Below are 53,918 nucleotides of genomic sequence, written 5' to 3'. Positions count from 1 at the left end.
TCAAGAAGGGCGATCGCGTCACCATCTACATGCCGATGATCCCGGAAGCGGCTTACGCGATGCTTGCCTGCGCCCGCATCGGTGCGGTGCATTCGGTGGTGTTCGGCGGTTTCTCGCCCGAGGCCCTGGCCGGACGCATCGTCGACTGCGAATCCACCTTCGTCATCACCTGTGACGAAGGTCTGCGCGGCGGCAAGCCGGTGCCGCTGAAGGATAATACCGATACGGCGATCCATATCGCCGCCCGCCAGCATGTTCATGTCAGCAAGGTGCTGGTGGTGCGCCGCACCGGCGGCAAGACCGGCTGGGCCCCGGGCCGCGACCTCTGGTATCACCAGGAACTTGCCACGGTGAAGGCGGAATGCCCGCCGGTGAAGATGAAGGCGGAAGATCCGCTGTTCATTCTCTATACCTCAGGCTCGACCGGCAAGCCGAAGGGCGTGCTGCACACAACCGGCGGTTATCTCGTCTATGCGGCGATGACGCATGAATATGTCTTCGACTATCATGACGGCGACGTCTACTGGTGCACCGCCGATGTCGGCTGGGTCACCGGCCACTCCTATATCGTCTATGGGCCGCTCGCCAACTGCGCGACGACGCTGATGTTCGAGGGCGTGCCGAATTTCCCCGACCAGGGCCGTTTCTGGGAAGTTATCGACAAGCACAAGGTCAATATCTTCTATACCGCGCCGACGGCGATCCGCTCGCTGATGGGTGCCGGCGACGACTTCGTCACCCGCTCCTCGCGCTCCTCGCTGCGCCTGCTCGGTACCGTCGGCGAGCCGATCAACCCGGAAGCCTGGGAATGGTATTACAATGTCGTCGGCGACAAGCGCTGCCCGGTCATCGATACCTGGTGGCAGACGGAAACCGGCGGCCACATGATCACGCCGCTGCCCGGCGCCATCGATCTGAAACCCGGCTCGGCGACGGTGCCGTTCTTCGGCATCAAACCTGAGCTGGTCGATAATGAGGGCAAGGTGCTGGAAGGGGCGGCCGACGGCAATCTCTGCATCACCGACAGCTGGCCCGGCCAGATGCGCACGGTCTATGGCGACCACGATCGCTTCATCCAGACCTATTTCTCCACCTACAAGGGGAAATATTTCACCGGCGACGGCTGCCGGCGCGATGCGGATGGCTATTACTGGATCACCGGGCGTGTCGACGATGTGTTGAACGTCTCTGGCCATCGGCTGGGCACCGCAGAGGTCGAATCGGCACTTGTCTCACACCACCTGGTTTCGGAAGCCGCGGTTGTTGGTTATCCGCATCCGATCAAGGGCCAAGGCATTTATTGCTATGTGACGCTGATGGCCGGTCACGAAGGAACGGATACGCTTCGCCAGGAACTGGTGAAACACGTGCGTGCCGAAATCGGCCCAATCGCCGCACCCGACAAGATCCAGTTCGCGCCCGGCCTGCCGAAGACCCGCTCCGGCAAGATCATGCGCCGTATTCTCCGCAAGATCGCCGAAGACGATTTCGGCGCTCTCGGCGATACCTCGACGCTCGCCGATCCGGCCGTCGTCGACGATCTGATCGCCAACCGGCAGAATTCGACAGGTGGCTGCGCGTAGTGGCGATGGAAGTGGAACGCTCTCCGTCGGTTGGATCCACTACATCGCTTTTAATGTTCCATAATGTTGATTATGCCACATTTGCAACTTACAATTGTATTATTGCACTTACTCAACGCCGCACTTTACTCTCCCCGTCTGACTGGCGCCAGGGAGTGACGATCTAATCCTGATTGGCGGCCACCGGCAAACTACCTTCGGAATGACGGGTTTCGGTATGCCGGGCGGCAGCGACGACGCGGCGTTTTGCGCGGATGGCGTGCCATTGCTGGTCGATCAGGACGCCGATCAAGATCACGCCGCCCATGACGGCGAAATTCAGCGACGACGGGATACCAAGCAGGTTGACGAGATTCTGCAGCTCCTGGAGCAGAACCGTGCCGAGCACGACGCCGACGATCGAGCCCTCACCGCCGCGGAGCGAAAAGCCGCCGAGGACGGCGGCGGCAATCGCGTAGAGTTCGTAGAACTGGCCGTGGCTCGCCGGCGAGATTGAGCGCGTATACATGGCGAAATAAATCGCCGAAAGCGCCGTCAGCAGCCCGCAGATGACATAGGCCGACATCACCATGCGGCCGGTACGGATACCGGAATAGCGGGCGGCTTCCTCATTCTTGCCGATCGCATAGAGATAACGCCCGAAGACGGAGCGATGCAGCATGATCCACATGACCACGGCGATGATGACGAGCGCAATGAAGGTGTTCGGAACGCCGTAGAACCGTCCGGCGGTCAGGAATTCGAGGTCCGGGAAATTTTGACCAAAGGCAAAGCCCGCCGTCCCGTCAGCAGTGTAGAAGCGCGCTGCCCCACGATAAATCAAAAGGCCGCAGAGGGTGACGACGAAGGGCTGCAGGTTGAGGCGGGTGATCAGCCAGCCGTGGACGGCGCCGATGACCGCGCCAAGCGCGAGAATAAGCGGCAGCGCCAGCATCCATGACATATCCTGAACCGCGATGAAATCGACGAACAGCACGCCGAGAAGCGCGACCAGCGAACCTACGGAAAGCTCGATACCGCCGGTAATGATGACAAAGGCCTGGCCGATCGACAGGATGCCGAACAGACCGATCAGATTGGCGGTGTTGGCCAGGTTGATCGGCAGCAGGAAGCGCGGATTGATGATCGCGACGACGATGCCGACGACGACGATCAAAAGCAGCAGTCCGAGATCTTTTTTGACCATTCGAGATCCATTCCCCGATACTTATAGATTGGCCGCGGCCGCTATTTTACCCTTTTACCGACCGCAAGCAAAAGCACGCTTTCCTGGCTGAATTCGTCCTCTTCCAAAATGCCGGCGATCTGGCCCTCGTGCATCACGGCGATGCGGTCGGAGACGCCGATCACCTCTTCCATGTCGCTTGAGATCATCAAGATCGCGACCCCGGCATCGGCAAGGGCTCGCATCAGGCCGTATATCTCGTTCTTAGCGCCGATATCGATGCCGCGCGTCGGCTCGTCGAAGATCATCACCCTCGGGCTCATCGACAGCCATTTGGCAAGCACCACCTTCTGCTGGTTGCCGCCGGACAGAGTGCCGGTTCGCGTCGAAACCGAGGGCGCCTTGATCGCGAGGCGAACCCGCTGCTTTTCGGCCGCCGCCGTCTCCCGTTCGGCAGAAAGCATGAATCGGCTGGAAAGCTTGGGAAGATCAGCAAGGGTGATGTTCTGGGCGATCGGGAAATCGAGAAGAATGCCGTTGCGCTTGCGATCCTCCGGCACCAGGAAAATGCCGCGAGCGACGGCGTCGCGGGCGGAACGGACGGAAATTTCCTTCCCATCCTGCAGGATGCTTCCACCGTAGCTTCGGTCGATGCCGAAGAATACCCTTGCAAGCTCGGTGCGGCCCGATCCGACGAGGCCAGCAAGCCCCATGATTTCTCCATAGCGGATTTCCAGATCGACGGGACGGCCGGGATAGGCCTCGGTGCGCACGCCGCTTGCCTTCAGCGCAACCGAGCCGGGCGAGCGCTGCGGTTTTGCGGTCCGGGCCGCAAGCACCCGGCCGATCATCAGCTTGACCATCTGGTCGTGGCCGATGTCGTGCCTGGCCAGCGTGCCGACAAGTGTGCCGTCGCGCAGCACCACAACCCGGTCTGCGACACGCTCAACCTCGTGGAGGCGATGCGAGATGAAAATGACACTGATGCCATCCGCTTTCAGCGACTTAATAATGCTCAGGAGCCGTTCGGTCTCAGCCAGCGGCAGGCTGGAAGTCGGTTCGTCGAAAATGACGAGCCTGGCGTTGATGGAGAGCGCCTTGGCGATTTCCACCATTTGCTGCTCGGCAAGGGAAAGCGACGCCACCGGCGTGTCGGCCGAAAAATGGGCCCCTACGCGCTTCAGGAGCGGCTTGACCATGTCTCGCAACCGATCGCGGTCGACGAGTTTGAAAGGACCCGCCTTCAGCGGTTCGCGGCCGAGGAAGATATTGGCCGCGACGTCGAGATTGTCGAAGAGATTGAGCTCCTGATGCACAAAGGCGATGCCGGATGAGATGCTCGATTCAACCGTGAGAGAACGAAGCTCCGCACCGTCAAGCAGGATCGTGCCTCGGTCGGGGGCGATAACGCCGCCGAGAATCTTCATCAGTGTCGATTTTCCAGCACCGTTCTCGCCGACGAGGCCAATGACCTCCCCCGGCAGGATGTCGATCGACAGGCCCTCGAGCGCAACCACGCCCGGATAGGTCTTGCCGACGCCGGAAAGCGACAGGAACGGCGTTGCAGGCGCGTCCGGTGACGGAATATCGGAGCTATGGTTCATCGCCTGTCCATGGCTGCTGCTGCGGTATCGGCATGAAACGCGTCTTTCGCGGCAGCGGCAAGCGCCGCCGCCGCGAAGGACGGTTATTTTCCGGCCATGGCCTTCAGGCTGGCGGCATATTTATCAACGTCATCCTTGCCGATGATCACCGTCGGAATGATGATCAAGCCGTTGCTGGGAACGCCTGATTTGTCGCCTTTGAGGTAGGCGGCCATCAGCTTCATGCCCTGATATGCCCACTCGAACGGCTGCTGCACGACGGTCGCCGCGATCGTGCCTTCCTTGACGCCGCCGAGCGTGATCGGGTCGTCGTCGAAGCCGACGACGGTGATCTGGCCGAGTTTGCCGGCGTCGCGCAGCGCTTCATAGATGCGCGGCGTATTGTAGGAATAGAAGCCGACCATGCAGGTGACGTCGGGGCTGGCCACCAGCGCATCCTCGACGTTCTTCTTTGCGCGCGTCTGGTCGATATCGTCGCCGCGCACATCCGTCAGCTCGATCTTCGTGCCCTTCAGTCCGTCCTTCATGCCCTGGATGCGTTCCTTGGCATTGTCGGCGCCGAGCAGACCGACGAAGCCGATGCACTTGCCGCCATCCGGCATCGCCTTCTTGGCGATTTCGGCGGCCTGCATGCCGGCATCGACATTGGATGAGCCGATATAGGCGACGCGGTTGGTCTGCGGCGCGTCACTATCGGTGGTGAAGAGAGCGGTCTGCGAGCCGATCTTGTTCAAGCCGTCCGTCTGGGTTTTGGGATCGACTGCGGAGACCATGACGCCCTTGACGCCGGCACTGACCAGGTCTTCCATCAGGCGTTGCTGAACGGCGACCGATGCCTGCTCAGGATATTTCAGCTCCATCTGGTAGTCCGGCATCTCGGCCTGTGCCTTCTTTACGCCGGCCTCAGCGGCCTTCCAGAAGTCGGACGCTCCGTTGACGACGAATGCAAGTGTCGGCTTGTCGGCGGCATGCGATACCGCAGCCGGCGCCGCGCTCAGCATCAAACCGGCGAAGAACAGGGCTGCATGGCGTTTCAGCTGTTTCATAATACACCTCCCGAGGGGCCGCAGGCATGGGCCCGTTTTCGACTTACGGCCGGCCGGATGCGCCCCCTCCCAGGGCCGTCGCAAGGCGACGAGTGGCATTGGTTCCGATCGCTCCGTGACGGTATAGAAGAATTTTAATTAGTAAATAGTATTATCAATTCAGATCAAAACATTTCATCGTGAACGAACCAGAATGCAATTTTGTACTGGCAATGGCCCAGTAACTTGCGGGATTGCAGCAGTTGATGCAATTGCCAGCGCTTTCAGATAGATGCTAATAGTAATTACCAAAACGGCAAACCCAGGCGAGACAGTTCCCGCGGATGCGACGACCCAAGGCCCAAAAGAGCAATGAGCCCGCCGTGGACAAGCCTGCCCGCGTGACGATGATGGATATCGCCGCGGCGGCTGGCTGCTCGCAGGCAGCCGTCTCCTTCGTTCTCAACGACACGCCCGGCACCCGTATCTCGCAGCAGACCCGCGACCGCGTCTGGGAGGCAGCGCGCGCGCTCGGCTATACCGGGACGACTTATACGTCGAAGGCCTCCTCTTATTCAGGACTGGACAATGTGATCGGCTTTGCGGTGGATCAACTCGCCACCAGCCCTGAAGCGATCGTTGCGATCGAGGGCGCGCGGCAAGCCTCGTGGAATGCCGGCAATGTCCTTTTGGTCGCCCAGACGCTCAGTGATCCCGTCATGGAACCGAAAGCCATCAAGGCGTTGACGAGCGGCGGCATATCGGCGCTGATCTATATGACGATCTATACCCGCCAGGTGGAGCTTCCTTCCTATGTCAGCAAGCTCAACATCCCGACGGTCCTGCTGAATTGTTATACGGCGGACCATGCTTTTCCGGCCGTCGTGCCGAGCGAGATCGCGGGAGGGCAAAGCTCTACCCGGCATCTGATCACACACGGACACCATCGCATCGCGACGATCACCGGCGAAATCTGGATGCAGGCCGCGCAGGACCGGCTGACGGGATATCGCCGCGCGCTGGCGACCGCCGACATACCCTTCGATCCGGAATTGGTCATTGAAGGCGACTGGTCGGCCGGTGCCGGCTATGCCGCCACGATGAAACTGCTTGCCCTGAAAGAGCCGCCGACCGCGATTTTCTGCCAGAACGACCGCACCGCCATCGGCTGCTACGAAGCGCTTAAGGATGCAGGGCTCCGCATTCCCCAGGACATGTCGGTGGTGGGTTATGACGACGAAGAAATTTCACGGCATCTCGTCCCCCCGCTGACCACGTCGGTCCTTCCACATCTTGCCATGGGGCAATGGGCGATCGAACATCTCAACCCGGAAACGATGCCCGGCAAGCGTTATCCAATTGCCAAGCTCGAATGCTCGCTCGTCAAGCGTCATTCCGTCGCCGCGCCGCGGGCCGAGGCGCGGCAGATGCTCGATGATTTAAATACCACGCCATAGGCGCCGGACCGAAGGCCGGCGGCGCTGGCTAGGGTAGATCAGCGAAGGTCCCCTCACCTGTCGGTCGTTCCCCCGACGGCGAAGGCGATGCTGACCGCACGGTTCACAGCCGCCGAAAGAACGGACATGTGAGTCTGGCCGGCATAAAGCTCGAATTCCGTACGCAATCCGTCGGCGGTGCTGTTCAGTCGCCCCGCCATCTCCTGCGCCAGGAGGATGGTCCGCTCCGTCTTCCTCTTCTCCAGGCGTATGGCGGCGTCGTCGTTCCGATACTGAAAGGGCGCCAGCTCGTCGCCTTCGTATTCTCCGGCGGACAAATGCAGGAAAGCCGCATTTCCCGGTATCAGTTGACGTTGCGCCTCATTGTTGAGGATTTCGCTGTTCTCCCAATAGATGGTTGGGCTGGCCGCAATCCAATTGGCAAACAGACCCGGACGTTCGAACAGGGCATAGAGCGTAAAGAGGCCACCGAAGGAATGCCCGAAAAGCGATCGGCGCAGCGGATCCAGGGTCACCATCTCCGCAATCCGCGGTATAAGCTCGCTCTCGATGAAATCCACCAGTTTACCGGTCCCTCCGATGACAACCGGGGGACCGCCCTCAACGAAGGGTGGATAGGATTTGACCGGCGGAGGACCGAGGTCCCAGGATCGGCGGAGCGCATCATAAGGCTCGTCGGAGGGGTAACCGATCGCAGCGATCACCCCCCAACCGACATTCGTCCCGGTGGGATAAGGCGCCTGTGTCACCAGGCTGGCAACCGCGAAGGGAAAAGTGGCGTTGCCGTCGGTCATCACGAGAAGCGGCCACCCTTCCGCCGGCGGTTTCTCCGCCGGAATGGACAGGAATATGCGATAGGGCTCGCCGCCTGCCGCCGGCGCCAGATCGAAAAAGCACGTTCCGGGCATTGAATAGACGCTGACGGGATTAGTCATGAGAACGTTTTCTGATGTTTGCATAAGAGGATTGGTGAGAGTTGATGTGCCGCTCTTAATCGACGATGACGTGCGGCACGAAACGCGACAGGTTGGCGGTTATGCGCGAGCGGTCTTCGCGAACGGCAAGGCCGCAGGCGCGATCGCCGACAACCCAGCTGCCGAGCACGGCGAAGCCGCCGTCGCTTTCGAAAAGCGGGGCATAGGCCTGAACGACGAAGCCTTCCTCGCCGTAATCGCCGGGCGCGGACATCAATTCCCGGCCATCCCGGAATATCGTGACGTTCTCGCCTTCTCGCGACAGCAGCGGTTTGCGCACATAGTCGCTCAAGGCTGAGGCCGCCGGGTCGTCGACAAAATAGCTGGGCAGCAGGTTGGGGTGATTGGGGTAGCGCTTCCAGAGCAGAGGCAGGAGCCCCTTGTTGGAAAGCACGGCCTTCCAGGCGGGCTCGATGAAAACATCGCCGGAGCGCGCAAGCTCGCGGGCGAACGGCTCGCGCAGCATGAATTCCCAAGGATATAGCTTGAAGCAACGGTCGATCACCCGATCCTGGAGGTCGGTGTAACGGCCCTGCGCGTCGATGCCGATCTCACGTATGTCCAGAAGCTCAACGCGATGGCCGGCCTGCACGGCACAGTCCATCAGATAAACTGTCGTGCCGCGATCCTCTTCATTGTCGGTCATCACAGCGAAGTGGAAGATCGGCCCTTTGGGAAATTGCTCGAACGCCTCGACCAGGCTTTCCTGCAAGGAATTGTACTGATCCGCGTCATCGGGCAAGACCCCCAACGCTACCTGGTCGGTCAGCCAGTTGAATTGGAAATAGGCCGTCTCGAACACCGAAGTCGGGGTATCGGCGTTGTATTCGAGCAATTTGGCGGGGCCATTGCCGTCATAGGCAAGATCGAACCGGCCGTAGAGGTGCCGGTCGCCGCGCTGCCAGGAGCGCTGCACGACGTCGCGCAGATCTTCCGGAATGGCCAGCCTGTCGAGCGCCTCTTCGCTTTTGACGATATCACCGACCATATCCATGCACATGTCGTGCAATTCCTGGCTCGGTTCTTCGATCTGCGTCTCGATCTCATCGAGCGTGAAAGTATAGGCGGCATCATCGAGCCAGTAGGGCTCGCCGTACATGACGTGAAAGCCGAAGCCGACGGCGCGCGCCTTGTCACGCCAGTCGGGACGGGCCGGAAGGGTGATGCGTTTCATGTCAGCCGCCGAAACTGAACGACGAACGGCCACCAAAGCCTTGACGGGCGACGGTGCGGGTATTGACGTTGACCGGCTTGACAGTCTGGCGCGAGGGCGCAGTCACACTGTCGTTGCCCGTGCCGCCTGAGCGAACCGTCGTTGTCACAGTCTGCCCCGAACGATTGCGATAAATCGGCGTCGAACCGTAATAGTAGCCACTGTCCACTTGGCGCTGGCGATAAACATTGTAGTCGCCGATGTTGTTCAGTGCCGAGGACAGCATGTAGCCCGCCAGGAACGGCATGAAGAAGCTGCCGCTTCCACCGGTATTGTTGGGGACTGTATTGGCCGGCTGCTCCGTGCAATGGCCCGAGCCGTATTCGGCCTCGCAGGCGGCCATGCCGTTGAAACGCGGCGCGGTGGCGAGATGAGCCCGCATGGCGTCCTGATAGCTGGCCTGGCAGACCTGCCGGTCCATGCCGGATGCCACGCATTGGTCGACGGAGGTGAACATGACCTCCGAAGGCGTCTGGTCGCCACAACCGGATAGCGCTAGGGTCGAGGCAGCGATCGTGCCAATGGCCAGGAAAGGACGTCTGTGCCCGCTCTTACGTCTGCGCATCGTTCCCCTCCCCTCAATAAGTCATGCAGGCGGCATTGAGAATACCGATGACCAGTGCGATGCCGCCGCCCCATATGCCTGCGGCGATATTGTCGGCAGTGATCTTCTCATGCAGGTCCGTCATGGTGAAATTCGCGATGTAGTAAGCAAGGATCTGCGCCAGGATGCCAATCACCGCCCATATGATGTAATCGATGATGCTGACCGAATTGGCTGCGGCCGAAGCCAGAGGCAGGCTGAAACCGACAAGCGCTCCGAGGAATGCGGTAACGGCGGAAAGATTGCCGGCGCGAATGAGCTGGACCTCGGCTTGCGGCGTGAGCCATGTGTAAATCACCGAAAAAACGGTAAAGGCGCCAAGACCGACGGCGAAATAACCAAGGAAGGCAGGCAGACCCGCCACGTAATCGAGCATTGAAAAACTCCTCCGTCAAAAATTGATAGGGTGTCAGACGCGACGAACATCGGCTGGCGCAAGCCCATAGCCGATCAGAAATTCCACCGAGCTACCCGCCTGCCTCTGTCCGAGATCGAGGTCGCGCTCGACATTGATCAGAAGCATTTCACGCGTCGAACCAAGCGGGCGATAATACAACATGCAGGTCTGGTGAATGGAGCGCTGCTCTTCACCATCGTCGACCTTTTCGACAAACTCCACCAGTTGGGCGCGCTCCGGGCCTTCACCCCAGAAGCGGCTATAGAGGATACCGTCGGCATCGTAGGATGGCTGGCCGATCAGGCCGTCCGGGCCGGTCCAACGGTTCCATTCGCTTTGCCCGGCAGGCACGACGCTGTCCCAAGGCTGATAAAAGCTGATGTCGTCGACGGCATCACCCGGCTGGCCCGACGTCGACATCACCTGAATCATCCGGTGGTCTTCATCGTAGTAACGCGACAGAACCGTCGCGGCATCGAGCGAAACCTGACCGTAGCCGGCAATGATGAAGGGGCCGCTCAGCGGCAGCGGCATGGCCGGCTCGCCGCCCAAGGCCTCGGCTTCGAGGGAGAGGAAATCGATCTCCAGGGCCCCGCCGATGGCGGCGCTCAAGGGACCAAGTTCTCTGGGTAAAGGGCTTTCGTTCTTGTCTCTGCCGAACCAGCCGATCATGATGCGTCTCCCATTCGAGCCCAAGCGATGGCAGCGGGATCTAGCCGCATTCCGCTTATGTAGTAAAGGGTTTCGCCGCCCCGCATCAGCACCTCGTCCCGGCAATTCAGGTCGGTGATGCCCTGGCTCAGTAAGCCCACCAGCGTGACATTGTGCTCACGCTTGAGGCTCAAAAACACGTCTCCATAGAGCAGAGGCCGTTGCAAAGACGGGACCGGCAGCGAAAAGGCCGTGTCGGTCGAGGCGGCCGACAGCAGCCGTGCGGCGACCTCCGAAGAGCCCGGATCCCGGGCTGCACGCGACAGCAGCTCCTCGGCGAGTGAGCCCACCGCCTCGACGCGCGGCCGGAGTTGCTTGACCATCTGAGCTGTGCGGTCGTCGGCGAAATAAGCCACGATATGGGCGTTGGGCGCATTGCCCTCGGCAATCAGCACTGCGGCCAGCGTCTCGTCGTCATTTGCGCCGCGCGCGATGATTGCGCGCGCCTGTGCCACTCCGGCCCTCACCAGAGCGTCGGCATCGGAAAGCCGCTCGGTTCTGATATAGTCGGCGTAATCGCTGGCGGGATTTTCCGCCAGATCCTTGGCAACGAGAACGCTCATCGGTTCGTGAGCCTCTCGTTCGGCATGCAGCAGCCGCAGCGTCTGGTGCGTCTGTCCCTCTTGCCAGCCCAGGACGATGACATGGCCGGTGCGTTCACTGTAGTCACCCAATCCGCGCATGCGGTTCCTCCAGATCGTGCCGATCGTTGTCAACAATTTGCCAAGAACAGCGGTGAAGATGGCAATACCGCCGGGAAGAACGACGAGGACGGCAATGATCCGCCCAGGTCCCGATTTTGGGGAAAGATCGCCATAGCCGACAGTCGTTGCTGTCACCATATAGTAGTAAAGAAAATCGATCGGGTTGCCGACGAGATCGCCTTCGCCGGCCAGCATAAAGAGCAGGTAAGAGGCGGCCAGATGGATCACGAGAAGAATAAAAAGGGCGGACCAGGCCAATTCGCTGAGCGAGAGATATACGCGCCGCAGTAATGAAGCGATAAATGGCACGCGATTCGCCCCCGTTCCCAGTGCCTACCCTAGCGAAATTTATTTAGCGCGCCACCCCTTTAAGTGGCATATCGAATACCCAGATATTTTTTCGAAATTCTAACTGATGGAGGACTTTTTGGAGACCTGGAACCTCACCACCTTAACGCGCTTGTTCGCCGCCGATCCGGAGGCACTCGGCGATGTGGATGTCGCCGTACCCGAACAGGGCGACGTCCTATGCGTCACTCTCAAGGAAAAAGGCGATCTCGACGTCTTCGTCGCAGTGAGCGGGGAGCGTGATATCCTTGTCAGCGCTGTTCTGGTGCCGTGCAAGGACATACCCAATCGCGAAGCCTTCGAACGCATGGTGCTCAAGACGCACAAGTTCGTACCGCTCTCCAGCTTCGGCATCACCACGATCGACGGTGAGGAATGGTATGAATTGTTCGGATCGCTGTCAGCACGCTCGTCCGCCGACACGGTCGTCGAAGAGGTGGCAATTCTGGCTGCCAATGCCGTCGATGCGGCACATATGATTGAAGAATGGAAAAGCGGGGAGATTGCAGCGTGAGCACCTGGGGAAAGATTTTCACCGCCATTCGCGGCGGCATCAACGAGGCAGCGGAAGCTGCCGCCGACAACCAGTCCATGCGCATTCTTGACCAGGAAATCCGCGACGCTGAGCAGTCGCTGCGCCGGGCGCGATCCGATCTGGCCGGCATCATGGCCTCAAATAAGAGCGTTATGCGCCGGCTTGACGAAAACCGCGCAAAGGAGACCAAGGATACCGACAGCGCCCGCGCTGCGATCTCGGCGGGCCGCACCGATCTCGCTCAGGGTCTGGCTCAACGCATCGCCACCAGCCGTGCCGAAGTGCAGCGCGACCAGGAAGAGCTCGATCGGCTGCTGCCGCGCCAGCAACAGATGCTGCGGACGATCCAGGACACCGAAGCACGCATTGCCCAGATGAAGCGTGAAGTGGAGAACGTCAAAGCCAACGAGTCGCTGCTGCGCGCGCAGTCGGCGATTGCCCATAACCAGTCGGGCATCAATACCCGCCTTGGCAGCGCCGTCGAAAGTCTCGAACGCATCAAGAAACGCCAGGAAATCACTGCCGGCCGCATTGAAGCCGGTGCTGAACTGGCCGCACTGGAAAACGGCGGCGATCTCGATCGTCAGCTGCGCGAAGCCGGTATTGGCGGCTCGAGCCATTCGGCCGACGATATTCTCGCCCAACTGATGCTGCCTAGACAGTCGGCCGAGCCCGTTTTGCTGCCGGCGCCCACCGGCACCAAAAGCTGACAATCCTCGGGGAGCGGCAGCCCTGGCTGCCGCTCCCGCCACGCCTGCGGATTGGAGCGCCCGGTTTGCAACCGGACGTCTCAATGTCAAATATTGACATTGACTAATGGATACGGAACAATTCATTCAGAAATTTGAAGGAGGGCGCGGCGTGACCAGCAGCCTGCATGTCAGCTTGCCCGATGAGATGCGCGCCTTTGTCGATATGCGCGCCAACGGGAAGAGCCAATATACGACGCCAAGTGAATACGTGCGCGCCCTTATTCGCGAAGATATGGCACGCGAAGAAGACCGCCGCTATGCCATCCGCTCGCTGCTGCGGGCGGAAGACGAATTCCGGGGTGGAGAGATGTTACCCCTTTCTGCGCTGGACGCCGTCGATGCCGAATTGGATAAAGAACTGCGCTAGTGGCTCCCCGCATTCTCATCCTACCGACTGCGCTTGATAATTATCGTCTGGCCGTCCGCGAAACAGCGCGGAGATGGTCCACCGCACAGGCAAAGGCGTACGGCCGCCTGCTGCGGGCGGGATTTGAAAGCATCCCCGAAGCCTACGCCCGCGTGAGGACAACGAGCGACGAGCGCGTCGGGAATTCGCTCTTCCGATTGCACAAAATCGAGCACCATTACGCCGTCTACATTGTCGCTGACGATGCAACCTTCGTCATTGCCGCAGTCTTGCACGAGCGGATGGACGTTCCTGCACAGCTGCGGGCAATCGAACGATTGACCGACAGAGAGTATGAAGCGCTGATGGGACATCCTCGCTCGAAGACTTGAGGACGGTCGACCATGAGGAGTCCACCGGACACAATAGGCCGGCATTCGCGGGCCTTTTTCCTCGTCTTCCTCCGCACGAGTAAAACGGCGCTCGCGCGCCATCTCGACGATGCCGGCCGGCATAAGCGAGAGCATGTCGTCGCTTCTTAACTGACGCCGAGAAACTGTTTCAGCTCTGCCGTCTGCGGGTTGGTGAAGACGTCCTCCGGCCGGCCGATTTCGTGGACGCGGCCCTGATGCATGAAGACGACGCGGCTGCAGACGTCGCGGGCGAACTTCATTTCGTGGGTGACCATCAGCAACGTCATTCCCTCGGCGGCGAGCCCGCGCACGACGGCCAGAACTTCGGCGACCAGCTCCGGATCGAGCGCCGAGGTGATCTCGTCGCAAAGAAGTGCTGCCGGCTGCATGGCAAGCGCACGGGCGATGGCGACGCGCTGCTGCTGGCCGCCCGAGAGCTCATCCGGATAAGCGTCGAACTTGTGGCCGAGCCCCACCCGCTCCAGCATTGTGCGGGCGATGGCCTCGGCCTCGGCCTTCGGGGTCTTCTTGACCACGGTCTGCGACAGCATGACGTTGCCGCCGGCCGTCAGGTGCGGAAAGAGGTTGAACTGTTGAAAGATCATGCCGACCTTGAGGCGCAGGGCTTTCAGATGCACCTCGTCATCGAGGAGCTGCGCGCCTGCGACGGAGATCGAACCGTCGGTAATGGTCTCCAGGCCATTGATGCAGCGAAGCAGGGTCGACTTGCCCGAACCGCTCCTGCCGATAATGGCGATGACTTCACCCGCCTCCACATCGAGATTGATACCTTTCAGCACCTCTGTGGTTCCGAAGCTCTTGCGGACTTCAGTGATTGCGATGAGCGACATTGAGCTTCCTTTCCAGGATCTGGCTGCTTTTCGACAAAGGCCAGCAAAGGACGAAGTAGATGAGGGCGACGAGCCCGTAGACGGTGAAGGGCTGGAAGGTGGCATTGGTGACCACGGTGCCGGCTTTCGACAGTTCGACGAAGCCGATGATCGAGGTCAGCGCCGTACCCTTGACGATTTGAACGGAGAAACCGACCGTGGGTGGTATGGCGACCCTCAGCGCCTGTGGGAGGATGACGTAACGCATCTGCTGCAACCGTGCCATGCCGAGGCTGGCGGAGGCTTCCCATTGACCCCTCGCAACCGCTTCGACGCAGCCGCGCCAGATTTCGGCGAGAAAGGCGGCACTCCACAGGGTGAGCGCCAATCCCGCCGCAAGCCAGGCCGGGACGTCGATTCCAAAAAGGCCGAGACCGAAAAAGGCGATGAACAGTTGCATCAGCAGCGGCGTGCCCTGGAAGAGCTCGATATAATATTTCGCAAGCACGCTGAATGCCTTGCGCTTGCTGATACGCAGGAACAGCAATCCCAGTCCGACCGCGCCGCCGCCGATGAACGAGACGAGCGAGAGCAGGATGGTCCAGCGGGTGGCGAGCAGCAGGTTACGCAGAATGTCCCAGAGTGTGAACTCGATCATCGCGCCGTTCTCCTCGGGAAAATGAACCCGCCGACCACCCCGAGCAGCTGCCGGAGCAGGATTGCCAGCACGAGATAGATTGATGTCGAGACGATGTAGGCCTCGAAGGCGCGGAAGGTTCGCGATTGTATGAAGTTCGCGGCGAAGGTCAGATCCTCGGCGGCGATCTGCGACACGACCGATGAGCCGAGCATAACGATGACGACTTGCGACGATAGCGCCGGCCAGATGCGCTGCAAGGACGGCACGAGCACGACATGGCGGAAGGTTTCGAAGCGTGTCATGGCGAGGCTTTGGCCTGCCTCGAACTGGCCTTTCGGGGTCGCCTGGATGCCCGCGCGGATAATCTCGCAGCTATAGGCACCGAGGTTGATGACCATCGCGAGGTTGGCGGCCGTCAGCTCAGGCAGCTGGAGGCCAAGCGACGGCAGACCGAAAAAGATGAAAAACAGCTGGATCAGGAACGGCGTGTTGCGGATCAGTTCGACATAGGTCGCAATGACAGGCTTCAGCCAGACGGGCCCGAGCGCGCGCACCCAGGCGCAGAAGATGCCGAGCGAAATGCCGAGCACTCCGCCAATGGCGATAAGTTCCAGGGTGACCAGTATACCCTTGATGATCTCAGGGTAATATTGAAGCAGCCAGCCGAATTCGAAATGATAGCTCACGGATTTGTCCCCTCTTGCGGTGACGGTGCGTCGTCATCCCGCGGGCGGGCGCGGGATGACGTCCGTAGGACGGGGTTCCTCAGAGATCCGACGGGAGGTCGGCGCCGAGCCACTTCTGCGATATGGCGTTCAACGCGCCATCGGCCTTGGCGGCAGCGAGGATGCCGTTGACCTTCTCCAGAAGAGCCGGCTGCTCCTTGTTGAGACCGATATAGCAGGGCGAATTCTTGATCAGGAATTTGAGCTCGGGGCGTTTGGGGGGATTTTTGGCGAGGATCGCGGCGGCCACGACGTTGCCTGTCGCGATGATGTCGACCTGGCCCGATAGAAACGACGAGATGGTGCCGTTATTGTCCTCGTAGCGCTTGATCGTCGCGTCGGCCGGCGCGATCTTCGTCAGTTCCAGATCTTCCACGGCGCCGCGTGTGACGCCGATGCTCTTGCCCGCGAGATCCTCAGCCTTGGCGATCGAAAGGTCGGCCGGCGCGAAAACGCCGTTGAAGAAGGGTGCGTAGGGGGCAGAGAAATCGATCACCTTTTCGCGCTCCGCATTCTTGCCGAGGCTGGATATCACCAGATCGACCTTATTCGTCTGCAGATAGGGGACGCGGTTGGCACTGGTAACCGGGACGAGCTCGACCTTGACGCCCAGCTTTTCGGCAATGAGATTGGCGACGTCGATATCGTAGCCCATCGGCGCCATATCGGTGCCGACGCTGCCGAATGGCGGGAAATCCTGCGGCACGGCGACGCGCAGCGTACCGCGCGCGGTGATGTCGGCGAGAGCATCGGCATGAGACGCGGAGCCGAAGCCGATAGTTGCCGCCAGGGTCGCAAGTGCGAAGAAGACTCGTCTTGTCAGCATACGTTAATGACTCCTTTGAAGTTGTGGTTTGTGAGGCCTGGGAGGTGAGGACACGGTCTTGGGAGGAAGTGACAGGGAACTGCGCAATTCCGAAAGCGGGTCTGGCCGCGTCGTGAGGTCGAGACCCATTTCGACCTCGTCGAGATGCTCGACAGAGAGCTCCGCAGCTCTGACGAAATCGCCCGCTTGCATGGCCTGGAAGATGCGGCAATGCCCGTCATGAGACTGTGCCGCATGAAATTCGGACTGATAGAGCATCGAAATGAGGATCGTCCTCGCGGTCAGGTCGCGAAGGATATCGATGATGACGGCGTTTCCGCTCAATTCCGCGATACGGATGTGAAAATCGCCCATTAAATAAGTCAGACGCTGACGGTCGCCCGCCGCCATCGCGCTTTTTTCCTCGTTCAAGTGGGCGTCGAGAGCTTTCTGCCCCTCGTCTGTTAGGACCCGCATGCTGCGCAGCAGTCCGGCCTCGATGACGCGCCGCGCCTCATAAACCGCAATCGCCTCTTCAGCGGATGGCTCGACAACAAACCAGCCCCGCCTCGGACTGACATGTACGATACCGCGTGTTTCCAGGCGCATCATGGCTTCACGAACGCGGGTCCGAGACACGCCGAAGAGCGATGCCAGCTGGTTTTCGCTGAGACGGGTAGCCGGCCGGATCTTGGCTGAAAGAATCCCGGAGACGATCGTTTCCTCGATGGTCTTCTGCGTGATCTCGGATGGCTGGCTATCTTGCATACAAGACAGCGAAGCAAGGCCCATGCCAAAACTCTGCGTCCAGAATTTCCAAGAGGTTTCGCATCCCTTGCCTGGAATTTGCGCAGCGGCAATGCAGGCTGAGCATAAATTAAGCGAGTTCCCGCAATTGCTTGCAAAGCCGGATCAGCATCGACCGCTGAAGCACTTTGCTGAGGTTGCCGAGCGATTCACTGCAGTCTCGACGAGGATCGCTCGACGCACTTGGGCTCATCAGTTGAAACTCGAGGTTTTGAGGAATTCTGCGAGCCGCTCCGTCTTCGGCCGCACGAACATTTCCTTCGGATCTCCCTCCTCGCAGATAACCCCCTGGTTCATGAAGATGACCCGCGAGGAAACCTCGTAGGCGAAACGCATCTCATGGGTGACGAGCAGCATGGTCATGCCGTCGGCGGCAAGCCCCTTGATGACCTGCAGCACTTCGCCCACCAGTTCGGGATCGAGTGCGGAGGTCACCTCGTCGAACAGCATCAGCCTCGGCGACATTGCGATGGCGCGGGCAATGGCGACGCGCTGCTGCTGACCGCCGGAAAGCTGACCGGGATAATGGTTGGTGCGGGCGGCGAGGCCGACTCTATCGAGCCATTTTTCCGCGATGATGCGGGCGTCGGGCTTCGTCATTTTCTTAACCTTGACGAGGCCGAGCATGACGTTTTCGGCGGCACTCATATGTGGGAAGAGATTGAATTGCTGAAACGCCATGCCGGTCAGCGCGCGCTGGCGGGCGATCTCTTTTTCGCTCTTGCGCCGCCGCGTTGCGCCGTCGACGCGGTAGCCGATCTCCTCGCCATCGAGGCTGATCGTGCCGCCCTGGAATTCTTCCAGCATGTTGACGCAGCGCAGCAAGGTGGTCTTTCCGGAGCCGGACGAGCCGATGATGGAAATGACCTCGCCCTCCCCCACGGCGCAATCCACGCCTTTGAGGACTTCGTGGATGCCGTAAGTCTTGCGCAGACCCTTGATGTCGAGAATGGTTTTGGCCATCGGGGGAACTCCTCAGGACGGCAGGGCGGTCTTGCGCTCGACATATTTGCCGAAGTGCTCGATGCCATAATTGACGATGAAATAGAGGCCGCCGGCCAGGAAATAGAACTGGAGGCTCATGAAGTTTCGGGAGATGATCTCCTGCGTGCGCAGGAGAAGCTCCGCAACGCCGATGACGGAGAGCAGCGTTGAGGCCTTCACCATCTCGGCCGCGGTATTGACCCAGGCCGGCAGGCACTGGCGCATGGCCTGTGGCCACAGCACCGAGGTGAAGGTCTGGGTGAAGGTCAGGCCGATCGCCTTGGCGGCTTCGGTCTGCCCCTTCGGAATCGCCTGAAGCGCGCCGCGCACGATTTCGCCGACATGGGAGGAACAGAAGATCGCAAGGGCGAGCACGCCGGCGGAGAACGGCCCGAGATCGAGCCCGACGGCGGCGGAGACATAATAGCTTGCCAGCACCAGCACCAGCACTGGCGTGCCGCGGATGATATCGGTATAGGCGCGGACGATGAGCCGCAAAACAATGCCGCCATAGACGAGCGCCAGACCGACGAAAACGCCGAGGACGGATCCTGCGAGGATGGCCAGCAGAGAGATCGACACGGTTACGCCGACACCGTTGATGATGACGTAACGGGCGATCCAGAGTTGTTCGAGAAAGGTGTGGGACATCGGGTCTATCTCGGCAGGGCCAGACGGCGCTCGACGAAGCGCATCACGGCGGCAATGAGGAAACAGGTCACGACATAGAGGGCCGAGGTGACCATCCAGGTTTCGATGACGCGAAAGCTCTCGACATTGATCTTGCGCGCAGCAAACGTCAGTTCCGGCACGGCGATGGCAGCGGCGAGCGAGGTGTCCTTGAAGAGCGAGATGATCGTTGACGACAGCGATGGCAAGACGTTGCGCAGCATCAGCGGTGCGATGATGGAACTGCGAATCTGCATCCCCGTCAGACCGATGGCAAGGCCGGCTTCCGTCAGCCCTTTCGGGATGGACAACAGGCCGGCGCGGAACACCTCGGCCAGATAGGCGCCGGAATAGAGGGAGAGAACGAGCACGAAGCTCTTTATCTTGTCGAGGCGCAAACCCATCTGCGGCAACGCAAAAAAGGCGAAGAGCACCAGGACGAGAATTGGCAGGTTGCGGATGACAGTGACATAGACCCTCGCCGGCACGACCGCGAAGCGGTTTTTGGAGGTCAGCGCGAAGGCCACGACGAGGCCGATCACAGCCCCGATCAGGATCGAGATCACTGCAAGGCCGAGGCTGAGAGCAAGCCCGCTCAACAGAAAATCGAAATTGCGCCAGACGGCAGCAAAATTCAGCGTGTAACCCATGCGGGCCGCCCTTTCAGACTAACGCACCGTGCACGATGCGCAGATTTAAAATGTTGCAGCGTGCTTCGTGCGTGCCAAAAAGACGCGACGCTGCAGCGGAGCGGGAGAACAATCCCGCTCCGCGTGGCCATTACTTGAACTCGACCGGAAAGCCGATCTGCGGCGGTGTCAGATCCTTGCCGAACCAGGTCTTGAAGGACTTGGCGTAGAAATCGAATTCGACGCCGGTCATGGCTTCATGCAGGGCGGTGTTGACGAAATTCAGCCAGTCCTGATCGCCGCGTTTGACGGCGCAGGCATAGGTCTGCGGGTTCCAGCCGTAGCCGGCGTCTTTGTAGCGGCCGGGATTCTGCGTCATGTACCAAGCGAGCGACGACTGATCGGTGGCGACGGCATCGGCACGTCCCGACTCCAGCGCCTGGTAGATCAGGTCGACGGAATCATACTGGTCGACGGTCGCCTCCGGCAAGGCCGCATGCACCATGGCCTCAGCATAGACGTTCTGGAGAACCGAGATAGTGACGGAGGAGCCGGCGGCCTTGAGCGCGGCGTAGTCGCCATATTTTCCGTCCGCCTTGAGCATCAAGCCGACACCCTCGCGATAGTAAGGAATGGTGAAGGCGACCTGCTGGGCACGTTCGCCGGTTACGGTCATGAACTGGCAGGTAATGTCGACCTTGTCGGTGGTAATGTTCGGGATGCGGGCGTCGGAAGACTGGTTCACATACTCGATCTTCTCAGGATCGCCGAACAGTGCCTTGGCGATAATATGGCCCATGTCGACGTCGAAGCCCTGAAGCTTGTCGTCGGCGCTCTTGAAGTGCCAGGGCGCGTTGGTGCTGCCCGTGCCGAGGACGAGATGGCCGCGGGCCAGCACTTCATCGAGCTTGCTGCCGTCGGCCAGCACAGGCGTGGATAACAGGGCGGCGGCGATCAGCGACATCACGCCGGTGCGAAAGGAAATGGTCATGGCGTTCCCCTTATGATGGCTCCCATTATTCCAGTATAATGGACGTATGTCTGTTTTACTGGAATAATGTATCAAGTGCCATCGACGATGAATTGTCAATGGGTCATGCTGAAAAAACGCACAGGGGCGCACGTGGCGATTTTTTTTGGCAGTGCAGCATTTTCCTCTTGCCGCAAGGCTAATTGCCCGGCTGCGCTCCGACAGTTCGGCGGGGATGGAAACGCGCAATTGGCGATAGAATATAGACAACCCTTGAAACCTTCATCAGAGCCATGTATATGCATGTGTATATGCACAGGAGGCTGTTGTGCCGCATCGTCAAGGCCAAGGACTTGTCCCTCCGCGCGAGGCCAAACTTTTCCGAAACAACAAGAGCCAGGCCGTCCGCATCCCGGCTGACTTTGAGCTACCCGGCGATCGAGTGATGATCCACCGGGATGGCGATCGGCTCATCATCGAGCCGGTGCGCCGCAAGAATCTGCTGGATATTCTGGCTGGTTTAGACGTGCTTGGTCCTGAAGATCAGTTCCCCGATGTCGACGAGACCTTGCTTCCCGCGAAGGAAATCGACCTGTGAGCAGGCTTTATATGCTGGACACCAATATCGTGTCCGAACTTGCTCGAAACCCGAAGGGCAGCGTCGCCCGACGAATCGGCGAGGTTGGGCCGGATGCAATCTGTGTCAGTATCATCACGGCGTCCGAGTTGCGCTACGGCTGCGCCAAGAAGGGATCACCGAAACTTCTGGCACAAATCGAGGCGATACTCGGCAGCGTACCGGTGCTCGCGCTGGACGTGCCCGCCGATACCGAATACGGCGGCATCCGGGCTGAACTGGAGGCCATTGGTAAACCTATCGGTCCGAATGACATGTTGATCGCCGCCCATGCCTCTGCCCTCGGAGCTGTTCTGGTGACGGCCAATATGGGGGAATTCACGCGTGTCCGTGCTTTGCACGTCGAGAACTGGTTGAGTTGACTGCGATAGATCTGTCCATCGTCCTGACGCATCCGTTTTACGCGTGGTGATGCTCAGCCGGCCATGCTCTCCGAGATCTCGGTAGCGCAGCGGCGCAGACGGCAGCCCCTGCCCTGCCATGGGTGATGATGCAGTTCGGTCAGGTCACTCAGCCGGTCTTCAGTTGCGCCATCGCAAGCAGCGTGTCGGCGCTGATGCTCGCTGAGCCGGTCAGGATCGAAAGTGCTGTCGACGTGGTGCCCGTGCCGTTGGCGATATCATACATGGCGGTGAAGCGTTTGATCAGATCGTCGACTTTGTCGGGATCTGCCAGATCCTTGATCTCGATGAAGTTGTCGACCATCTCGGCTTGCTTGTCGACGTCCATGTTCGAGACATAGCTGGTTGAAGGTCGTAGTAAAGAACTCGAAGAGCGCGCTGTCGCCCAGAATGTCGTAGGCGCTCGATATTTCCGGCGCCTTGCGCTGGAAGTAGAGCGCGAGGCGCACGCCGGTGTTGCTGTCGCCCTGGTCGTCTTCGAGCGTCAGCCTGACATAGGAGTCGATGGTTTCCAGCACGTCGCCGCGCTGCTGCACAGTCTCTGTGGGGTCGGCGGAAATATTGCCGTCCTGGTCGAAATTAAACGCGCCGACGAGTTCGGCGAAGCGACTGTCGTCCAGCTTGTTGACGTAACTGTCTTCGTCGTCGAGATCGGAAGAAAACATCTTCTCCAATTGCTCCGACGTGACATCGTCCGGGTCGAGCCCCTTCGCCTGGAGCGCCAGGGACACCAGGCGATCATCGGCCAGAAATTCGCTCGCGGTCGTGATCGTCGCCATCTGCTTGCGGAAATAGGTGATCTCATCATCCGCCGCGTCGGTCGCCTCGGTCAGTTCGTCCCCGTCGAGGTAGCGGATCTTGTTCTGCTTATAATAGGCGGCATAGTCGTCAACGACGGATTCCGACATGGCTTGCAAGGGAACGGTGACGTCGCCATCGCTGTCGAAGTTGAAGGCTTTGAGAAAGGCGACGAACCGGTGTCGTCCCGGCTGTTGACATGGACTTTTGTGGCCTGAGACGCCACGATCGAGAGGCTGGCGTTCAGATTTCGCGCGACTGCGAGATAGCTTACATAGGTGGAAACCAACGTCTGTCCCTTTTTCATAGGCGCGCCAGCGCGCGCGAAAGCCTGCCGGCAGCCACGGTGAAAACTCGATCTTTGCTGGGATGTCGTCGCCGGTCATGGCGATGCGCGGCCATATTCATGTGGCCGAATCAATATAAAAGAACTCTACAGTTCTATAATTCATCCAAAATGGAAATTGGAAGACAAAAGCCGAAGGATCGCTTTTCGGGTTTACGAGGCCCCGACGCCGGAGGCGAAGATCGCGATGCAGCGCCGAAGATGGGCGAGCAGTTCGGCCCGCTCGGGCCAAGCCTGGGCGCGCCCTTCCGGCGGGCCCATACCTCCGAAGATCATGTCCATCAGCATCCGGGCTCCGCTCGCCGGATCGTCAAGCCTCAACTTGCCTTCCGCCCGGCGATCGCTCAACCAGTCGGCAAGGTGTTGACGGCTGGCAAGCATGCCTTCGCGCTGCAGAATATCGATAAGCTCCGGAAACTGCGACGCTTCGCGAAAGACAAGCTGCAGAAAACCGGCGCGATCCGCATCCTTCTCCTCATCCATGTCGATCATGAAGATATGTTCGAGACTCTGGGTGATCGGAAGGTCTTCCGCGGGCCTCGGCAGGTCGAGCATCAGACGCCGATGCGCGCCGACCACGGCGGCAAACAGCTCTTCCTTGCTCTGAAACAGCTTGTAGAGCGTCTGCTTCGAAACGCCTGCCTCGGTGGCGACCACGGCGGTGGTGCTCCCGGCGTAACCGTATTTTACAAAAACACGGCGGGCGATTTCGACGATATGCGTCCGCTTGTCCTCATCGCTGGAGACTTTCGGCCGGCCTCGCTTGCGCGGCTCATCTGCGGGCTCACCATCCATGGCAATCTAAACCGCTTTACCGAAACGCACGCCGACGACCCTGAAAAGCGAACTGCGATTTCTGAGGCATGATTTTTTCGGTTGTGGCATTAGCAATTTCGATTTAGAGAACTCATAAGTTCTGTAATGCGTTGCATCCCCACCCTCACGATGGAGAGCGCTTATGGCGACCATTTCCGCCGCAACATCAATTTTTTCCTATTCCTAGCAAGAGCTCGACATCCGCATCCGAGGACATCCTATCCTGTAATACGGTTTCGGCAAAAAAATCAACCACAAGCCAGCAGACCGGCAAATACTCGACCGACAGCGCCGAGAAACTCATGTCCCATCTAAGAGCGGCCTCTTCGGTCAGGCCAAAAATCCGGTCCGCGAAGCGCCGCAGCCAGTCGGACAGTCCCCCCTCGAGGCGTTCGGCTCGTTGATCAGGCCGGATCGTCTGCCGAAAGTGATCTCGGCAATCGTCACAGTCGTCAGAGTCAATTCAGCATCATGGCGAACGAGCCATGCGAACACCGCTTCATCGGACGATTTCCTCAAAGTTTCCGTAACAATGTTGGTCTCGAGAAAAATCAAAGCTCGATGCCATCGTTCATCTGCCGGCCTTCCTTGAGGACGGCTTCAAGGTCGATATCCGTCCCGCTTTGCTGCGAAAGCCTTGTGTAGAAGGATGATGCCGGCTCACGACCGTCTTCGCGTACCTCATAGAATTCGAGCGCCCGTTCGACAACGTCGGCTATCGAGCGGTTTTCACGGCGGGCAAGCCGGTGAGCAAGATCACGCGCCCTCGCGCTTCGTACGGAAAGCTGAGGTTCAGCCATGTTAATCTCTCCTTGGCAAGAGATACGGCGCTTTCCCGGTAAGCCATCAATGCGGCAGGTGATGGCTTGGCACCAAAAATAGTTTCGACAATTCATCATCCACCCAATTTTGGACGCCTGCCGCCGCCCCGGACAGGCCAGTCAACCTCTGACACCCAGAAGAATTAACCATATTTCAGCGTTCACGCGAAATAATGCAGTACGTAGATCAGGCATCTCGACGCGCAGAGGCCACAAGTTATTTGGAGACGACCTTGGCTTTTACTATTGCCCGTAGTTTGGTGGCATTTGGTGTCGCCGTTTCAGCAGGCCTTTTCATGTCGATCGGGTTGCAGCAATCGGCCCTCGAACGGCTGAAAGTCAACGGCCCGGTTTACGAGCAGGTCGTCTATGGCAAGGATCTGATCGCCGATATCCTGCCGCCGCCGCTGTTTGTCGTCGAGTCCTACATGCTCTCCTTCGAGGCGAGCAAATTTCCCGAACTCACCGCCACCAATCTCGCCAAGATCGCCAATCTCAAAGCCGCTTACGACGACCGCCGCGCTTATTGGAAAACCACCCGGCTGCCGCAGTCTTTGAAGGACGAGCTTGAAAACGATGTCCTCGCCAAGGGCGATACATTCTGGGACGTGATGAACCGTGAGATCATCCCGGCGCTGAATGCCAGGGATGAAGACAAGGCGCACGGGGCGATCGAGCAGTTGCGTGTCGCCTTTCATTCGCACCAGGACGCGGTCGAGAAACTCGTTGCAAATTCCGATGCCTTCCTGAAGGGCGAGGAGCGCAATGCCGCCTCGGAAATCGTCACCTGGACGATCTATGCCGGTGCGGCGGGCTTCGGATCCTTCGGGCTCCTGCTGGTCGGGCTGTATCTCCTGCGCCGCCGGGCCATCGTCCCGCTCGACGGCATGAAGGCCTATATGGGCAACCTCGCCGATGGCGATTTCTCCACAGACGTTCCCTATGCCGACCGTTCCGACGAAATCGGGGCCATGTCCAAGGCCGTGGCGGTCTTTCGCCGCAACGCGCTCGAGCGGCAGGATGCGCAGAAGCGCGAGACGGCGGGTCGCGATGCGGAATTTGAACGCGAACGCAGCCAGATGGCCGAAAAGGCCGCCGAGGAGCAGGTCCGCGAAACGGTGATCGCCCAGCTGACCCACGGCTTGGACCAGCTATCGCACGGCAATCTCGATTGCCGGATCGCCACACCCTTTGCCGCCGCTTACGAGACTTTGCGCGCCAAGTTCAACGACAGCATGGACGCACTTTGCGCCTCGATGGCCGAGATCGCCCAAACCTCCAAACAAGTGGATAGCGCCTCGGCCGACATTACGGGTGCAACCGAGAGCCTCGCATCGCGTACGGAGCAGCAAGCCGCGATGCTCGAAGAGGCCACAACCGCGCTCGGCGAGATGAATGCCAAGGCGAAAGACGCCTCCGATCATGCCGGCAAGGCGACCGGCATGATGGCCGAGACCCGCAAGAGCGCCGAACATTCGGCAGCCGTCGTCCGCGAAGCGATCGCCGCCATGGAAAGGATCGAAGGCTCGTCCTCGCAGATCGGCGACATCGTCAACGTCATCGATGAAATCGCCTTCCAGACCAATCTTCTGGCGCTCAATGCCGGGGTTGAAGCGGCCCGCGCAGGCGAAGCGGGCAAGGGCTTTGCCGTCGTGGCGCAGGAGGTGCGCGAACTCGCCATGCGCTCGGCCAACGCCGCCAAGGAGATCAGGGCTCTGATTTCCACATCCTCGTCTCAAGTCTCCACCGGGGTGGAGCTCGTCAACCGCACCGGCAAGGCGCTTCAGGAAATCGAAGGTCAGGTCGAGCAGGTTGCCGGGCTGATCGCCCGGATTGTTTCTGTGTCCTCCGAGCAGGCGGTCGCGATCCGAGAGATCAATGCCTCGGTCAATGCTCTCGACCAGGTGACGCAACACAACGCGACGATGGCCGTCGAGACCGCTTCGGCCTGCCGCGCGCTCGGCGCCCAAACGCAGACACTGGAGGGCGTCGTCAAGCGCTTTCAGATCGACGCGGCAGCCAGCATGTCAAGGCCGCGTCAAGCCGCCTGACGCTCCGCTCGGGCTATTCCGTTCACCTCATTCATCGACGATTGCGACGACGGCAACGCAATCGCCTGGTTTGACCAGCCCCGGGAAATGCCGGGCGCAGAGAATGCCGGCCATGCCGGCACGGATCTCGCGCGGCGCCTCCCCGGTTCGTCCGGTTGGATGGATGAGGGCGATGACGGCATCCTCACTGGCGGCTTCACCGAGATCGATGAGAGGCTCGATGAGGCCGCCCTCCTCCGCAAAGGAGAAACAGCGGCCGTCCGGCATGTCGAGCCACGTGGTCGGACCGATATCGGCGGCGCCCGCAACGATTCCGGCACGGCGCAGCACATTCATGGTGCCGCGCTTGGCAATCGCAGCACTCTTGGCCGTAGCCGTCCCGCCGCCGCCGAGTTCCGTGGTGATGAAGACCTTGCCCATCTCTTCGGCCGCCGTGTCGTACATGCCGACCGCATCGATCTCCAGCATCTTCATCGAATAGGGCGCGGCAAAGGCCGTCACGAGCTCGAAAGCCTGCGCTTCCTGTTGTTTGTTCTGAAGAATGTGGGCTGCGCAGAACGGCAGGAAATCGAGCGTCTTGCCGCCGGAATGAAAGTCGAGGACGATATCGGCCATCGGCAGCAGCACACGCTGGAAATAGTCGGCGATCTTCTCGGTCACCGTCCCATCCGGCCGGCCCGGGAAGCTGCGGTTCATATTGCCCCGGTCGATCGGCGACGTCCTGGTTCCCGCCAGGAACGCCGGATAATTCATCGCCGGCACGATGATGACCCTGCCGCTGACCTCCTGGGCCTTCAGGGTGCGGGCGAGATCGAAAAGCGCGATCGGCCCTTCATACTCGTCGCCGTGATTGCCGCCGGTCAGAAGCGCCGTCGGCCCCTTGCCGTTGCTGACGACCGTGATCGGGATCATCACCGATCCCCAGGCGGAATCGTCTCGGCTATAAGGCAGCCGGAGGAAACCGTGCTGGACGCCCTCGGCGGCGAAATCCACCGTCGCGCTGATCGGCGACGGGCGCAAGGCAATCTCGTTCATGACAGCCTCAATCCTTGACCATTAGTTTGCGCGGCACATTCGCGAAACATTCGACGCCGCTCTCGGTGATGAGAATGCTTTCGGTCGTCTCGAAACCCATATCCTCAAGCCAGAGGCCGGTCATGAAATGGAAGGTCATGCCGGGCTTCAATTCCGTCCGGTCGCCGGGGCGCAGGCTCATGGTGCGCTCGCCCCAGTCCGGCGGATAGGACAGGCCGATCGGGTAGCCCGTGCGGTTGTCCTTGACGATGCCGTATTTCTTCAAGACGCCGAAGAAGGCGTTGGCGATGTCCTCGCAGGTGTTGCCGGGCTTTGCGACCGCAAGGCCTGCTTCCATACCCTCCAGCGTTGCCTTTTCGGCATCGAGAAAGGCCTGCGTCGGTTTGCCGAGGAAGACGGTGCGCGACAGCGGCAGATGGTAACGATTGTAGCAGCCGGCGATCTCGAAGAAGGTGCCCTCACCCTTCTTCATCGGCCGGTCGTCCCAGGTCAGATGCGGGGCCGACGCCTCGACGCCCGACGGCAACAGCGGCACGATCGCCGGGTAGTCGCCGCCGATGCCGTCGACGCCGCGGGTGCCGGCATCGTAGATTTCGGCGACCAGATCGCATTTGCGCATGCCGACTTCGATCTTGTCGAAGATGCGGGCGTGCATCGCCTCGACGATGCGGGCGGCGTTGCGCATGTATTTGATTTCGGTCTCGCTCTTGACGGCGCGCTGCCAGTTGACGAGCGCGGTGGCGTCGACGAAACGGGCATTCGGCAAATGCTTCTGCAGCGCGGCAAAGGCGGCGGCCGAGAACCAGTAATTGTCCATTTCGACGCCGATCGTCAGCTTGCCGAAGCCGCGCTCGGTCAGGATGCCGGAGAGATAATCCATCGGATGGCGTTCGGTCGATTGCACGTAGTGATCGGGATAGCCGACGATATTGTCGTGCTTCAAATAGGCGGTGAACTTGGCGCCATTGGCATCCTGGCCGCGGCCGAACCAGATCGGCTCGCCGGACGGCGGCACGATCACCGCCTGGTGGACGTAGAAGGACCAGCCGTCATAGCCGGTCAACCAGGCCATGTTCGAGGGGTCGCTGACGATCAAAAGCTCGACACCCTTCGCCTCCATGGCACGGCGTGTCTTTTCCAGCCGCGCGGCATATTCGCCGAGCGAGAATTTGAGATTGGGCTGGGTCATGTCTCTTCCCTTCTTGTCCGGCGCAGTACCGGTCAGCTTTCGAATGTGGTTCCGGCCGTCGCCGCACCGGCCCGCGCAAAGGCGAGCGTGGCGATGGCAGTATCCTGGATGCCGGTTCCCGTGAGGTCCGCGATGGTGATCTGGTCTTTGCTTGTCCGCCCCTGCGTCTTGCCGGCAACGATCTGGCCGAGCTCGGCGAAATCGGCATCGCCCGCGACCAATCCGGCCTCGATCGCGTGATGCAGCTCGCCGAGGCGGCGCGTCTGCTTCAGGCTGTCAGCGACATAGAGGCCGGCGGCGGCAATCGCGGCCGGATCGATCTCGTTCTTGTGTTCCGCATCCGAGCCCATCGCCGTCAGATGCTGGCCGGCTTCGAGCCACCCGGCCTCGACGATCGGTTTTTCCGAGGGCGTGGTGGTCACGATGATATCGGCGCCGGAAACTGCACGTCTCGGGTCCGATGTCGCGGTGACGGAAAACCCGAGCTTTTCCGTCAGGTCCGCGGCGGCGGCTTCAGCCTTTGCGCTATCGCGCGCCCATATCCTCGCTTCACGGATCGGCCGCACCAGCGTCAGCGCTTCGAGCTGCAGCCCCGCCTGCATGCCGGCTCCAAAGATCGCGGCGACGGTGGAATTCTCGCGCGACAAATGTTTCGCCGCCACCGCGCCTGCCGCTGCGGTGCGCACATCGGTGAGGTAACCATTGTCCAGCAGCAGCGCCTGCACCAGCCCGGTCCGGCTCGACAGCAGCACCATCATGCCGTTGGTGCTCGGCAGGCCGAGCTTGGGATTGTCGAAGAAACCGGGACTGATCTTGATCGCGAAACCTTCGACGCCGGGGATATAGGCGGTCTTCACATCGACCTCGCCGCGATGCTCGGGAATATCGAGCCGCAGGATCGGCGGCATGGCGACCGCCTTGGTCGCCAGCGCTGCGAAAGCCTGCTCGATGCAGGAGACGGCGTCACGATCGAGCCCGACGACCTTTCGCAATTCCGCTTCGGTCAGAATGATCATCCGGTTCATCGCCCACCCTCCGCAAACAGCATCTCGCCATTGATCACGCGCCGGTGCTGCTCCATGTCGACATTCCGTCCGGACAGGATCGCAACGACGGGGCCATCGGCCCTGACCTTTCCGGCAAGAAGGGCTGCGATGCCAACGGCTGCCGCTCCCTCGACGATCTCGCGTTCGGCGGCATAGGCATGGCGCATGCCGGCCGCGATTTCCGCCTCCGAAAGCAAGATGACGTCGTCGAGCAGATCGCGGCACATGGCAAAGGTCACGCGATTATCGAGGCCGATGCCGCCGCCGAGCGAGTCGGCAAGGCTCGGCAATTCCTCGACCTGCACCGGCTCTCCGGCATCGAGGCTCGCTTTCATCGCCGCACCCCGCTCCATCGTCAGGCCGATCACCTTGGTCTTCGGATTGACGCCCTTGATCGCGGCAGCGACGCCCGCCGCAAGGCCGCCGCCCGAAAGCGGCACCAGCACTGTCGACACCTCCTGCAATGCCTCGATGATTTCGAGCCCGAGCGTGCCCTGCCCCGCCACGACGGCGGGATGGTCGAAGGGCGGGACCATCACCAGCCCCTCCTCGCGCACCAGCCGGTCAACCTCCTGCTGCGCCTCGTCCTGCGAGCGCCCGATAATGCGGACATCGGCGCCGAGGCGGCGGATCTCCGAAACCTTATTCTCAGGCACCAGCCGCGACATGCAGATCGCCGCGACCGAACCTTCCGCCTTTGCCGCATAGGCAAGCGCCCGGCCGTGATTTCCAGTCGAGGCCGCGACGACGCCGCGCGCCCGTTCCGCCTGCGACAATGACAGCACCGCATTGGTCGCCCCGCGCAGCTTGAAGCTGCCGGTCGACTGCTGGTGTTCGAGCTTGAGATGGACGGGCACGCCGGCGATTTCACCGAGCGAAACCGACTGCGCCATTGCAGTCACGCGCACCCGGCCAGTTATCCGGCGCGCCGCAGCGCGGATATCTTCCAGCGAAACCGGCAATCTGCTCGTCATCATCTCAGCCCTCCGGATAGGGTATGGTCATCAACCGCCCGAGTTCGGGCCGCGGCCGATCATTGCCGCAGAGCCTCAGGCAAGCCCAGGCGGTGGCGAGATTACTTGTAACCACTGGCCTGCCGATCTCGGCTTCGATCCCGGCCGCGACCTGTGCCGCGCGCACCGCCGTGCAGGAGATGAACAGTGCATCGGATTGCGGCGCCATCGCCTGGCGCGAGAAGGCAGTAATTTCGTCGGGTGCAATCCGCGCCATCTCGCGGTCGTCAGAGAGACCCAGACAGGTGAAGCGGTCGATCGTAAAGCCGAGACCGGCAAAATAATCGGCCATCGGCCGGCTGGTCTCGATCGTATAGGGCGTCAGTACCGAAATCCGTCTGGCGCCGAGCGCCTGCAGCCCCTTCACCGCCGCCGCCGTCGGCGTCACTACCGGAGCGCCGGGTTTGGCAGCATGGAGCGCCGCTTCGATGTTGCGGTCGCCGATGACGACCGAGGCCGAGGTGCAGGAATACATGACCGCATCCAGCGCCTCGTCCGGGAGGATCAAGGCTGCACCCGCCGTCAGCGACGGCTGCATCTTCAAAAGGTTTTCGGGGGTAACGGGATTGGCGTAGTGGATGCGGCTGACATAGACGCCGATATCGTCGCTGGCGACCATACGCTGAAAATCGACCTCGGTCGTATGGTCGGTGGCGAGGATCACCAGACCAACGCGTTTTTTGAGCGGCCGGTCCTCCAGTCGCGGCGCCCGGCCGGCGGGGATGATCTCGATCTTTGCGGTCATGGTCAGTCATCCATCCTGGCGTAACGTTCCTCGAGCCAGCGCAAGCCCACGACCGAGATCAGACTGATAACGAGAAAGAAGACCCCGACCAGCGTCATCGGCTCGATATAGCGATAGTTGCTGTTGGCGATGCTTTTGGCCTGGTTCATCAGTTCGAGCACGGTGATCGCCGAAAGCAGCGGCGTCTCCTTGAACATGGCGATGAAATAATTGGCGAGCGCCGGGATCATCGGCGGGATCGCCTGCGGCAGGATCACGTGGATCCAGGCTTGGCGCGTCGTCAGATTGGTGGCCTTGGCCGCCTCCCATTGTCCGCGCGGCACATTCTCGATACCGGCACGATAGACCTCGGCGGTATAGGTCGCATAGTGAATGCCCATGCCGATGACGCCTGCCACCAGCGGCGCCAGCCGGATGCCGATATCCGGCAGCACGTAAAAGATGAAGTAGAGCTGCACCAAAAGCGGCGTACCGCGGATGAACTCGGAGACGAAAGCGACGGTCCTGGAAACGGCGGCGACCGGCGACCGCCGCGCAATGGCGAGGCCAAGGCCGACGACCATGGCGACGGCAGCGCCGAGGATGGTCGCGAGAATGGTGATCTTGAACCCTTCGAGAAGGGTCGGCATGATCTGCCAGACGAAGTCCCAATCCCATTCCATATGATCAGGTCCTTATGCCGTCGACGCCGCGTGCCATGCGCCGCTCCAGTCGGCGCATGGCCGCGGAAATCGCCAAGGCCATGAGAAAATAGAGGATGAGGATTGTCGCGAAGGGCACCAGCGTATTGCCGGTCTGCGCCCGCACGACCTGCGCTTGAAAGGTCATATCCGTCAGTGAGATCAGCGACACGACGGCCGTGCCCTTCAGGAGTTCGATCGCATTGTTGCAGAAGGTCGGCAGCATCAGCGGCAGCGCCTGCGGCAGGATGATGTGGCGCATGCGCTGATAGCGCGACAGGTTGAGCGCGATGCAGGCTTCCGACTGTTCCCGACCGACCGACTTGACGGCGCCGCGCACCACCTCCGCGCCATAGGCGCCGACATTCAGACCGAGCGCCAGCACGCCCGCCTGCAGCGGCGTCAGCGTCAATCCCGCGAAGGGCAACACGAAATACACCCAGAAGAGCTGCACGAAGATCGAAGTGCCACGGAAGAACTCGATATAGGTGGTCGCCAGAGCCCGGATGGCGAAGAAGCGCGACAGGCGGCCGAGACCAGCGACGAACGCCATGACCAGCGCCAGCGCCGAGCCCATGACCGTCAGTTCGAGCGTCACCAGGGCGCCCTCAAGGATCAGTGTCAGATAGCCGGACCATACCGACATCGGCAACTCGCTTCTCTGGAGATCGTTCGGCGACAAACCGGCCATGCCACGGCATGACCGGCCGGCTACCTGTGCTTACTTCGCCGCGGCGCAGAGCTTTTCGCGGCTCGTCGACATCGCAGCCTTGGCCGAGAAGCCGTAAGGTTCGATGATCTTGGCGAATTCGCCCGATTCCTTCAGCTTCTTCAGCTCGACGTCGAAGGCGTCGCGCAGCGCGACGTCCTGCTTGCGGAAGGCGGCGCCATCGCAATAGACCGGCGCATTGACCACGGGGGCGACGGTTTCGAGGTTCGGATCGTTCGCCTTGGCCATCAGGTCGTGGATCGACAGAACCGGCAGCGAATAGACGTCGATGCGGCCGTCCTGCAGCATCTTGATGCCGCTCTGGCCATCCGGAACGACGATGACGCGGTCGCGCGGCACGCCGGCCTCAAGCGCCAGCTTCTCCTCGGTGCCGCCGCCCGGCGCGCCGATCTTGGCATCCGGATTGTCGGCGATGTCCTTGTAGCTCGTGAGCTTCAGCGGGTTACCCTTCTTGAGCGCGAAAGCTTCGGCGTCGCAGAGGATCGGTTCGGAATAGGCGACGGCATTGCAACGCTCGGGCTTCATGAACAGGCCGGCGGTGATCGCGTCATGGCGGCCGGCCTGCAGGCCGGGGATCATCGCGCCGTATTCGGAGATAGACGCGACCACTTCCTTGACGCCCAGCTTTTCGAAGATCGCGCGCGCCACGTCGGGGGCGGCGCCCGAAACCTTGCCATCGGCGCCGACGGCCGTGAACGGCGGCTCGTTGGCGATGGCGATACGGGCAAAGCCCTGTTCCTTCAGCTGTTCGAGCTTGTCATCGGCAGCCGATGCCGGGCCGGTGGCGGCCATCAGCAGCACCGACAGGCTGGCGGCGGTCAAAAGATATCCTGCTTTCATCGTTCCCAACTCCTCTGATTTTCCTTTGAGTTTGTTCTTGCGGGCAATGTCTGAGGTCAGACGCGGTGCCCCGCCGCAATGATCTTGCGCAGGAAGGTCTGCGTCCTCTCCTGCGTCGGATTGCGAAAGATGTCGGCCGGCTTGCCTTCCTCGACGATCTTGCCGCGATCGAAGAACAGCACACGGTCGGCGAAATCATGGGCGAAGCCCATCTCGTGGGTAACGAGAAGCATGGTCATGTCGGTCTCGGAGGCAAGCCGCCGCATGACGTTCAGCACCTCTTCGACGAGTTCCGGGTCGAGCGCCGAGGTCACCTCGTCAAACAGCATGATCTTCGGCGACAGCGCCAGTGCCCGGGCGATGGCGACACGCTGCTTCTGCCCGCCGGACAGTTGTGCCGGGACGCTCTTGGCCTTGTCGGCCAAGCCGACCATCTCCAGAAGCTCCATCGCCCGCTTTTCGGCCTCGGGCCGCTTGATGCCCTTGGTCAGCATCGGCGCCAGCGTCACATTGTCGAGCACGCATTTATGCGGGAACAGGTTGAAGTGCTGAAAGACCATGCCGATCTTTTCGCGCATGCGGTGCAGATGCCGTTCATCGGCCGGCACCAGGCCGCTGCTACCAGGCATGTGATAGAGTTGGTCGCCGTCGACCTCGATATGGCCGCCGCTGATCGTCTCCAGTGTCATCAGAATGCGCAGGATCGTCGTCTTGCCGGAGCCGGACGGCCCGATCAGCGCCAGCTTCTCGCCCGGCATGACATTCATCGACAGGCCGTCGAGCACGGTCAGCGGACCGTATCTCTTGACGATGTTGTCGATGCGGATGATGGGCGAAGGCATTCATGTCTCTCCCTGTTGAGACAAGCAATGCCCTAACGATGACGGCGCATCGAAATCATGTCAATTCGTAAAATAATATCATGACAATTATTCTAAGCCTGCCCAAACACAGGGCACTGGCATCAAATTGCAAGCAGCAATTCCTCAGGATTTCCCTGCGCCAGGGAGGCGACGATCCCGAGCCCGGTCCGCAACTCGCTTTCCGTCGTCGACCCAAGCGAAATGCGCACCGCCGGCGTCCAGCCCTGATCGCCGGTGCGGAAGGATTTGCCGGGAGCGATCGCCACACCGTGCAGCCGCGCCTGCGACACGAAACCGTCCTCGGTATGATTGCCGGAGAGCGGCAGCCATACGTGCAGGCTTTGCGGGTGGGATCGGTAGGTGAGCCCGGCCAGCATCTCCGCCGCGATCGCATGCCGGCTTAAAAGGGCGCGGCGCTGCCAGTTGACCAGTTCCATCGCCGTGCCGTCGCTGACCCAGCGGGTGGCAATCTCGGCCATCGCCGGCGTTGCCATCCAGTTGGAGACCAGATGCCGGTTGGCGACGGCGGCGACATAGCGGTCGGGCGCCGTGAGATAGCCGATCCGCAAGCCGGGAACGGTGATCTTGGTGAAGCTGGTGACGTAGAGCGTGCGCTCAGGCGCGAATGCCGCCATCGGCGGCGCGCGGTCCTCGACCATTGGGCCGAGAATATCGTTTTCAATGATGGCTATGTCGTGTTTGGCGGCCACCGTGGCAAGCGCCTGCCGGCGTTTCGCGCTCATCAGCGCCGCCATCGGATTGATCACCGAGGGCTGCAGGAAGATGGCCCGGATCGGCCCCGTCCGGCAGGCCTCATCCAGCGCCTCGGGGATCATGCCTTCCTCGTCGATGGCGATCCCCTCGAGATGCAGGCCGAGATAGGTGGAGAGCGGCACCAGCGTATGGTGGCTGATCGCTTCGGTCGCCACCGTCGAGCCGGGCGGCGCAACGCTCATCAGCGCCACCGTCATGCCCGATGTCGCACCGTTGGTGACGCTGACGTTCAGCGGCGATACCTCCAGCCCGCAGCGCGCCAGCCATTCGGTGGCAACAGTGCGGTGGCGCGGAAATATCATGTTCGGCCGGAACGAAAGCGCCGAACTGGAGGGCAGGTTTTCCGAAAGCCAGCCGAAGGCCTGGCGCAGCCTGTCGAGATGGATCTGCTCGCAGACCGGCTTCAGGATCGAAAGATCGATCAGCTCTCCCAGCCGTTCCGGCAGATAGGGTGGCTCCGGCTCGCGCGGCCGCGTCTGCACGAAGCTGCCGCGACCGATCTCGCCGGAGATCAGCCCCCGGCGGCTGAGTTCCTCATAGGCGCGGCTCACCGTCTGCACGGAAAGATGCAGATCATCAGCCAGCTTGCGATGCGGCGGCAATTGCGCGCCGTCGGAAAGCTTGCCGTCGGTAATCGCGCTGGCAATCTGCTCGGCGAGCGAGAGGTAGGCCGGCCGGCGAAGTTGCGAGGGATCGGGACGCCACTTTGTCATGATTTTAACACTGCTCAAAATCAGTTCAATTGACAATGCCATAATACGCTTCCATTGTCGTTTCGCAGCGTTTGAAATGATTTCTTTCTAAAGAAAGCCCTATGAAGCTCGACGCCATCGACCTGCGTATTCTCGACGCCGTCCAGCGCGACGGCCGCATTACCAAGCTGGCGCTGGCCGAAAAGGCCGGCCTGTCGCCGACGCCGTGCTGGATGCGGCTGCGCAAGCTCGAAAAGGCTGGGATCATCATTGGCTACCACGCACGCGTCGCGCCGCGGCGCATTGCGCCGGTCGCCAGCGTGATGATGGAAGTGACGCTTGCCAACCATCGCCAGGCGGATTTCGAGCGCTTCGAGCGCGCCGTCACCGCCATTCCCGAGATCGTCGCCTGCTGGTCGGTCGGCGGCGGCCTCGATTACATCCTGAAGATCATCGCCGCCGATATCGACGCCTATCAGCGGCTGGTCGACGGACTTCTCGACCGCGAACTCGGCATCGACCGCTACTTCACCTACATCGTCACCAAGGTGGTGAAGGAGGAAACGGTGCTTCCGGTTTCGTCCTTCGTCGCCGACGGCGAGGAACACACGGCGCCGTAGACAATCTCTCTACGAGTGCGCCGCCCTTTAGACCATCTCTCTCTTTCCGCATCCGCCAACAGACAATCTCTCGTCCGTTTCCGTGGAAGACTTGGCTCATCCGCAACGAGGAGATTGGACATGACCGCCGTTTTTGCCCGCCCCGCCTTTCATGACGCGCTGTCGCAGCTTGCCGACCGTCACCTCCTGCGCGATCTCGCCTATGTCGGCGGCCGCTGGATCGCCGGCGCGGCGGGAAAGAGCTTCGGGGTCACGGATCCGGCCTCTTCAGCGACGCTGGCCTGGGTCGCGAGCCTCGGCGCGGAAGAAACGGAAACCGCGATCGACGCGGCGTCGGAGGCCTTCTCCGCCTGGCGCGCCATGCTGCCGCAGCACCGGGCAGCGATCCTGCGCAAATGGCATGAGCTGATGCTCGCCGCCAGGGAGGATCTCGCACTGATCATGACGCTCGAACAGGGCAAACCGCAGGCGGAATCGCGCGGCGAGATCGATTACGCCGCCTCCTTCATCGAATGGTACGCCGAGGAAGGCAAACGGCTGAATGCCGAGAGCGTCACCAGCCATCTGCCCGGCGCGGAAATGCTCGTGCGGCGGGAGGCGCTCGGCGTCGTCGGCGTGGTTACGCCCTGGAATTTCCCCTCTGCCATGCTCACCCGAAAGGCCGCCGCCGCGCTTGCGGCAGGCTGCACGGTCGTCGCCCATCCCTCTTCCGAGACGCCGCTTTCCGCCCTTGCCCTTGCCGAACTCGGCGAAAGGGCCGGCATTCCCGCCGGCGTCTTCAACATCGTCACCGGCCATGCCGCAACGATCGTCGGACGGATGTGCAGCGATAGCCGCCTGCGCGCCATGAGCTTCACCGGTTCCACCGAGGTGGGCCGCTTGATCGCCGCCCAATGCGCGCCGACCATGAAGCGGCTGGTCATGGAACTCGGTGGCCACGCGCCGCTGATCATCTTCGACGACACCGAGGTCGAAAAGGCGGTCGAGATCGCCGTCAACGCCAAGTTTGCCACCTCAGGCCAGGATTGCCTCGCCGCCAACCGCATCTTCGTCCAGCGGCGGATCGCCGATGCTTTTGCCAAGGCTTTTGCCGCCCGCATCGCCGAGCTCAAGGTCGGGACGGGCTTCGAGGATGGCGTCGACATCGGGCCGCTGATGCATGAACGCGCCGTCGCCAAGGTCGAGGAACATGTTTCCGACGCACTGGCGCGCGGCGCGCGGCTCGTCACCGGCGGCAAGCGCCACAAGGCCGGCCGGCTCTTCTATGAGCCGACGCTGCTGACGGACGTGGCTGAAGATGCGCTGATCATGCGCGAGGAGACCTTCGGACCAGTTGCGGCTGTTGCCAGCTTCGACACCGAAGAAGAGGTAATCGCCCGCGCCAACGATAGCGAATACGGCCTCGTCGCCTATGTCGTCACCGAAAACGGCGCCCGGCAGATGCGCCTCGGCCGCGCGCTGGAATACGGCATGGTGGCGGTCAACCGCGTCAAGATTACCGGCGGCCCAATTCCCTTCGGCGGCTGGAAACAGTCAGGCCTCGGCCGCGAGGGTTCGCGCCATGGGCTCGAGGCCTTCACCGAGCTCAAATATCTCTGCATCGACACAGCCGCCTGACCCCATTCAAGTCAGCCCATTTCAAGAAAGAGGATAGGACATGCTCGACAGAAGCAACGAACTCACCGCCTGGGACCGCGATCACTTCTTCCATCCCTCGACCCATATGGGCATGCATGCCCGCGGCGATACTCCGACCCGCGTCATCGCCGGCGGCGAAGGCGTCTACATTACCGACACGACAGGCCGCAAAAGCCTCGACGCCTTTGCCGGCCTCTATTGCGTCAATGTCGGATACGGCCGCCAGAAGATCGCCGAGGCGATCGCCGAGCAAGCAAAGAACCTCGCCTATTACCATGCTTATGTCGGCCACGGCACCGAGGCCTCGATTACGCTTTCGAAGATGATCATCGACCGTGCGCCTGATGGTATGTCGAGGGTCTATTTCGGGCTTTCCGGCTCTGATGCCAACGAGACCAACATCAAGCTGATCTGGTATTACAACAATATCCTCGGCCGTCCGGAGAAGAAGAAGATCATTTCGCGCTGGCGCGGTTATCACGGCTCCGGCGTCATGACCGGCAGCTTGACCGGTCTTGCGCTCTTCCACAACGCCTTCGACCTGCCGCGCGCGCCGGTGCTGCATACCGAAGCACCCTATTATTTCCGCCGGCCCGACCGCTCCATGGACGAGGAGCAGTTCTCGCAATATTGCGCCGACAGGCTGGAGGAGATGATCCTCGCCGAAGGCCCGGAAACGGTTGCCGCCTTCATTGGCGAACCCATCCTCGGCACCGGCGGCATCGTACCGCCGCCGAAGGACTACTGGCAGAAAATCCAGGCCGTGCTCGACAAATATGACATCCTGCTCGTTGCCGACGAAGTCGTCACCGGCTTCGGCCGTCTCGGCACGATGTTCGGCTCGGATCACTACGGCATGAAGCCGGACCTGATCACCATCGCCAAGGGCCTGACCTCGGCCTATGCTCCGCTTTCCGGCTCGATCGTCTCCGACAAAATGTGGCAAGTGCTTGTGCAGGGCTCCGACCAGATGGGGGCGATCGGCCACGGCTGGACCTATTCTGCCCATCCGATCTGCGCTGCCGCGGGTATTGCCAATCTCGAACTGATCGACGAACTCGGCATCGTCGAGAATGCCGGCGCGACCGGCGGCTATTTCCGCTCAGAATTGGCAAAAGCGGTCGGCAGCCACCGAAACGTCGGCGAAGTCCGCGGTGACGGGCTGATGGCGGCAATCGAATTTGTCGAGGATAGGGACGACCGCAAATTCTTCGATCCCGGCCGCAAGATCGGGCCGCAGGTGGCATCCGCCCTTCTCGAACGCGGCGTCATCGGCCGTGCCATGCCGCAGGGGGATATCCTCGGCTTCGCCCCGCCGCTCTGCCTGACGCGCGAAGAGGCCGACATCGTCGTCAAGGCGGCGTCAGCGACGATCGAAACCGTCTTCAACGGCATCTGAGGGAGAAGAGCGGCATGACGATCCCGGAAAAGATGGCGGCCGTATTGCTCACCGGTCACGGCGGATTGGACAAGCTCGTCTACCGCAGCGACGTGACGGTGCCGGCGCCCGCAGACGGCGAAGTGCTGATCCGCGTCACCGCCTGCGGCATGAACAATACCGATGTGTGGGTGCGCGAGGGCGCCTATGGCACCGAGGACGACCCGGCCGCCGTCTCCAGCTGGCGCCGGCAGGGCAATACGCTGACCTTCCCTCGCATTCAGGGCACCGATACGGTTGGCCATATCGTCGCCGTCGGTGCCGGGGTCGACCCGGCGCGGATCGGCGAGCGTATCATGGTCGACTTCTCGATCTATAATCGCGACGACGACAGCCTCGCCGACATCGACTACATGGGCCACGGGCGGGATGGCGGCTATGCCGAATATATGGCGCTGCCGGCCGAAAATGCCCATGTCGTCGCAACCGATCTGACCGACGTCGAGCTCGCCACCTTCTGCTGCGCCTATCTGACCGGCGAGCGCATGCTGGAACGGGCGCGGCTTGTCGCCGGCGAACGCGTCCTCGTCACCGGCGCCTCGGGCGGCGTCGGCTCGGCGATCATCCAGCTCGCGCGTGCCCGCGGCGCCATCCCGATTGCTGTCACGGGTCCGGGCAAGGAGGCGGCGATGCTCGAGATCGGCGCCGAAGCGGTCGTCACCCGTGGCAAGGGCGATCTGGTCGAAGCCGTCCATTCGGCAAGCCGTGGCCAGCCGATCGATGTCGTCGCCGATCTGGTCGGCGGCCCGCTGTTCAACGACCTCCTGAAAATCCTGCGCCCGGAAGGCCGCTACACCACGGCCGGCGCCATCGCCGGCCCGGTGGTTCAACTCGATCTCAGGACCATGTATCTGAAGCAGCTGGAATTGCACGGATCGAGCCAGGGAAGCCGCGCCGATTTCCGCCGGCTTATCGGCTATATCGAAAACCGGAAGATCCGGCCTCTCGTCGGCGGCGTCTATCCGCTGTCGGAATTCCACCGTGCCCAGACGGATTTCATGGCGAAGAATTTCGTCGGCAAATTGGTCGTGGTTCCCGACAAGAAATAAGCGGGGTCTCCGATCACGCCTCAGCGAACCTTATCGGTTTTGCGGCGTTTCACGGCCATGGACACGGGCAAAACGACATACCTCACCCCTGCCGAACTCGGGCGAATTCGGCGCGCTGTCGGCATAGCCCGTCTGATGGATACGGCGGTTCGATTGCCCTTCATCGGCGTGCGGATCGGTGCGGACTCGGTCCTTGGCCTCATCCCGGCCGTCGGCGATATTGCCGGATCGCTGATCGGTCTTTTCATCATCGATGAGGCAAGGCGGCTTGGCCTTCCCACCCACAAGCTCGCCCGCATGGCCGCCAATCTCGGCGTCGACGCCGCCTGCGGCACGGTTCCACTGATCGGCGATCTCTTCGACGTCTATTTCAAGTCTCACCGCCGCAACGTCGGCATCATCCTCGACCATTTCGGCGTTAACGAAGACGAGCTTAATCGCCGATTTTGACGAAGCCGATTCCCCCGGGACCGGATCACCTCGGAGCGACCTTCCCTGCCAGAAACGCCAGAGCCGCGGCGCCGACGAGGCCCGAGCTCTGATCCAATGCCGCCAGCATCACCCTGACGTCCTTGAATGCCGGCATTGCCCATTGCCTGATGTAGGCCTGAATGCCCGGTTGCAGCCGATCGAACTCGTGGGAGAGCCCTCCTCCCATGACGATGATATCGGGACTGAAGATATGGATCAGGCTGGTGAAGCCGCGGCCGAGAATCTCGGCTTCCTCGTCGACCAGTTGATTTGCCAGACGATCGCCATTTCTGGCCGCCGCGAAAACGCTGCGGCTGTCGATGGCGCCGCCATCGCTGCCTATCGTCGTCCCGCGGCTTTCCATCGCCCTCAATTGGGCGCGCCGCGCAAAAGCCGGTCCGGAGCCGTAGGCCTCGAAACAGCCCCTGTTGCCGCAAGGGCAAAGGTCGCCGTTCGGCACGACCGACATGTGACCGACATGGGCTGCCATGCCCTTGCGGCCGCGCAGCACGTGACCGTCCGAGATAACGCCGCCGCCGATACCGGTGCTCACCGTGACGTAGACGAGGTTATCAAGTCCCTTGCCGATACCAAACTGCCACTCGCCGATCGCCGCGGCAATCGCATCGTTCTCGAGATCGACCGGAAAGGAAAACCGCTTCTGCAACTCCGCCTTCAGCGGAAAATCGACGAAGCCCGGAAGGGTCGGGATATCAGTTGCGACACCGGCGACGGTGTCGAGCGGGCCTGGGGCGGATACGCCGACGCCCACTACCGAAGCAGGATTCGATGCTGCAAGCAATCGATCGACGAGGCCGCAAATCTGGGAGAGCACCCGGTCGGGGCCGGCCAGCGCATCCGTTGGTTCGGCGAATCGCGTCAGGATCCTGCCCTGCTCGTCGACAAGGGCTGCGCGCACCTGCGTTCCGCCGAGGTCTATACCAATGGCAACCTGCTGCATATGAAGACCAAGAGTTAGAGGGCCCGGATCCACGCCATCCGCTCGTCGAGCGACGGTGCATTGAAAGCCAGGGAACCGAGAACGACCGTTTCCGCACCCGATTGGCGCAGCAGAGGCACAGTGTGCTCGCGAATGCCGCCGTCGGCCGCAAGCACAATCCGATGAGCCGCACCGCAGCCGGCGATGATCCGCTTTGCCTGTTGAAGCCGGGCGCCGGCCTTTTCGTCGAGGCCCTGGCCTTTCACGCCGATCGCCGTGCCAAGCAGCGTCACAAACCGCAGCCGGGACGCGTATTTCGCGATCCGCTCGACGGGGGTATCGAGCTTGAGGACCATGCCGGCCGCCAGGCCGCGGCGATCGAGAAGATCGAGAGCCTGGTCGGCGACGCTTTCGTTTTCGACATGAAGACTGATCAGGTCGCTGCCGGCATCGGCAAACTGCTCGATCTGCGACAGGATGATGCTGTCGGCAACCATCAAGTGAACATGGATCGGACGCGTGGAAACCTTGCGCACGCCGGCCACAAGATCGGGGAAAAACAAAATTGCCGGCGCGAAATGACCATCGGCAACATCGATGTGTAGGATGTCGACGCAAGGATCGACACGCCCGAGATCATCCGCGAGATGCATGAGATCGGCCGACCAGACGGAGAATTCGGCGATCAGTCGATCCCTGGGAAGATCGGCGACCCAGGTCTTGGAGGGGGTAGGCATTGTCTCAAAGCTCCTTCAGAAAATTGCCGACAGCAAGCCGAAAGTCGGCGACATATTGCGGACGGCTCTCAGCTTTCGGCGTGATCTGCACGAAACGCGCGCCGGCAATCCGTTCGGCGAGAGCACGCGCGTGGCCAAGAGGATGAATGCTGTCCCGATCATGGCCGATGACGAGCGTCGGCAGGGTAAGATTGCAAATGTCCGCGTCGGTCACGCCAGGGCCGTCGTTGGAAATCCTGGTCAGCAGTTCGGCGGTCACGCCCAACGGCGTGCGGGAGAAAAACCCGGCAAGCGAGGCCAGATTGTCCGGCGCCTCGGCGGCGAGCCGCCGCCCTACCGGTCCGGCGAGGAATGCCTGCCCTGCCTCAATCGCCGGCAGAGTTTTCAGAAGCCGCCCGACCTCGGCATTGGGCGCCATGTTTTCCGGCGCCGATGCACTCAGCCAAGCCGGTCTTGCCACGATCAGCGCCTTGACGAGATCGGGGCGCTTGACGGCGAGACGCAAGGCGATCGCGGCCCCCATCGAGATACCGCCGATCACAACCGGCGCTGCAAGGTTCTTCTCGTTATAAGCGGCAATATCATCGCAGAAGGTCGAAATCGACAGTTGCTCGAGGTTGCCGACCCCGGAACGGCCGTGGCCGCGGGCTTCGACCGTAATGCGGCGAAAACCGGTTTCGAGCGGAAAGACTTCGTCGGTCTGCGCCGCGTCTCCGCAGAGGCCATGCTGGAATATTGCCGACGCACCCTCGCCCGCCATATCGACGTTGAGAATGGTTCCGTCGCTGGTTTCGAACGGTTGAGCCCGTCTCATCGGACTGCCCCCGCCGGTTTGCCGTCGAGGGCATGTTTCAGGAAAGCCGCCGCACCGGCCGCTTCTGCCGCCGAAAGTCCGTGGGTGACGAGACTGCCGGAAAAGCCAATGGATTTGAGGCGGCCGAGATAATGCGCGTAGTCGAGCACGCCCTTGCCGGCGGTCGCGAAACTGCCGTCGGGATTGCGGTCTTTTGCATGCGCCATGACGATCCGATCGGCCAGAAGATCGATCGCGGCAGACACGATGCTGCGCTGTTCATCCCGCGTCGCAACCTCGAAAAGGTTGGCCGGATCGAGCACGATCCTGATACGCGGGCTCTGCAGTGCGGTGATCAGCCGATAGGCTTTCTCAGCCGAGTTGACGACATTGGCAAGCTCGGGCTCGATGCCGAGATCCACATTGTAGCGCTCGGCGAGCTCGACGGCTGCGCCCATGGCGTCGAGGAGATCACGCCAGGCTTCCGGCGTGTCATTGTCGGCATGCGCCTTCCACTGGTCAATGGGGTCGCGTGTGCCGGTGCAGAGCGTGATCAGGCCTGTCGACATGCCGGCGCAGCGCTCCGCCAGCGTCGCCAAATTGCGAAGGCTGGCCGCGCGAACGGAAGGATCGGGATGGATCATGTTGAACGTGCCGGAAACGGCGACGATCTCGACGCCGCTACTGCGCGCCGCCTCAGTGACCGCCCGCGCCTGGGCTTCCGTTATCGTCTCCGGCATCGGCTGCAAACCCGAGCAGGCCATATTGTATTGCGCACAGGTGAACCCGGCCTGGGCAACCGAATTGAGAACGGTCGCGGGTTCCGTTCCCTCGAAGGTCTTTGCGAAAATGCCGAGCTTCATCACACGCCACCCGTGACGTCAGCCAGTGCAACCGCCTTGCCGCTTTCGACGGACCGCGCGATGGCGACCATGGCCCGCACGGAGGCCAAGCCATCTTCGATGTCGGCCCCTTCCATGACCGCGCCATCCAGAACGGTGCGGGCAAAGCCTTCGACCTGGCGGCGGTAGAAATGGCCGTCCGCACCGAGTACGCGATGGGTGGCGCCGTCGGCTTCCCGGAAAATGTCGACCTCGCTGGTCTTGTAGTACCACGGGTTATAGGTCTTGCCCAAAATGCTGCCGTTCCTGCCGTAGATCTGGAAGCCCTCGTGCCAGTCCATACGCACCTGGACGGTGAGATCGAGATGGCCGATCGTGCCGGAGGCAAATTCCACGTCGACGAACCAGCACCAGATACCGGCGCGCTCGGACAGACGAGCGGCGACGGAAACGATGTCGCCGGCAAGATAACGTGCCGTGTCGATCAGGTGGCAGCCATGCGCAAGCATGTAGTAGCGGCGCAGATCGGCTTTCGGATTGGTGGACGGTTTGCGCGCATTGGCACTGGTGACGATCAGGGGCTGGACCGCATCGGTCATCGGATAACGGTGCGTGCTGTCGCAATACCATGCTTTCAGAGCAACCATCTCGCCCATTTCATCGCGAATGAAGGATTTGGCCGACTGCAGCCCGGCGTCGAAACGCTTCATATGCCCGACTTGAAACACCCTACCCGACCTGTCGACTTCAGCCTTCAGTTCAAGGCATTCCTCAATGGTGACTCCGACAGGTTTCTCACACAGGACATGTTTCCCGGCCTGCAGCGCGCGAATGGACGCCGGCACATGAAAGGCATCGGCGGTCGCGATGACCACGGCATCGAGGTCGGGATCAGCCAGCATCTTGTCGTAGTCATCATAGGTCTTGCCGGCCCCATGGGTGATTGCCATGCGTTCGCGCAGGTCCGCGGCGACATCGCAAATCGCATAGAGATCGGCATTCGCCGCCTTGGTGCAGCTCTCGAAGTGCGCGGCCTGCGCAATCTGGCCTGCTCCGAGTACGCCGATGCGGAGGCGCCGTTCCTGTTTTGCTGGCATCGATAAGCCCTCTGGGTCGAATATTGAAACATGAACGCTGATTTTGGCGTCGAATGGAGTCGAGACATCAAACGCCGAAGACCTATTCCGGCCGGCCGAGCGACCATCAGCCCCGCCCGGCCCTCTCTCGTCAGTTCAAAGCCATGTGCGTTTGCGGGTGGAAAAAGTGCAGTTTCGCCGGGTCGATTGCCAGATTGATCGTTTGGCCCGTCTCGACGGCGCTGACGGCTTCGAACCTCGCGACGGCGTTGGCGGCCCCGCTCAGGTCTTCGACGGCATCGGGATCGCCCGAGTCGATCCGGACGGCGTCGATCTTTAAATGTACGATCAACTCGGAGCCAAGCTCCTCGATCGACTTCACGACAACCGGGATCGTTGGATAGGAGGCTCCGGACGGCAACCGGCTGTCGTAGAGGTCCTCCGGCCTGACCCCAAAGATCAGGGCCTTACCCTCGAAGGCGGAAAGACCGGGAGCGCGCTCGAAGGCGCCTTCGAACAAGGGGATGGAGAAACCCGGCAGATGGATCCGCCCGCGCTCCAGACGCCCTTCGAAAAGGTTCATAGACGGCGAGCCGATAAAGCCCGCGACGAACGCGTTGACCGGGCGGTGATACAGAGCCTTGGGTGTATCCACCTGCTGGAGCACGCCGCCCTTCAGCACGGCGACGCGATCGCCCATCGTCAGCGCTTCGGTCTGGTCGTGCGTCACGTAGATCGTCGTCACGCCCAATTGTCTCTGCAGGCTTGCGATCTCCGCCCGCATCTGGACACGCAGCTTCGCATCGAGGTTCGAGAGCGGTTCGTCCATGAGGAATGCCGCGGGCTCGCGAACCATGGCGCGGCCCATCGCAACACGCTGGCGCTGGCCGCCGGAAAGCTGGGCGGGCTTGTTACCTAGCAAGGTTTCCAGCTGCAGGATCTTGGCGATTTCATGCACGCGCTTGGCGCGCTCGGCCTTGCTCTTTCCCGCCAGCTTCATCGAAAAGGCGATGTTGTCGAATACGGTCATGTGCGGATAAAGCGCGTAGCTCTGAAAGACCATGGCGATGTCCCGGTCCTTGGGCGCGAGATCTTCGACATCCTGGCCGCCGATGCTCAAGGTTCCGCTGCTGATTTCCTCGAGCCCGGCAATCATCCGCAGGGCGGTCGATTTTCCGCATCCGGATGGACCGACCAGAATGAGAAACTCGCCATCGCGGATCGTCAGGCTCAGATCCTTGATGGCATGGTAGCTGTTTCCATAGGTCTTGCAGATCTTGTCGAGTACAACCACAGCCACGTCTCGTCCTCCCTTATCAGTCCGGACCACACTTTCAGACGGCGCTCCCCGCGTCTCCGATCCTTCGACAAGAAGGCTCAGGCCTGAAGTTGAAAGTCAACAAAAGAATCAAAATAAATCCGCAACAAGCCGTCGGCATATTTTTATCATCTATTTGAAATAGATACGTTTTATGCGGAAAATTGCGGAACAATATTTTTTAACGCGCGTAATTTTATGGTGGCGCAGCAGTTGAAGGATCTTTCGACGTCTTTCCATTGCGGACCTGCCGCGTGGGGCCGCCGGATCGATCGAGGATGCCGACAGATCTTTCAGCGCAATGGTCAACAGGCCGGGATCGGGAGCGGCACGGGTGCATTTTCCGCCGCCATCCATGCCAGGCACGTCCGGTTATCCGGCAGACCCATGCGCCCGCCCCGTGCCGTCACGGAAATGGCGGCCGCCGCCGTGGCATAGGCGACGCAATCAAGCGGGCTCTTTCCCTCGGCAAGCGCAAGAGCGTATGCGCCGTGAAAACAATCGCCGGCGCCGGTCGTGTCGACTGCCTGAACTTTATAGGCCGGCAAATGCCAGCGGATGGCGTCGTCCTTCTGGCGCAGGTAGGTCCCGCATTCGCCATCGGTCAGGACAACCGCGGACCGATCTCCCGACCAGAGCTTCTCCAGAATGGTCGCTGGATCGCCTTCACCGGTGTATTCCCTGGCAAAGGCGAGCGGCAGCACCAGATGGTCGGCGAAGGCGAGGATCCGATCCGTCGCCGGACCGACCGTCCATTCGATATCAGCAATCACGGCAAGGCCAAGCACGCGCGCCCGCGCCACGACCCTTTCCGAATGCGTGGCATAACCATCTATCAGCAGGACCGGAGCCCGCATCAAGACCTCGTCGGGCAGCCCATCCGACGTGCCGTGCAGCACATCGTCGTCATAGGCTATGAACCGGTCGCCGTCAGGGCCGACCATGATTACGGAACGGATCGGCGCCGCATCGGCGTGGCGGGGCGCCAGCGATATGTCGACACCGTCACGCTCGAGCTCGGCACCGGCCAGATCGGTCGCAGGGTCATCGCCGAGCCAGCCGATGAAACTGGCGCGCCCGCCGAGCCGGGCGACGGCAACAAGAGCCGTCGCCACGTTGCCGCCGTGGTCCATGGCGCGCTTCGTCACCTTCCCCTTGCCGGCCGAAAGCGCCCGATCGACATAGATGATGTCATCGATTGCCAGGGCGCCGAAGCCCAGAACCTGGAGCGGGCGCGCCACGTCTCAAGCACCGGCAGCCGCCAGCGCATCCTCCGGCGCCATCCCCTTATGAATGACGAACTTGAAGGCGCGCGCGGCCATGGTGGTATCGCCGTGACCCCAGAGGTTGCGGCCGACAACGGCACCCTTGGCACCGGCACGCAATGCTTCCGAGGTCTGGACGAGTGCTTCAAGGAGCGTATCGGTCTTCGGGCCGCCGGCGATCACGACCGGAATTGGGCAGGTCGCCACGGTCTCCCGGAACGATTGGAAATCGCCGGTGTAGCCGACCTTGATCACGTCGACGCCGGCCTCGAAGCCGATGCGCACCGCATAAGCAATCTCATCCGGGGTAAACACGATCTTGCCGCCGTCGGAGAAATCGCGGGGATAGACATGGGCGACGACCGGCATCTCGAAGCGGGCGGCCGCGTTGACCGTATCCGTGAGCCAACGGATGTACTCTCCTTCGGTGGCGCCGCGCACGGGAATGGCAACAGCCAGAGCGTCCGCACCATAACGCACCGCGTCTTCCGGGGTCGCAATGAGCTGGCGAATCCGGTCGTCGGCGGTGAAGCACCCACCCTGAATGACGAGGGCTGCTTTCCCGGCGTAATCCGACCAGAGGTGGCGCGCCGCGCCAGGCTGAATGCTGATGTAGTCGGGGCCTCCCGCCATCACCCGTCGCAGCGCACCCGGCAGGTCGGCAAGTCCACCCTCCCTGACATTGCCATAACCGACAAAATGATCGACCGCGCCTCCAAACAAATGACCCGATGGGTTCGAGAACAGGCGTGCGAGGCGGATTTTGGTTCCGAGACCCATGTCGATGCTTCCTTTGTGATGGCTGGCTTTGCGATTGCCGGCGCCGTTGTTGAAAAGCTAACTCGAAAACAAACAAATACTCAATATTTCGAATTCTTTCGTTTCCACTTGAAGAGCGAATTTTTGACGTGCATTTCGCCCATTCAGAGGCTATTTTTTCAGATGCAAGCCGCCGGATGATGCGGAGTGCTTTCGTTTTTCAAAAGCCGCGCCATTGCGATGGGCCGCGACGGTCGGGATCACACATGCTTGCAGAACAGCGGCGGCAGCAGATCATGCTGGAACTTCAACGGGTCGGTCAGGCCCGCACTCGGCAGCTCGCGGAATTCTTCGAGGTCTCGGAAGTGACGATCCGCTCCGACCTCGAAATCATGGATGCGAAGAAGCAGTTGATCAAAACGCATGGCGGGGCAATCGCCTTGCCGTCCGACTCACCGGCGGCAGCCTTCCAGGAGCGCATGCAGCGCAATTTCGATGCGAAGCGGCGCATTGCCCAGATGGCGGCGCGGCAGATCATCGACAACCAGTCGATTGTATTCGACAGCGGTTCGACACTGCTGCAGGTGGCCATGCAGATGCCCCCGGTCAACAATGTCGTGGTTGCGACGACGGCGATGAACATCGCCCAGCATCTGATGTACCGACCGGGACTGGACGTGCACATGATCGGCGGCCGGGTGTTTCCGAGCACCGTCAGCACGATCGTATCGGACTCCGACAAGGCGGTCGGCGGCCTCGTCGCCCACCAGGCCTTTGTCAGCGCTCACGCGATCGATCAGGCTTTCGACGTCGTCGATGTTTCCGAGGACATTGCGCGGACCAAACGCAACCTGGTTCGCATGGCCCGGCGCGTCGTGCTCGTGGCGGATTCGAGCAAGTTCGACATCGGCGCCTCCTCCAAAGCCTTCTCGCTGTCGCGCGTCGATCTGATCATCACCGACAGCAACATGCCGCACAGCATTCGCCACCGACTGGACAAGCTCGGCGTGGAGGTGCGCTACGCGTGACCTGCAGTCGACCTCTCCACTTCAAAACAGAGCCGGCAGAGCTACTGGCGCGCCTCAAAGGCTTTGGCCGGTGCCGGGGGACCGCGGTCGGCTAAAACCCCAGCCGGCGAAGCGTCTCGCGGTTGACGCGAACGGCTGTGGCAGGATCGGATCCGGCGTGATCCGATTCTTCCTCCACCACAATCCAACCGTTGAACTGCGGCGCCTCCCGAACGGCCGAAATCACGGAAGGCACATTGCAGACACCTTCGCCGAGCATCGCCCAGATCCCGTCGGCGTCGACATCTTTCAGATGCACGTAGCGGATGCGGTCCCGGTAGGTCGCCAGCGTGTCGTCCATCTCCTGACGGCCACGCAGGATATGACCGGTATCCGGCACCCAACCGACCCATGGATCCAGCAGAGCAAACAGGCGGTCATAGTCGTTGCGGGTGAAGAGCAGCGTGTTGTGGTGCGAGGAAGGGTGGACGGCTACAGCGACGCCGGCCGAGCGTCCGATCTCGGCCGCCCGATTATAGCACTCCGCCGCAATGGCGAATTTCTCGTCACGCGGGCCATCCGAAACGGCGGTGGCCGAGCCCATCGACACCATCGCGCCAGGAAAATTCGCCACGAAATCCACCCATCGCCGCGCCGTCTCCAGATCGGAGGCAGTTTTTTCCGCCACCGTGAATCCGCTGTCCGAGCCGAAGGCAAAGGAAACCAGCGTCAAACCGGCATCCGCGAGCGTCCGGGCAAAGTCGGCAGGCTTCAGCGCGTAGTGACCGATCATCGTGTCGGTGATTTCGAGACCGGCATATCCGCCATCGGCGATGGCGTGCACCAGATCATCCGGTCCGCCGCTCCACCCCTTGCCCAGCATTTCCCAGGTGAATGTCTGGCAGCCAATCTTCAGCGCAGCATTGTTCATAACTTGGTCCTGACCTATTCGTTGGTGACAGCCGATATCGAAGCCGGAACCGGCGCGAGGCCACATTGCGGGCGTCTGCCGCCCACCTGCCGAAAACATCCTTCAAGGACGCGGTCGCGACCCTGAGCGGAGAGTTCGTCATCGGCTATTGCGACGCCTCCCAACGTCTTGTCATTTCGTAAGTGAAAATGTTAGCGTGCGTCAATATAATTTATTCCTCGCGCGTCCAACGTAACAAATCCCCAACTCTCCGAGCACGGAACGGCAAGGTCAGGTTCTTAGATGGCACAGGCCAATGATATGAAACTGAGGATCGGCGTTGTCGGATGCGGCAGCATTTCGCTCGCCTATATGCGCAACGCGCCACTGTTTCGCGGCGTCGAAATTACCGCCTGTGCGGATATCAACGTGGACGCCGCCAAACGCCGCGCAGCCGAATTCAACCTACGGGCGGCCGATGTCGATGATCTCATTGACGACAAGAACATCGACCTGATCCTCAACCTGACGATTCCGGCTGCGCATTTCGATGTCTCCATGCGGGCGCTGTCGGCGGGCAAACATGTCTTCACCGAGAAGCCGCTCGGCGTCACGGCCGCGGAAGGCCGCCGGTTGGTGAACGCGGCCACCGAAAAGGGTCTCATGCTCGGTTCGGCGCCCGACACGTTCCTGGGGGCGGCCGGACGTCATGCCCGGCGGCAGATGGAGGCAGGCGCCATCGGCAAGCCGGTAACGGGAACAGCCTTCATGATGGGGCGGGGCATGGAGCACTGGCACCCGGACCCCAGCTTCTACTACCAGGCCGGCGCCGGGCCGGTCATGGACATGGGCCCCTATTATCTGACGATGATGGTCAATCTGATGGGGCCGATCCGCCGCGTGCAGGCCGTCGCCACAAGCGGGCAGGAAGAGCGGCTCATTACCGCTGAGGGCCCGAAGCAGGGCACCACATTCAAGGTCGGCACGCCGACCAGCGTGCTTTCGCTGCTGGAATTTGAATGCGGCGCCACAGTCACCTTCGCCACCTCCTGGGACGTATTCCGCCACTCCAACCAGCCGATTGAGCTGCACGGCACCGAAGGTTCGCTGCGCCTGCCCGACCCGGACAATTTCGGCGGCCGCGTCGCCCTGTCCACCCGCGGCGCGCCCTGGCAGGAAACCGATACATCAGGCGATCTCTTCGGAGCCGTCAACTGGCCGGTCGCAGCGCCGGACCGCGCCAACTACCGCATGCTTGGTCTTGCCGATCTCGCACGCGCCATCATCGAGGGCCGCGCGCCGCGCGCTTCGGGCGAGCTCGCGCTGCATGTGCTCGAGGTCATGGAAGCCATCCTTCGCGCTGGTGAATCCGGTGCCGGCCAGACCATCGCGGGGACCGTCGCCCAGCCAAGGGAATTGCGGGAAGACGAGGCAAGGAGCTTGCTGGCATGACACAACTGGATGAATCGGCAAGACTTGCACTTGCATGGCCGGGCGATCCGCAAGAGCCTGTGGAAAGCTGCACGCCGGCGCTGGCACGGCAGCAATATCTCGACAGTTTCGCAGACATCCAGTGGCCGCTCGAAGACGTGGCGGAGACACTGGAAAGGCATGCCGGCGCAACCAGGTTGAAGATATGGCGCGGCCGTAGCGCGCCGCGCCAGGGAGCGCCCGCCCTGCTTTATCTCCATGGCGGCGGATTTGTGATCGGCGCACCGGAAACCCATGAGGACATCTGCCGGAGCCTCGCCAATATGGCCGGCGCCGTCGTGGTTTCGCCCGACTATCGCCTCGCCCCGGAACATCCCTTTCCGGCAGCGATCGAAGACTGCGCAGCAACGCTCGTCTGGATGACGGATCAGGCCGATGCGCTCGGCATCGATCCGGCGCGGATTGTCGTCGCCGGCGATAGCGCCGGCGGAAATCTCGCCGCCGTCATCGCTCTTCTCTCGCGCGACGGACAGGTGCCGGCCCTCATCGGCCAGGTGCTGATCTATCCGGTGACCGACCAGTTGCAGACAACCGACAGCTACTTGCGTTACGCAGAGGGTTTCGGCCTGACGGCCGCGGCGATGAGATGGTTCCGCGACCATTATCTGCCGGAGCCCGCAAGCGGGCCCGACTGGCGCGCCTCGCCGCTGCGGGCGGAGTCGCTGGCCGGCGTGGCACCGGCGCTGGTGATCCTTGCCGGCCACGACGTGTTGTTCGAGGAAGGGGCCCTCTATGCCGAACGGCTCAGCTCGGAAGCCCAGGCGACAAGCCGGACATGGCCCGGTCAGATCCATGGCTTCGTCTCGAAGCAGCGGGCCATTCCGGAGGCGCAGGAGGCCCTCGAAGCCATTGCAACGGCATGGCGCGTCATGGACCCTGCGCTGGCGCGTTGAGCCTAACCCACGATGATCTCAGGCCGAGTCGCGCATCACCAAGGTCGCTTCCAGGATCACGCTGTTTGTCGAAGGGGTCGTACCCTCGTCCTCGCTTTCGATGTGAGCCAGCAAAAGCTCCACGGATTTCGCAGCGATCTCCGGCGCGTTCTGGGCCATCGTCGTCAGGGACGGACAGGTATATCGGCTCAGCGGGTGGTCGTCGTGCCCGGCGATGCGCACATCGCAGGCGCTGTTGCGGCCTATTTTCAGGCCGGACGCGAATGCAGCCGCCATCGCGCCAAAAGCGAACCGGTCGTTGGCG

Annotated in this window: 59 protein-coding genes and 2 pseudogenes (2 of these 61 running past the window's edge); 18 read left to right on the top strand and 43 right to left on the bottom strand. The window is 61.4% G+C overall.

Annotation, left to right across the window (positions count from 1 at the left end; all coding sequences use genetic code 11):
* Positions 1-1,583: the 3' portion of an acetate--CoA ligase gene (gene acs / locus RLEG4DRAFT_RS06425; RefSeq protein WP_003576212.1), read on the top strand. Its footprint begins 379 nt before the window's first position; the window shows 1,583 of its 1,962 coding nt (coding positions 380-1,962); its start codon lies off the left edge, out of view; the stop codon is at positions 1,581-1,583.
* A 163-nt stretch (positions 1,584-1,746) separates the two neighbouring features.
* Here the strand turns inward: acs and RLEG4DRAFT_RS06420 are convergent, their stop codons facing one another.
* The 3 genes from RLEG4DRAFT_RS06420 to RLEG4DRAFT_RS06410 all read right to left on the bottom strand — a co-directional run bounded on the left by RLEG4DRAFT_RS06420 (position 1,747) and on the right by RLEG4DRAFT_RS06410 (position 5,398).
* Positions 1,747-2,769, bottom strand: a complete 1,023-nt coding sequence (locus RLEG4DRAFT_RS06420) for an ABC transporter permease (RefSeq protein WP_003576210.1) — start codon at positions 2,767-2,769, stop codon at positions 1,747-1,749.
* Positions 2,770-2,810: 41 nt separating this feature from the next.
* A complete protein-coding gene (locus RLEG4DRAFT_RS06415) occupies positions 2,811-4,352 on the bottom strand; it encodes a sugar ABC transporter ATP-binding protein (RefSeq protein ID WP_003576208.1) in 1,542 nt (513 codons plus the stop codon).
* An 83-nt stretch (positions 4,353-4,435) separates the two neighbouring features.
* The gene (locus RLEG4DRAFT_RS06410; RefSeq protein ID WP_003576206.1) at positions 4,436-5,398 is read right to left on the bottom strand and encodes a sugar-binding protein; all 963 of its coding nucleotides are present in this window, start codon (positions 5,396-5,398) and stop codon (positions 4,436-4,438) included.
* Positions 5,399-5,721: 323 nt separating this feature from the next.
* Between RLEG4DRAFT_RS06410 and RLEG4DRAFT_RS06405 the strand changes: the two genes are divergently transcribed.
* On the top strand, positions 5,722-6,834 hold the full coding sequence (locus tag RLEG4DRAFT_RS06405) for a LacI family DNA-binding transcriptional regulator (RefSeq protein ID WP_037093307.1): 1,113 nt from the start codon (positions 5,722-5,724) through the stop codon (positions 6,832-6,834).
* 53 nt (positions 6,835-6,887) lie between these two features.
* Here the strand turns inward: RLEG4DRAFT_RS06405 and RLEG4DRAFT_RS06400 are convergent, their stop codons facing one another.
* Genes RLEG4DRAFT_RS06400 through RLEG4DRAFT_RS06375 form a run of 6 tightly spaced genes read right to left on the bottom strand, consistent with a single transcriptional unit; the run spans position 6,888 to position 11,746 of the window.
* The gene (locus RLEG4DRAFT_RS06400; protein ID WP_003576202.1) at positions 6,888-7,769 is read right to left on the bottom strand and encodes an alpha/beta hydrolase; all 882 of its coding nucleotides are present in this window, start codon (positions 7,767-7,769) and stop codon (positions 6,888-6,890) included.
* Between the two features lie 55 nt (positions 7,770-7,824).
* Positions 7,825-8,982, bottom strand: coding sequence for a glutathionylspermidine synthase family protein (locus tag RLEG4DRAFT_RS06395; RefSeq protein WP_003576200.1), 1,158 nt, complete (start codon positions 8,980-8,982; stop codon positions 7,825-7,827).
* A 1-nt stretch (position 8,983) separates the two neighbouring features.
* Entirely contained in the window at positions 8,984-9,586 is a 603-nt protein-coding gene (locus RLEG4DRAFT_RS06390) for a DUF1190 domain-containing protein (RefSeq protein ID WP_003576199.1), read from the bottom strand.
* 13 nt (positions 9,587-9,599) lie between these two features.
* Complete coding sequence (locus tag RLEG4DRAFT_RS06385) at positions 9,600-10,001, bottom strand: DUF350 domain-containing protein (RefSeq protein ID WP_003576197.1); 402 nt, start codon at positions 9,999-10,001, stop codon at positions 9,600-9,602.
* Positions 10,002-10,034: 33 nt separating this feature from the next.
* Positions 10,035-10,694 carry a YjfK family protein gene (locus tag RLEG4DRAFT_RS06380; RefSeq protein ID WP_003576195.1) on the bottom strand — a complete coding sequence of 220 codons (660 nt, stop codon included), beginning with the start codon at positions 10,692-10,694 and terminating at the stop codon, positions 10,035-10,037.
* Positions 10,691-11,746 carry an ion channel gene (locus RLEG4DRAFT_RS06375; protein ID WP_003576193.1) on the bottom strand — a complete coding sequence of 352 codons (1,056 nt, stop codon included), beginning with the start codon at positions 11,744-11,746 and terminating at the stop codon, positions 10,691-10,693. Before RLEG4DRAFT_RS06375 ends, RLEG4DRAFT_RS06380 begins: the two co-directional genes overlap by 4 nt.
* 106 nt (positions 11,747-11,852) lie before the next feature.
* Here RLEG4DRAFT_RS06375 and RLEG4DRAFT_RS06370 point away from each other — a divergent pair, with 106 nt between their 5' ends.
* The 4 genes from RLEG4DRAFT_RS06370 (at position 11,853) to RLEG4DRAFT_RS06355 (ending at position 13,810) form a co-directional block, all read left to right on the top strand.
* The gene (locus RLEG4DRAFT_RS06370) at positions 11,853-12,299 is read left to right on the top strand and encodes a YjfI family protein (protein WP_037093305.1); all 447 of its coding nucleotides are present in this window, start codon (positions 11,853-11,855) and stop codon (positions 12,297-12,299) included.
* Positions 12,296-13,030, top strand: coding sequence for a PspA/IM30 family protein (locus RLEG4DRAFT_RS06365; protein WP_003576189.1), 735 nt, complete (start codon positions 12,296-12,298; stop codon positions 13,028-13,030). The genes RLEG4DRAFT_RS06370 and RLEG4DRAFT_RS06365 overlap by 4 nt, the downstream gene beginning before the upstream one ends.
* A 151-nt stretch (positions 13,031-13,181) precedes the next feature.
* On the top strand, positions 13,182-13,439 hold the full coding sequence (locus RLEG4DRAFT_RS06360) for a ribbon-helix-helix domain-containing protein (RefSeq protein ID WP_003576187.1): 258 nt from the start codon (positions 13,182-13,184) through the stop codon (positions 13,437-13,439).
* Positions 13,439-13,810 carry a type II toxin-antitoxin system RelE/ParE family toxin gene (locus tag RLEG4DRAFT_RS06355; protein WP_003576185.1) on the top strand — a complete coding sequence of 124 codons (372 nt, stop codon included), beginning with the start codon at positions 13,439-13,441 and terminating at the stop codon, positions 13,808-13,810. The genes RLEG4DRAFT_RS06360 and RLEG4DRAFT_RS06355 overlap by 1 nt, the downstream gene beginning before the upstream one ends.
* A gap of 146 nt (positions 13,811-13,956) precedes the next feature.
* Here RLEG4DRAFT_RS06355 and RLEG4DRAFT_RS06350 read toward each other — a convergent pair whose 3' ends face one another.
* From RLEG4DRAFT_RS06350 to RLEG4DRAFT_RS06310, 9 genes are all read right to left on the bottom strand, one after another.
* Positions 13,957-14,682, bottom strand: a complete 726-nt coding sequence (locus tag RLEG4DRAFT_RS06350; protein WP_003576182.1) for an amino acid ABC transporter ATP-binding protein — start codon at positions 14,680-14,682, stop codon at positions 13,957-13,959.
* Positions 14,660-15,319, bottom strand: coding sequence for an amino acid ABC transporter permease (locus tag RLEG4DRAFT_RS06345; protein WP_003576180.1), 660 nt, complete (start codon positions 15,317-15,319; stop codon positions 14,660-14,662). Before RLEG4DRAFT_RS06345 ends, RLEG4DRAFT_RS06350 begins: the two co-directional genes overlap by 23 nt.
* Positions 15,316-15,987 (bottom strand): amino acid ABC transporter permease, encoded by a 672-nt coding sequence (locus RLEG4DRAFT_RS06340; protein ID WP_003576178.1) that lies wholly within the window; start codon positions 15,985-15,987, stop codon positions 15,316-15,318. The genes RLEG4DRAFT_RS06345 and RLEG4DRAFT_RS06340 overlap by 4 nt, the downstream gene beginning before the upstream one ends.
* A gap of 79 nt (positions 15,988-16,066) precedes the next feature.
* Positions 16,067-16,852, bottom strand: coding sequence for a transporter substrate-binding domain-containing protein (locus RLEG4DRAFT_RS06335; protein ID WP_003576176.1), 786 nt, complete (start codon positions 16,850-16,852; stop codon positions 16,067-16,069).
* A 3-nt stretch (positions 16,853-16,855) separates the two neighbouring features.
* Entirely contained in the window at positions 16,856-17,599 is a 744-nt protein-coding gene (locus RLEG4DRAFT_RS06330) for a GntR family transcriptional regulator (RefSeq protein WP_037093449.1), read from the bottom strand.
* A 231-nt stretch (positions 17,600-17,830) separates the two neighbouring features.
* Entirely contained in the window at positions 17,831-18,601 is a 771-nt protein-coding gene (locus RLEG4DRAFT_RS06325; protein ID WP_003576172.1) for an amino acid ABC transporter ATP-binding protein, read from the bottom strand.
* Positions 18,602-18,613: 12 nt separating this feature from the next.
* Positions 18,614-19,273 (bottom strand): amino acid ABC transporter permease, encoded by a 660-nt coding sequence (locus RLEG4DRAFT_RS06320; protein WP_003576170.1) that lies wholly within the window; start codon positions 19,271-19,273, stop codon positions 18,614-18,616.
* 5 nt (positions 19,274-19,278) lie between these two features.
* Complete coding sequence (locus RLEG4DRAFT_RS06315) at positions 19,279-19,941, bottom strand: amino acid ABC transporter permease (RefSeq protein WP_003576168.1); 663 nt, start codon at positions 19,939-19,941, stop codon at positions 19,279-19,281.
* Positions 19,942-20,071: 130 nt separating this feature from the next.
* On the bottom strand, positions 20,072-20,911 hold the full coding sequence (locus RLEG4DRAFT_RS06310) for a transporter substrate-binding domain-containing protein (RefSeq protein ID WP_003576167.1): 840 nt from the start codon (positions 20,909-20,911) through the stop codon (positions 20,072-20,074).
* A gap of 307 nt (positions 20,912-21,218) precedes the next feature.
* On the opposite strand from RLEG4DRAFT_RS06310, the gene RLEG4DRAFT_RS06305 reads away from it, so the two are divergent.
* Together RLEG4DRAFT_RS06305 and RLEG4DRAFT_RS06300 are read left to right on the top strand one after the other, a co-directional pair.
* The gene (locus tag RLEG4DRAFT_RS06305) at positions 21,219-21,488 is read left to right on the top strand and encodes an AbrB/MazE/SpoVT family DNA-binding domain-containing protein (RefSeq protein ID WP_003576165.1); all 270 of its coding nucleotides are present in this window, start codon (positions 21,219-21,221) and stop codon (positions 21,486-21,488) included.
* On the top strand, positions 21,485-21,889 hold the full coding sequence (locus RLEG4DRAFT_RS06300) for a type II toxin-antitoxin system VapC family toxin (RefSeq protein ID WP_037093303.1): 405 nt from the start codon (positions 21,485-21,487) through the stop codon (positions 21,887-21,889). The genes RLEG4DRAFT_RS06305 and RLEG4DRAFT_RS06300 overlap by 4 nt, the downstream gene beginning before the upstream one ends.
* A gap of 148 nt (positions 21,890-22,037) precedes the next feature.
* Here RLEG4DRAFT_RS06300 and RLEG4DRAFT_RS59880 read toward each other — a convergent pair whose 3' ends face one another.
* From RLEG4DRAFT_RS59880 to RLEG4DRAFT_RS06290, 3 genes are all read right to left on the bottom strand, one after another.
* Positions 22,038-22,232 carry a hypothetical protein gene (locus RLEG4DRAFT_RS59880; protein ID WP_432416788.1) on the bottom strand — a complete coding sequence of 65 codons (195 nt, stop codon included), beginning with the start codon at positions 22,230-22,232 and terminating at the stop codon, positions 22,038-22,040.
* Entirely contained in the window at positions 22,147-23,112 is a 966-nt protein-coding gene (locus tag RLEG4DRAFT_RS06295) for a DUF1217 domain-containing protein (protein ID WP_432416787.1), read from the bottom strand. Before RLEG4DRAFT_RS06295 ends, RLEG4DRAFT_RS59880 begins: the two co-directional genes overlap by 86 nt.
* Positions 23,113-23,225: 113 nt before the next feature.
* The gene (locus tag RLEG4DRAFT_RS06290; RefSeq protein WP_003576162.1) at positions 23,226-23,867 is read right to left on the bottom strand and encodes a TetR/AcrR family transcriptional regulator; all 642 of its coding nucleotides are present in this window, start codon (positions 23,865-23,867) and stop codon (positions 23,226-23,228) included.
* Between the two features lie 163 nt (positions 23,868-24,030).
* Between RLEG4DRAFT_RS06290 and RLEG4DRAFT_RS54125 the strand changes: the two are divergent.
* Positions 24,031-24,202: pseudogene (locus tag RLEG4DRAFT_RS54125) on the top strand (EF-hand domain-containing protein); the annotation flags it as partial.
* Here RLEG4DRAFT_RS54125 and RLEG4DRAFT_RS42400 read toward each other — a convergent pair.
* Together RLEG4DRAFT_RS42400 and RLEG4DRAFT_RS06280 are read right to left on the bottom strand one after the other, a co-directional pair.
* Positions 24,196-24,443: pseudogene (locus RLEG4DRAFT_RS42400) on the bottom strand (type II toxin-antitoxin system VapC family toxin); the annotation flags it as partial. The pseudogenes RLEG4DRAFT_RS54125 and RLEG4DRAFT_RS42400 overlap by 7 nt on opposite strands.
* A complete protein-coding gene (locus RLEG4DRAFT_RS06280) occupies positions 24,440-24,688 on the bottom strand; it encodes a hypothetical protein (protein WP_003576160.1) in 249 nt (82 codons plus the stop codon). The pseudogene RLEG4DRAFT_RS42400 and the gene RLEG4DRAFT_RS06280, both read right to left, overlap by 4 nt.
* A gap of 254 nt (positions 24,689-24,942) precedes the next feature.
* Between RLEG4DRAFT_RS06280 and RLEG4DRAFT_RS06275 the strand changes: the two genes are divergently transcribed.
* A complete protein-coding gene (locus tag RLEG4DRAFT_RS06275) occupies positions 24,943-26,760 on the top strand; it encodes a methyl-accepting chemotaxis protein (protein ID WP_037093301.1) in 1,818 nt (605 codons plus the stop codon).
* A gap of 27 nt (positions 26,761-26,787) precedes the next feature.
* Here RLEG4DRAFT_RS06275 and doeB read toward each other — a convergent pair whose 3' ends face one another.
* The 10 genes from doeB to RLEG4DRAFT_RS06225 all read right to left on the bottom strand — a co-directional run bounded on the left by doeB (position 26,788) and on the right by RLEG4DRAFT_RS06225 (position 36,388).
* The gene (doeB, locus tag RLEG4DRAFT_RS06270; RefSeq protein WP_003576157.1) at positions 26,788-27,795 is read right to left on the bottom strand and encodes a N(2)-acetyl-L-2,4-diaminobutanoate deacetylase DoeB; all 1,008 of its coding nucleotides are present in this window, start codon (positions 27,793-27,795) and stop codon (positions 26,788-26,790) included.
* A 7-nt stretch (positions 27,796-27,802) separates the two neighbouring features.
* On the bottom strand, positions 27,803-28,984 hold the full coding sequence (gene doeA, locus RLEG4DRAFT_RS06265) for an ectoine hydrolase DoeA (RefSeq protein ID WP_003576156.1): 1,182 nt from the start codon (positions 28,982-28,984) through the stop codon (positions 27,803-27,805).
* A gap of 32 nt (positions 28,985-29,016) precedes the next feature.
* Positions 29,017-30,009, bottom strand: coding sequence for an ectoine utilization protein EutC (eutC, locus tag RLEG4DRAFT_RS06260; protein ID WP_003576154.1), 993 nt, complete (start codon positions 30,007-30,009; stop codon positions 29,017-29,019).
* The gene (gene eutB, locus RLEG4DRAFT_RS06255) at positions 30,006-31,004 is read right to left on the bottom strand and encodes a hydroxyectoine utilization dehydratase EutB (RefSeq protein WP_037093447.1); all 999 of its coding nucleotides are present in this window, start codon (positions 31,002-31,004) and stop codon (positions 30,006-30,008) included. Before eutB ends, eutC begins: the two co-directional genes overlap by 4 nt.
* Before the next feature lie 4 nt (positions 31,005-31,008).
* A complete protein-coding gene (gene eutA, locus RLEG4DRAFT_RS06250) occupies positions 31,009-31,788 on the bottom strand; it encodes an ectoine utilization protein EutA (protein WP_003576150.1) in 780 nt (259 codons plus the stop codon).
* Between the two features lie 2 nt (positions 31,789-31,790).
* Entirely contained in the window at positions 31,791-32,450 is a 660-nt protein-coding gene (ehuD, locus tag RLEG4DRAFT_RS06245; protein ID WP_003576149.1) for an ectoine/hydroxyectoine ABC transporter permease subunit EhuD, read from the bottom strand.
* 4 nt (positions 32,451-32,454) lie between these two features.
* Entirely contained in the window at positions 32,455-33,114 is a 660-nt protein-coding gene (gene ehuC / locus RLEG4DRAFT_RS06240) for an ectoine/hydroxyectoine ABC transporter permease subunit EhuC (protein ID WP_003576148.1), read from the bottom strand.
* Positions 33,115-33,189: 75 nt separating this feature from the next.
* On the bottom strand, positions 33,190-34,038 hold the full coding sequence (ehuB, locus tag RLEG4DRAFT_RS06235) for an ectoine/hydroxyectoine ABC transporter substrate-binding protein EhuB (protein WP_003576147.1): 849 nt from the start codon (positions 34,036-34,038) through the stop codon (positions 33,190-33,192).
* Between the two features lie 56 nt (positions 34,039-34,094).
* Positions 34,095-34,880 carry an ectoine/hydroxyectoine ABC transporter ATP-binding protein EhuA gene (gene ehuA / locus RLEG4DRAFT_RS06230; protein WP_003576146.1) on the bottom strand — a complete coding sequence of 262 codons (786 nt, stop codon included), beginning with the start codon at positions 34,878-34,880 and terminating at the stop codon, positions 34,095-34,097.
* A 122-nt stretch (positions 34,881-35,002) separates the two neighbouring features.
* Complete coding sequence (locus RLEG4DRAFT_RS06225; protein WP_051040896.1) at positions 35,003-36,388, bottom strand: PLP-dependent aminotransferase family protein; 1,386 nt, start codon at positions 36,386-36,388, stop codon at positions 35,003-35,005.
* A 101-nt stretch (positions 36,389-36,489) separates the two neighbouring features.
* Here RLEG4DRAFT_RS06225 and RLEG4DRAFT_RS06220 point away from each other — a divergent pair, with 101 nt between their 5' ends.
* From RLEG4DRAFT_RS06220 to RLEG4DRAFT_RS06200, 5 genes are all read left to right on the top strand, one after another.
* Positions 36,490-36,987: an Lrp/AsnC family transcriptional regulator gene (locus RLEG4DRAFT_RS06220; protein WP_003576142.1), complete on the top strand. Its 498-nt coding sequence runs from the start codon at positions 36,490-36,492 to the stop codon at positions 36,985-36,987.
* A 120-nt stretch (positions 36,988-37,107) separates the two neighbouring features.
* The gene (locus RLEG4DRAFT_RS06215; RefSeq protein WP_003576141.1) at positions 37,108-38,604 is read left to right on the top strand and encodes an NAD-dependent succinate-semialdehyde dehydrogenase; all 1,497 of its coding nucleotides are present in this window, start codon (positions 37,108-37,110) and stop codon (positions 38,602-38,604) included.
* 40 nt (positions 38,605-38,644) lie between these two features.
* Positions 38,645-40,024 (top strand): aspartate aminotransferase family protein, encoded by a 1,380-nt coding sequence (locus tag RLEG4DRAFT_RS06210; protein ID WP_003576139.1) that lies wholly within the window; start codon positions 38,645-38,647, stop codon positions 40,022-40,024.
* 14 nt (positions 40,025-40,038) lie between these two features.
* Positions 40,039-41,112 carry an alcohol dehydrogenase family protein gene (locus RLEG4DRAFT_RS06205; RefSeq protein ID WP_003576138.1) on the top strand — a complete coding sequence of 358 codons (1,074 nt, stop codon included), beginning with the start codon at positions 40,039-40,041 and terminating at the stop codon, positions 41,110-41,112.
* A gap of 57 nt (positions 41,113-41,169) precedes the next feature.
* Positions 41,170-41,562 (top strand): DUF4112 domain-containing protein, encoded by a 393-nt coding sequence (locus RLEG4DRAFT_RS06200; RefSeq protein ID WP_003576136.1) that lies wholly within the window; start codon positions 41,170-41,172, stop codon positions 41,560-41,562.
* 25 nt (positions 41,563-41,587) lie between these two features.
* Here RLEG4DRAFT_RS06200 and RLEG4DRAFT_RS06195 read toward each other — a convergent pair whose 3' ends face one another.
* The 8 genes from RLEG4DRAFT_RS06195 to RLEG4DRAFT_RS06160 form a co-directional block, all read right to left on the bottom strand.
* Positions 41,588-42,544, bottom strand: a complete 957-nt coding sequence (locus RLEG4DRAFT_RS06195; RefSeq protein ID WP_003576134.1) for an ROK family protein — start codon at positions 42,542-42,544, stop codon at positions 41,588-41,590.
* Between the two features lie 14 nt (positions 42,545-42,558).
* A complete protein-coding gene (locus RLEG4DRAFT_RS06190) occupies positions 42,559-43,260 on the bottom strand; it encodes a ribulose-phosphate 3-epimerase (protein ID WP_003576132.1) in 702 nt (233 codons plus the stop codon).
* 4 nt (positions 43,261-43,264) lie between these two features.
* Positions 43,265-44,074: an alpha/beta fold hydrolase gene (locus RLEG4DRAFT_RS06185; protein ID WP_003576131.1), complete on the bottom strand. Its 810-nt coding sequence runs from the start codon at positions 44,072-44,074 to the stop codon at positions 43,265-43,267.
* The gene (locus tag RLEG4DRAFT_RS06180) at positions 44,071-44,916 is read right to left on the bottom strand and encodes a sugar phosphate isomerase/epimerase family protein (protein ID WP_003576130.1); all 846 of its coding nucleotides are present in this window, start codon (positions 44,914-44,916) and stop codon (positions 44,071-44,073) included. Before RLEG4DRAFT_RS06180 ends, RLEG4DRAFT_RS06185 begins: the two co-directional genes overlap by 4 nt.
* Positions 44,916-45,992: a Gfo/Idh/MocA family protein gene (locus tag RLEG4DRAFT_RS06175; protein WP_003576128.1), complete on the bottom strand. Its 1,077-nt coding sequence runs from the start codon at positions 45,990-45,992 to the stop codon at positions 44,916-44,918. Before RLEG4DRAFT_RS06175 ends, RLEG4DRAFT_RS06180 begins: the two co-directional genes overlap by 1 nt.
* Before the next feature lie 130 nt (positions 45,993-46,122).
* Positions 46,123-47,271: an ABC transporter ATP-binding protein gene (locus RLEG4DRAFT_RS06170; protein ID WP_003576127.1), complete on the bottom strand. Its 1,149-nt coding sequence runs from the start codon at positions 47,269-47,271 to the stop codon at positions 46,123-46,125.
* A gap of 323 nt (positions 47,272-47,594) precedes the next feature.
* Positions 47,595-48,530, bottom strand: coding sequence for a PfkB family carbohydrate kinase (locus RLEG4DRAFT_RS06165; protein ID WP_003576124.1), 936 nt, complete (start codon positions 48,528-48,530; stop codon positions 47,595-47,597).
* Between the two features lie 3 nt (positions 48,531-48,533).
* Positions 48,534-49,334 (bottom strand): class I fructose-bisphosphate aldolase, encoded by an 801-nt coding sequence (locus RLEG4DRAFT_RS06160; RefSeq protein ID WP_003576122.1) that lies wholly within the window; start codon positions 49,332-49,334, stop codon positions 48,534-48,536.
* Between the two features lie 245 nt (positions 49,335-49,579).
* Here RLEG4DRAFT_RS06160 and RLEG4DRAFT_RS06155 point away from each other — a divergent pair, with 245 nt between their 5' ends.
* Positions 49,580-50,341 (top strand): DeoR/GlpR family DNA-binding transcription regulator, encoded by a 762-nt coding sequence (locus RLEG4DRAFT_RS06155; RefSeq protein WP_003576120.1) that lies wholly within the window; start codon positions 49,580-49,582, stop codon positions 50,339-50,341.
* 91 nt (positions 50,342-50,432) lie between these two features.
* Here RLEG4DRAFT_RS06155 and RLEG4DRAFT_RS06150 read toward each other — a convergent pair whose 3' ends face one another.
* Entirely contained in the window at positions 50,433-51,251 is an 819-nt protein-coding gene (locus RLEG4DRAFT_RS06150) for a sugar phosphate isomerase/epimerase family protein (protein WP_003576119.1), read from the bottom strand.
* Between the two features lie 282 nt (positions 51,252-51,533).
* Here RLEG4DRAFT_RS06150 and RLEG4DRAFT_RS06145 point away from each other — a divergent pair, with 282 nt between their 5' ends.
* Entirely contained in the window at positions 51,534-52,682 is a 1,149-nt protein-coding gene (locus RLEG4DRAFT_RS06145; protein WP_003576117.1) for a Gfo/Idh/MocA family protein, read from the top strand.
* The gene (locus RLEG4DRAFT_RS06140; RefSeq protein WP_003576115.1) at positions 52,679-53,614 is read left to right on the top strand and encodes an alpha/beta hydrolase; all 936 of its coding nucleotides are present in this window, start codon (positions 52,679-52,681) and stop codon (positions 53,612-53,614) included. Before RLEG4DRAFT_RS06145 ends, RLEG4DRAFT_RS06140 begins: the two co-directional genes overlap by 4 nt.
* An 18-nt stretch (positions 53,615-53,632) precedes the next feature.
* Here the strand turns inward: RLEG4DRAFT_RS06140 and RLEG4DRAFT_RS06135 are convergent, their stop codons facing one another.
* Positions 53,633-53,918, bottom strand: partial view of a LacI family DNA-binding transcriptional regulator gene (locus RLEG4DRAFT_RS06135; RefSeq protein WP_003576114.1) — the final stretch only. It continues 749 nt past the right edge of the window; 286 of the gene's 1,035 nt are visible here — the last part of the coding sequence; its start codon lies off the right edge, out of view; its stop codon occupies positions 53,633-53,635.

It is taken from the genome of Rhizobium leguminosarum bv. trifolii WSM2297 (assembly GCF_000271845.1).
This window is presented reverse-complemented; position numbering and strand designations above follow the sequence as displayed.

Excerpts from the sequence above, each read along its gene's own strand:
- RLEG4DRAFT_RS06215 (WP_003576141.1), top strand. The coding sequence starts at position 37,108 with ATGACCGCCGTTTTTGCCCGCCCCGCCTTTCATGACGCGCTGTCGCAG.
- RLEG4DRAFT_RS06390 (WP_003576199.1), bottom strand. The coding sequence starts at position 9,586 with ATGCGCAGACGTAAGAGCGGGCACAGACGTCCTTTCCTGGCCATTGGC.
- RLEG4DRAFT_RS06140 (WP_003576115.1), top strand. The coding sequence starts at position 52,679 with ATGACACAACTGGATGAATCGGCAAGACTTGCACTTGCATGGCCGGGC.
- RLEG4DRAFT_RS06330 (WP_037093449.1), bottom strand. The coding sequence starts at position 17,599 with ATGCAAGATAGCCAGCCATCCGAGATCACGCAGAAGACCATCGAGGAA.
- doeA (WP_003576156.1), bottom strand. The coding sequence starts at position 28,984 with ATGACCCAGCCCAATCTCAAATTCTCGCTCGGCGAATATGCCGCGCGG.
- RLEG4DRAFT_RS06190 (WP_003576132.1), bottom strand. The coding sequence starts at position 43,260 with ATGCCTACCCCCTCCAAGACCTGGGTCGCCGATCTTCCCAGGGATCGA.
- RLEG4DRAFT_RS06220 (WP_003576142.1), top strand. The coding sequence starts at position 36,490 with ATGAAGCTCGACGCCATCGACCTGCGTATTCTCGACGCCGTCCAGCGC.
- RLEG4DRAFT_RS59880 (WP_432416788.1), bottom strand. The coding sequence starts at position 22,232 with ATGGTCGACAACTTCATCGAGATCAAGGATCTGGCAGATCCCGACAAA.
- RLEG4DRAFT_RS06325 (WP_003576172.1), bottom strand. The coding sequence starts at position 18,601 with ATGGCCAAAACCATTCTCGACATCAAGGGTCTGCGCAAGACTTACGGC.
- RLEG4DRAFT_RS06180 (WP_003576130.1), bottom strand. The coding sequence starts at position 44,916 with ATGAAGCTCGGCATTTTCGCAAAGACCTTCGAGGGAACGGAACCCGCG.
- RLEG4DRAFT_RS06200 (WP_003576136.1), top strand. The coding sequence starts at position 41,170 with ATGGACACGGGCAAAACGACATACCTCACCCCTGCCGAACTCGGGCGA.
- RLEG4DRAFT_RS06415 (WP_003576208.1), bottom strand. The coding sequence starts at position 4,352 with ATGAACCATAGCTCCGATATTCCGTCACCGGACGCGCCTGCAACGCCG.
- RLEG4DRAFT_RS06290 (WP_003576162.1), bottom strand. The coding sequence starts at position 23,867 with ATGGATGGTGAGCCCGCAGATGAGCCGCGCAAGCGAGGCCGGCCGAAA.
- RLEG4DRAFT_RS06295 (WP_432416787.1), bottom strand. The coding sequence starts at position 23,112 with ATGACCGGCGACGACATCCCAGCAAAGATCGAGTTTTCACCGTGGCTG.
- RLEG4DRAFT_RS06195 (WP_003576134.1), bottom strand. The coding sequence starts at position 42,544 with ATGCAGCAGGTTGCCATTGGTATAGACCTCGGCGGAACGCAGGTGCGC.
- RLEG4DRAFT_RS06320 (WP_003576170.1), bottom strand. The coding sequence starts at position 19,273 with ATGTCCCACACCTTTCTCGAACAACTCTGGATCGCCCGTTACGTCATC.
- ehuA (WP_003576146.1), bottom strand. The coding sequence starts at position 34,880 with ATGCCTTCGCCCATCATCCGCATCGACAACATCGTCAAGAGATACGGT.
- RLEG4DRAFT_RS06205 (WP_003576138.1), top strand. The coding sequence starts at position 40,039 with ATGACGATCCCGGAAAAGATGGCGGCCGTATTGCTCACCGGTCACGGC.
- RLEG4DRAFT_RS06155 (WP_003576120.1), top strand. The coding sequence starts at position 49,580 with ATGCTTGCAGAACAGCGGCGGCAGCAGATCATGCTGGAACTTCAACGG.
- RLEG4DRAFT_RS06210 (WP_003576139.1), top strand. The coding sequence starts at position 38,645 with ATGCTCGACAGAAGCAACGAACTCACCGCCTGGGACCGCGATCACTTC.
- RLEG4DRAFT_RS06410 (WP_003576206.1), bottom strand. The coding sequence starts at position 5,398 with ATGAAACAGCTGAAACGCCATGCAGCCCTGTTCTTCGCCGGTTTGATG.
- RLEG4DRAFT_RS06345 (WP_003576180.1), bottom strand. The coding sequence starts at position 15,319 with ATGATCGAGTTCACACTCTGGGACATTCTGCGTAACCTGCTGCTCGCC.
- RLEG4DRAFT_RS06395 (WP_003576200.1), bottom strand. The coding sequence starts at position 8,982 with ATGAAACGCATCACCCTTCCGGCCCGTCCCGACTGGCGTGACAAGGCG.
- RLEG4DRAFT_RS06145 (WP_003576117.1), top strand. The coding sequence starts at position 51,534 with ATGGCACAGGCCAATGATATGAAACTGAGGATCGGCGTTGTCGGATGC.
- RLEG4DRAFT_RS06380 (WP_003576195.1), bottom strand. The coding sequence starts at position 10,694 with ATGATCGGCTGGTTCGGCAGAGACAAGAACGAAAGCCCTTTACCCAGA.
- RLEG4DRAFT_RS06150 (WP_003576119.1), bottom strand. The coding sequence starts at position 51,251 with ATGAACAATGCTGCGCTGAAGATTGGCTGCCAGACATTCACCTGGGAA.
- ehuC (WP_003576148.1), bottom strand. The coding sequence starts at position 33,114 with ATGTCGGTATGGTCCGGCTATCTGACACTGATCCTTGAGGGCGCCCTG.
- RLEG4DRAFT_RS06225 (WP_051040896.1), bottom strand. The coding sequence starts at position 36,388 with ATGACAAAGTGGCGTCCCGATCCCTCGCAACTTCGCCGGCCGGCCTAC.
- RLEG4DRAFT_RS06280 (WP_003576160.1), bottom strand. The coding sequence starts at position 24,688 with ATGGCTGAACCTCAGCTTTCCGTACGAAGCGCGAGGGCGCGTGATCTT.
- RLEG4DRAFT_RS06310 (WP_003576167.1), bottom strand. The coding sequence starts at position 20,911 with ATGACCATTTCCTTTCGCACCGGCGTGATGTCGCTGATCGCCGCCGCC.
- RLEG4DRAFT_RS06175 (WP_003576128.1), bottom strand. The coding sequence starts at position 45,992 with ATGCCAGCAAAACAGGAACGGCGCCTCCGCATCGGCGTACTCGGAGCA.
- ehuD (WP_003576149.1), bottom strand. The coding sequence starts at position 32,450 with ATGGAATGGGATTGGGACTTCGTCTGGCAGATCATGCCGACCCTTCTC.
- RLEG4DRAFT_RS06160 (WP_003576122.1), bottom strand. The coding sequence starts at position 49,334 with ATGGGTCTCGGAACCAAAATCCGCCTCGCACGCCTGTTCTCGAACCCA.
- RLEG4DRAFT_RS06385 (WP_003576197.1), bottom strand. The coding sequence starts at position 10,001 with ATGCTCGATTACGTGGCGGGTCTGCCTGCCTTCCTTGGTTATTTCGCC.
- ehuB (WP_003576147.1), bottom strand. The coding sequence starts at position 34,038 with ATGAAAGCAGGATATCTTTTGACCGCCGCCAGCCTGTCGGTGCTGCTG.
- RLEG4DRAFT_RS06370 (WP_037093305.1), top strand. The coding sequence starts at position 11,853 with ATGGAGGACTTTTTGGAGACCTGGAACCTCACCACCTTAACGCGCTTG.
- RLEG4DRAFT_RS06400 (WP_003576202.1), bottom strand. The coding sequence starts at position 7,769 with ATGACTAATCCCGTCAGCGTCTATTCAATGCCCGGAACGTGCTTTTTC.
- eutA (WP_003576150.1), bottom strand. The coding sequence starts at position 31,788 with ATGACCGCAAAGATCGAGATCATCCCCGCCGGCCGGGCGCCGCGACTG.
- eutC (WP_003576154.1), bottom strand. The coding sequence starts at position 30,009 with ATGAACCGGATGATCATTCTGACCGAAGCGGAATTGCGAAAGGTCGTC.
- RLEG4DRAFT_RS06420 (WP_003576210.1), bottom strand. The coding sequence starts at position 2,769 with ATGGTCAAAAAAGATCTCGGACTGCTGCTTTTGATCGTCGTCGTCGGC.
- doeB (WP_003576157.1), bottom strand. The coding sequence starts at position 27,795 with ATGAACGAGATTGCCTTGCGCCCGTCGCCGATCAGCGCGACGGTGGAT.
- RLEG4DRAFT_RS06405 (WP_037093307.1), top strand. The coding sequence starts at position 5,722 with ATGCGACGACCCAAGGCCCAAAAGAGCAATGAGCCCGCCGTGGACAAG.
- RLEG4DRAFT_RS06185 (WP_003576131.1), bottom strand. The coding sequence starts at position 44,074 with ATGAGACGGGCTCAACCGTTCGAAACCAGCGACGGAACCATTCTCAAC.
- RLEG4DRAFT_RS06315 (WP_003576168.1), bottom strand. The coding sequence starts at position 19,941 with ATGGGTTACACGCTGAATTTTGCTGCCGTCTGGCGCAATTTCGATTTT.
- RLEG4DRAFT_RS06335 (WP_003576176.1), bottom strand. The coding sequence starts at position 16,852 with ATGCTGACAAGACGAGTCTTCTTCGCACTTGCGACCCTGGCGGCAACT.
- eutB (WP_037093447.1), bottom strand. The coding sequence starts at position 31,004 with ATGACGAGCAGATTGCCGGTTTCGCTGGAAGATATCCGCGCTGCGGCG.
- RLEG4DRAFT_RS06350 (WP_003576182.1), bottom strand. The coding sequence starts at position 14,682 with ATGTCGCTCATCGCAATCACTGAAGTCCGCAAGAGCTTCGGAACCACA.